The organism is Azospirillum sp. B21 (assembly GCF_008364825.1).
In the GTDB taxonomy this organism is placed as follows: domain Bacteria; phylum Pseudomonadota; class Alphaproteobacteria; order Azospirillales; family Azospirillaceae; genus Azospirillum.
The window spans coordinates 565401-621745 of record NZ_VTTO01000003.1 but is presented as its reverse complement, the minus strand read 5'-3'; the positions used below and the strand labels follow the sequence as shown (position 1 = coordinate 621745).

Here is a 56345-nt window from a genome sequence, read left to right as displayed (position 1 = left end):
CCCAGCCGTCGCAATCCCGACGGAAGACTGACAGTTCTATGTTGCGCTGGACTGACATTCTGACATTGCGCCTACACACATAAAAAACACATAAGCAAGATTATGGAAATTATTGGACGTTCGGGGCGGAACGGGGCGGTTCCGACCTTGCGAATTCGAAAGCAAGAACCGGATAGCCTGCCATGGCCTGTGTTCGCGATTTTCGGGCCGTTCATCGCAACGGAGAATGGCCATGGGACAGATCGACGGAAAGATTGCAATCGTCACGGGCGCCAGTTCGGGGATCGGCCGCGAGACGGCGCTGCTGTTCGCGGAGCAAGGCGCGACTCTCGTGCTCGTGGCACGGAGGCGCGACGAACTCGAGCGACTGGCGGAGGAAATCCGGGACAGAGGCACCGAGGCCGTCGCAGTGGCCGGCGACGTCAAGGACGCAGAGGTTGCGCGTGAAGCCGTTCAGGTCGCCACTCAACGCTTCGGCGGTCTGGATATCGCCTTCAACAATGCCGGCGCCACCGGCGCCCAAACCTCGATTCCGGACATGACCGCGGAGATGTGGCATGACGTGATCGACACCAACCTGACCAGCGCCTTTCATGCAGCCAAGCACCAGATTCCGGCGATGCTCGCCTGCGGCGGCGGATCGCTGATCTTCACCTCCACCTTCGTCGGCCACACGGTCGGCTTTCCCGGAATGGGCGCCTATGCGGCGAGCAAGGCCGGGCTGATCGGGCTGATGCGAGTGATCGCCGCCGAATATGGCCCCCACGGCATCCGTGCCAACGCATTGCTGCCGGGCGGCACCGACACGCCGATGGGACGGGCGGTGTCGAACACGCCGGAGGCCTTGGCATTCGTCCAGGGGCTTCACGCGCTGAAGCGCCTCGCCACGCCACGCGAGATCGCCCAGTCGGCGCTCTATCTGGCGTCCGATGCTTCCAGCTTCACGACCGGTACGGCGATGCTGGTGGACGGCGGCGTTTCCATTACCGGAACCTGATACGATCGGGCCGCGGCCGCCATTCAGCGGCGAGCGGCCCGATTGCCCTGTTCCACAGGCCCTGCTCTGCCGCCCTACTCCGCCGCTTGTGGTCGCAGCGGCTGAACCACATCGCTCTTCAGGTTCATCGCCTTGGCGAGCGCGTCGATGCGGCGCTGCACCGCTTCGCCGGACGGCACGCTGCCGTCATCGGGAAGGGACAGCACGATGCGGCCGTCGCCCACCTTCAGGCTGGTCCGCTCCAGCAGCGCCGTGGCGCCGCCTGACAGCGTGTGGGCGAGGCGGAGTGCCAGCCCCAGCACCAGCGCCTTCATCCCCTGCCCTTCCGACACCAGGGTCCGCACCGGCGCGGTCAGTGGCACGTCGATGGTGCCCGAATAGCGGGCATGGGCGATGAGCGCCAGGAAGGCGCGCTCGTCATGGTCGAGCGCCGGGAACGGGTAGCGCAGCACGCGCAGAAAGGCATGCTCGGCCCTGTAATCGGGATGGTCGGCCCAGCCGACATCGCTCAGCAGGCAGGCGGCATGGCGCAGGCGGATGGCGTTGTCGTCCTCGCCGGCGAACAGCCCGGCTGTCCAGGACATCAGCAGAGCCGGGTCGCCCATCCGCCCGAAGCGCCGTGCCCAGTCGGCGGCCGAGGCCATCAGCGGGTCCTCGCGCTGCCCTTCCGGCGACAGCAGCGAATAGAGGTGGCCTTCCCGCAGGCCATAGGCGGAAAACACGAGCTTGGACGGCTGGGCGATGCGCAGCAGCCGCTCCAGCACCAGCCCGGCGAAGGGCAGCGTGTCCAGCCGGCGGCGCGACCCCGCCATCTTCTCCAGCGACGAGCGGCTCTGCCGGCCGATCAGACCGGTGAACTCCCGCGCGTCGGCGGACGGAATCGTGTAGTGGTGGATGATGTGCAGCGGGTGGCCGGACTGCTCCATATGCAGCTTGGCGATGGCGCGCCAGCTTCCGCCGACTGGGTAGAAGGGCCGGCCCTTCATCGCCGGCAACCAGGGCAGCGATTCCAGATGCTGGTCGATCAGCTTGGCCGGCCCGCCCTTGGAAGAGCCGACCTCCATCAGCCGCAAGGGCCCGAGCGGCAGCGTCACCTGCTTGCCGATCACGCCGCGGTCCAGCGTCACCAACTCCAGGCTACCGCCGCCGAGGTCGCCGACGAGGCCGTCGGCGCCGGGGGTGCCGGACAGCACGCCCATGGCGGACAGCCGCGCCTCTTCCTCCCCGCAGATGACGCGGACGGTCAGGCCGGCGCGGCGGCGGATGGCGTCGACGAAGGCGGCGCCGTCACGGGCATCGCGTACGGCGGCGGTGGCGATCACATCCAGCCGGCCGACGCGCATGCCCTGGGCCAGTGTGGCGAAGCGTTCCAGCGCCGCCAATCCCTGGGCCACGCCGTCGGGGTTCAGCAGGCCCGACTTCTCCACCCCGCGGCCGAGGCCGCACAGCACCTTCTCGTTGAACAGGGCGAGCGGCGAGCGGGTCAACCCGTCATAGACGACGAGCCGGATCGAGTTGGACCCGATGTCGATCACGCCGACGCGCTCCGCCGAACCACCGGCCGACGCATTCCAGACGGCGGAAACGTCGCCCGCAACGGCGGCCGCGCGATTGTCCTTGCTCATACTCAGACTCCCGTCACCCGTCCTCAGGACACCGCGTGCAGCATGAGCCGCGGCGGCGTGCGCTTGCTGCTGAGCGCGCTGCCCCGGCCCGACAGGCTGGGGTTGGTCATGAAGTAATTATGGGCGCTGAACGCGTCAGGGCCAGCTTTGATCCGATGGTACACGCCATCGGGGCCGAGCTTCCAGGTGCTTGCGTCGTCCTTCATGTTGGCGACCATGATCTGGTCGAGCACCTGTTCGTGCACCGTCGGGTTTTCGATGGGCACCAGGGTTTCAATGCGGCGGTCCAGGTTGCGTGTCATCCAGTCAGCCGAGGAGATGAAGATCTTGGCCTGGTTGCTGGGCATGGGATGGCCGTTGCCGAAGCAGATGACGCGGCCATGCTCCAGGAAGCGGCCGACGATGCTGCGCACGCGGATGTTCTCCGACAACCCCTTCACCCCCGGCCGCAGGCAGCAGATGCCGCGGATGATCATGTCGATCTGCACCCCGGCCTGGGAAGCCTTGTAAAGCTTGTCGATGATGACCGGATCGACCAGGGAGTTCAGCTTCACCCAGATCGAGGCCGGACGGCCGGCGGCGGCATGGGCGATCTCGCCCTCGATCAGGTCGGACAGGCGCTGGCGCAGGGTGATCGGCGCGATGGCGATCTTCTCCAGAACCTTTGGCGTGGCGTAGCCGGTCATGAAGTTGAACATCACGGCGGCGTCGTGGCACAGCGCCGGGTCGCAGGTGAAGAAGGACAGGTCGGTGTAGACCTTCGCGGTGATCGGGTGATAGTTGCCGGTACCGAAATGGACGTAGCTGCGCAGCGCCTTCTTCTCGCGCCGCACGACCAGCGACACCTTGGCGTGCGTCTTCAGATCGACGAAGCCGTAGACCACCTGGGCGCCGGCGCGTTCCAGGTCGCGCGCCCAGCGGATGTTGGCCTCCTCGTCGAAGCGGGCCTTCAGTTCCACCAGCGCGGTTACCGACTTGCCGGCCTCCGCCGCCTCGATCAGGGCCGCGACGATGGGACTGTCCTTGCTGGTGCGGTAGAGCGTCTGCTTGATCGCCACCACCTGAGGGTCGCGCGCCGCCTGCCGGATGAACTGCACCACCACGTCGAAAGATTCGTAGGGGTGGTGAACGACGATGTCCTTATGGCGGATGGCTGCGAAGCAATCGCCGCCGAAATCGCGAATCCGCTCGGGGAAGCGGGCGTTGAAGGGGCGGAAGACCAGATCCGGCCGCTCGTCGACGATCAGCAGCTTGGTGTCCGTCAGGCCGATCAGCCCGTCCAGGATGAAGACGTCGTCCGACGCCACGTTCAGTTCATGGCGCAGGAATTCACGCAGATCGGCCGCCATGCCGCTGTCGGTCGCCAGCCGGATGACGCTGCCGCGGCGGCGGCGCTTCAGCGCGCTTTCGAAGGTGCGGACCAGATCCTCCGCCTCTTCCTCGATCTCGATCTCGCTGTCGCGCAGGACGCGGAAGACACCGTGCGCCTTGACCTGGAACGGAGGGAACAGGCGGTCGATGAACTGCATCACCACCTTTTCCAGCTGGATGAAGCGGATGTCCGATCCCGGCAGGCGCATGAACCGTTCCAGCTGCGTGGGCAGCGGCACCAGCGCGTCGATGTGCCGGCCCTTGACCGGATCGTGCAGCTGAAGCGCCAGCGAGAATCCCAGGTTCGGCAGGAACGGGAAGGGATGGGCTGGGTCGACCGCGATGGGAGTCAGAATCGGGAAGATGTCGTCGAGGAACTTGGCCTCCAGCCAATCCAGCTCGCCTTCGCTGAGGTCACTGGGATCGACGACCGAGATTCCGGCCTCGCGCAGCTCGCCCTTCAGGGTGCGCCACATCGTCTGCTGGCTGTCCATCAATGCGGCGATGCGCTGCTTGACCGCCGTCAGCTGCTGGGCAGGCGTGAGATTCTCCGGGCTGGGCGCCTTCACCCCGGCGGCCACCTGCCCTTTCAGGCCGGCGACGCGGACCATGTAGAATTCGTCAAGGTTGCTGGCGGAGATCGACAGGAAGCGCAGCCTTTCCAGAAGGGGATGGTTCGGATTGGCGGCCTCGTCCAGGACACGCTGGTTGAAGGCCAGCCACGACAGCTCCCGATTGATGAAGCGTTCCGGAGCGTTGGGCTCGATGCCGACCGACTCGAGTTCCTGGAGATGCGTCACGTCAACCTCTGAAATCTTGGGACCCCGTCCGCCCCGGGCCGCGGTGCGGCGCCTCGGGCAACCGTTACATGGTGGGCAGACAGAGTATCCCATATGCGTTACGGTTTCAGGACTCCCATTTGGCGATGTACCAAGCCATCTCCCACCCCTTCCCCGCCATACGGCCAGTCTAATACGACCGAATCCCGCCATGAAGACGTTGTTCCTGCTGCGCCACGCCAAATCCTCCTGGGACGATCCGTCGCTGGGCGACCACGACCGTCCCCTGAACGCCCGCGGGGAGAAGGCGGCGTCGCTGGTCGGCGGCTATCTCGCCAGGCATCATGCCCATATCGACCTCGTCCTGTGCTCGACCGCGGTCCGGGCGGTGGAAACGCGCAAGCGGGTGATGACGGCGATGGGCGCACCCTATCCGCCGGTCGAGCATGAACGCGGCCTGTATCTGTGCGGCGCCCGCACGCTGCTGGAGCGGCTGCGCGACGTACCGGACAAGGCGACCGGCGTGATGCTGGTGGCCCACAATCCGGATCTGCACGAGTTGGCGAACGCACTGACCGGCAGCGGCGACCATCACCTGCGCCATGATCTGGCCGAAAAATTTCCGACCGGCGCCTGCGCCGTCCTTGTCTTCGAGACCCTGCATTGGGCGGACCTGGAGCTTGGCGCCGGCCGGCTGGCGGATTTTGTGCAACCGCGTAAACTCTCTTAACCTGCGGCGGCGGTTGGAGTATCCACGGAACCACCAGTTCCATTCCAGGCCACTTTGGCCGCCAGGCCATTTCGGCCGGATTCGGGAGGACGCCGACCCTTGCCACCCGCCATTCCGCCAGCCAATCCGTCGGCCGCCCCCGATGCGCAAGCCCCCGCCCCCGCCTTCCGCGAGGTGGAGCTGAAACTCCATGCGGCCTCGGCGGATCTGGCGCGGGTCGCCTCGCTGCCGGCCCTGTTGGCGCTGGCCGATGGGCCGGCGACGACTCAGCGCCTGCGTACCGCCTATTTCGACACGCCGGACCTGAAGCTGGCAGCCAACGGCGTGGCGCTGCGCGTGCGGCAGGAGGGCGACCGCTTCGTCCAGACGCTGAAGACGGTCAACAGCGCCAGCCCCGGCGATTCCGCCGCGGTCGCGGTGCGGCGGGAATGGGACTGGACCGTCGCGGGCGAGGCGGTGGATCGCGGCGTGCTGACCGATCCCGGCGTCGCCGGTCTGGTGCCGGCGGCGGCTCTCGACGATCTGGACTGCCTGTTCATCACCGATTTCCGCCGCACCACCCTGCTGCTCCGTCCCGATCCGTTGACGGCGGTGGAGATGGCGGTCGATGACGGGCGGGTCTATGCCGGCGGCAACTCGCTGCCGATCAGCGAGGTGGAACTGGAGCTGAAGGCCGGAAAGGTCGCCAGCCTGTTCGATCTGGCACTGACCCTGCAGGCCGCCATCCCCATGCGCATCGGCACCGAAAGCAAGGCGGAGGCCGGGATTCGGCTGGTCACCGGCAAGACGCCCCGCCCGGTGGAGGCCGAGCCGCTGGGCCTGTCGCCCCTGACCACGGTGGCCGAGGCCTATCGCCACATCCTGCGCCAGGCGTTGCGGCAGTTCCTCGCCAACGAGGCCTGCGCGCTGGGCGGCAGCGACGTGGAGGGGCTGCACCGCATGCGCATCGCGCTGCGCCGGCTTCGCATCGCCCACCGGCTCTTCGCGCCGCTGATCGCCTCCCCCGAAGCCGACCGGCTGGTGGAGGAGAGCCGGGCGCTGGCAAAACGGCTTGGACCGGCACGGGGCTGGGACGTGCTGATGTCCGGCGTCATCGACCCGCTGCTCGCCGACTCCTCCGCGCTGCCGGTCATCAACCGCCCGGCGCTGGACCAGCTTGCCGCTCTCGCCCGCTCTGCCGGGGCCGGTCCGGCGCGGGAGGCGATGGCGGCGATCCTGGCGCCCGGCTGCACCACCATGGTCCTGGGACTGGGGGCGTGGCTGGAGCATGGCCGCTGGATGTCGGAGGCCGAGGGCGACCGCCGCGCCATGTTGTCGGCGCCGGTCGCCACGCTGGCTGGCGGCTGGCTGTCGGCCCGCATGGCGAAGCTCGGCAAAGCGGCCAAGCCGCCGGAGGATGCCAAGGGCCGCGACAAGCTGCGCCGCCGGCTGCGCAGCCTGCGCTATACCGCCGATTTCTTCCGCGGCCTTTATCCGGAGGCCGCCGCCCTGCCCTTCTTCGCGACGCTTGAGCCGCTGCAGGCGGCGCTCGACGCCGAACAGGACGCCGTCACCGGCGCCCGCATGTTGGGCGAACTGAAGGGTGCGGACCCGAAGACCGCCGCCGCCGTCGCCGCCTGGATCGAGCGCCAGACGGACAAGCGGCGCAAGGCGCTGCCCGAACTGTGGAAGCGTTTCCGCGCGGTGCCGCCCTTCTGGTCATGACCGACCTGCGCCGGGCACCCGTGGCAATGACGCGCCCGGCGCATATATCGTCAGCCGGCCAGCGTCCGGCGGTCCCGCAAGAGACTCAGCAGGGCGGTCCGTATTTCGTCATGCGGCACGGCTGCTTGCCACTTTCCATCCGGATGGGCTTCGGGTAAAAGAACACTCCATGAACAAGTACATCAGCGTCCGCGGCGCGCGGGAACACAACCTGAAGAACGTCGATGTGGATCTGCCGCGCGACGAGTTGATCGTCATCACCGGCCTGTCAGGATCGGGCAAGTCGTCGCTCGCCTTCGACACGATCTATGCCGAGGGGCAGCGGCGCTACGTGGAAAGCCTGTCGGCCTACGCGCGCCAGTTCCTGGAACTGATGCAGAAGCCGGACGTCGATTCGATCGAGGGCCTGTCGCCGGCCATCTCCATCGAACAGAAGACGACGTCGAAGAATCCGCGATCAACCGTGGGCACGGTGACGGAGATCTACGACTACATGCGCCTGTTGTGGGCGCGCGTCGGCATCCCCTATTCGCCCGCCACCGGCCTGCCCATCGAAAGCCAGACGGTCAGCCAGATGGTGGACCGCATCATGGCGATGCCGGAAGGCACGCGCCTGCTGCTGCTGGCGCCGTTCGTGCGCGGCCGCAAGGGCGAGTACAAGAAGGAAATCCAGGACCTGCGCAAGCGCGGCTTCCAGCGCGTGCGGGTCGACGGCACCATGTACGAGATCGACGAGGTGCCGGCGCTCAACAAGAAGCTGAAGCACGACATCGAGGTGGTGGTCGACCGCATCGTGGTGCGCGAGGGGCTGGGCAACCGTCTGGCCGATTCGCTGGAGACCGCGCTGGGGCTGGCGGACGGCATCGTCTGGGTCGAGAATGCCGAAACCAACGAGTTGACCGTGTTCTCGCAGAAATTCGCCTGCCCGGTCAGCGGCTTCACCATTCCGGAGATCGAGCCGCGGCTGTTCTCCTTCAACAACCCGTTCGGCGCCTGCCCGGCCTGCGATGGCTTGGGCAGCAAGATCTATTTCGACCCGATGCTGGTGGTGCCGGACGAGCGGCTGTCGCTCGCCAAGGGCGCCATCGCGCCGTGGGCGGGTTCGACCTCCAAATACTACGACCAGACGCTGGAAAGCATCTGCGAGCATTTCGGCGCGTCGATGACCACCCCCTGGCAGGATCTGCCGGAGAAGGTGCGCCAGACCATCCTGTTCGGCTCGGGCGGGTCGGCGATCACCATGACCTATGACGATGGCCTGCGGCGCTATCAGACCAACAAGGCGTTCGAAGGCATCGTCAACAATCTGGAGCGTCGCTACCGCGAGACCGACAGCGCCTGGACCCGCGACGAGCTGTCGAAATACCAGTCCTCTCAGCCCTGCGAGGTCTGCAAGGGCGCTCGTCTGAAACCCGAGGCGCTGGCGGTCAAGATCCGCGGCCGCAACATCTCCGAAGCGGCGGAACTGTCCATCGCCGGCGCCGGCGCCTGGTTCAGCGAGTTGAACGAGCATCTGCGCCCGAAGGACCGGGAGATCGCCTACCGGATCCTGAAGGAGATCAACGAGCGGCTTGGCTTCCTCAACGCCGTCGGCCTCGAGTATCTGACACTCAGCCGCGGGTCCGGCACCCTGTCCGGCGGCGAGAGCCAACGGATTCGGCTTGCCTCGCAGATCGGCTCCGGCCTGACCGGCGTTCTCTATGTGCTGGACGAGCCGTCCATCGGCCTGCACCAGCGCGACAACGACCGGCTGCTGGAAACGCTGAAGCGCCTGCGCGACATCGGCAACACCGTCATCGTCGTCGAGCATGACGAGGACGCCATCCGCAGTGCCGACTATCTGGTCGACATGGGTCCCGGCGCCGGCCAGCATGGCGGCACCGTCATCGCCCAGGGCCGGCCGGAAGAGGTTCAGAAGAACCCCGACAGCATCACCGCCCAATATCTGAACGGCACCCGCTTCGTCCCGGTCCCCGACACCCGCCGGCCCGGCCATCCCGGCCAGTTCCTGGAGGTGCAGGGTGCGCGCGCCAACAACCTGCAGAACGTCTCGACGAAGATTCCGCTGGGCACCTTCACCTGCGTGACCGGCGTGTCGGGCGGCGGCAAGTCGACGCTGATCATCGAGACGCTGTACAAGGCGGTGGCGCGCAAGCTGATGGGTGCGCGCGAGCATCCGGCGGACCATGACGCAGTGCTGGGTCTGGAGCATCTCGACAAGGTCATCGACATCGACCAGTCGCCGATCGGCCGCACCCCGCGCTCCAACCCCGCCACCTACACCGGTGCCTTCACGCCGATCCGCGACTGGTTCGCCGGTCTGCCGGAATCGAAGGCGCGCGGCTACGGCCCCGGCCGATTCTCGTTCAACGTCAAGGGCGGGCGCTGCGAGGCCTGTCAGGGCGACGGCGTCATCAAGATCGAGATGCACTTCCTGCCCGATGTCTACGTCACCTGCGACGTCTGCCACGGCAAGCGCTACAACCGCGAGACTCTGGAAGTCACCTACCGCGACAAGACCATTGCCGACGTGCTGGACATGACGGTCGAGGAGGGCAAGGAGTTCTTCAAGGCCGTGCCCGGCATCCGCGACAAGATGGATACGCTGGAACGGGTCGGCCTTGGCTACATCCACATCGGTCAGGCGGCGACCACGCTCTCGGGCGGCGAGGCGCAGCGCGTCAAGCTGTCCAAGGAGTTGAGCCGCCGCGCCACCGGACGGACGCTGTACATCCTGGATGAGCCGACCACCGGCCTGCATTTCGCCGACGTCGAAAAGCTGATGGAGGTGCTGCACGCGCTGGTCGACCAGGGCAATACGGTGCTGGTGATCGAACACAATCTGGAGGTCATCAAGACCGCCGACTGGATCATCGACCTGGGTCCGGAGGGCGGCACCGGCGGCGGCGAGATCGTTGCCGAAGGCACGCCCGAGGATGTCGCGAAGGTGGAGCGCAGCTATACCGGCCGTTACCTCGCCCCCTACCTGAAGGCGAAGCCGGCTGTGCGGAAATCGGCAACCCGAAAGAGAGCGTGAACAAACGCAAGCTGCGCCGTGTTCTCCCCTGCAGAGTTCGCACTGCATGGGAGAAGAGGCGCATGAAGACGATTCTGACCGGTGTGGGCACCGCCCTGGGGGCCGCGCTGCTGCTGGCCGCCTGCGGCTCCGACGGCTCCACCACCAGCACGACGACCACCACGACCACCACGCCGAGCTACGGTTCGACCACCGTGACCCCGGCCCCGTCCGGCGCCACCACCATCGAACGCAGCACGACGACCAAGAGCGAGTGAGCCTCCGCTCGTCCTGGCGGTACACCGTTCTGGCAGATTTGATGTTCTGACTGACTCCTGATCGACTTGCGGCCGGCCTTCCTTGTGGGGGCCGGCCGATCTGTGTTGGCATGCCGCCGTTTGAGGACTGTCGTTTTGACAGCAGACAGCCTAGATTGCGCGCGAATCATCCGCAGTCTTTTGTCTGGAATATCGTCTCAATGACCGACACCCTTCGCCCCGTCCACGTCATCGGCGGCGGTCTCGCCGGATCGGAAGCCGCCTGGCAACTCGCCTCGCGTGGCGTCCCAGTCGTGCTGCACGAGATGCGGCCTGTCCGCAAGACCGAGGCCCACGATACCGACAAGCTGGCGGAGCTGGTCTGCTCCAACTCCTTCCGCTCGGACGACGCCGAATACAATGCGGTGGGGCTGCTGCACGAGGAGATGCGGCGCTGCGGCTCGTTGATCCTCCGCTGTGCCGACGCGCACAAGGTGCCGGCCGGCGGCGCGCTCGCCATGGACCGCGACGGCTTCGCCGATGCGGTGACGGAGGCTATCGGCTCACATCCGCTGATCACCCTGCAGCGCGGGGAGGTCGCCGGCCTGCCGCCGGAGGAGTGGGACAGCGTCATCGTCGCCACTGGCCCTCTCACCTCCCCCGCCCTGGCCGAAGCCGTCCGCGACCACACCGGCGAGGAGTCGCTGGCCTTCTTCGATGCCATCGCCCCCATCGTCTATCTGGAGAGCATCGACCTGTCGAAGGCGTGGTTCCAGTCGCGCTACGACAAACCCGGCCCCGGCGGAACCGGCAAGGACTACATCAACTGCGCCTTCGAGAAGGACGAATACCGCGCCTTCATCGCCGCGCTGATCGAGGGCGAGAAGCTCGACTTCAAGGAGTGGGAGAAGAACACCCCCTACTTCGAAGGCTGCCTGCCGATCGAGGTGATGGCGGAGCGCGGCGTCGACACCCTGCGCTACGGCCCGATGAAGCCGGTCGGCCTGACCAACCCGCACAAGCCGGAACGCCGCCCCTATGCAGTGGTCCAACTGCGCCAGGACAATGCGCTGGGCACCCTCTACAACCTCGTCGGTTTCCAGACCAAGCTGCGCCATGCCGAACAGGCGCGCATCTTCCGCATGATCCCCGGCCTGGAGAATGCCGAGTTCGCCCGGCTGGGCGGCATGCACCGCAACACCTTCCTCAACAGCCCGCGCCTGCTCGACGGCGCCCTGCGGCTGAAGTCGCTGCCCCGCCTGCGCTTCGCCGGGCAGGTCACGGGCTGCGAGGGCTATGTGGAGAGCGCGGCTGTCGGCCTGCTCGCCGGCCGCTTCGCCGCGGCGGAACGTCTGGGTCAGGAAATCAGCGGGCCGCCGGTCACCACGGCGCTCGGTGCCATCCTCGGCCACATCACCGGCGGGGCGGAGGCCGAGACCTACCAGCCGATGAACGTCAATTTCGGCCTGTTCCCGCCGGTGGACGACAAGATCCGCGGCCGCGACCGCAAGCTTGCCTACACCCGCCGGGCACTGGCCGACCTCGACAGCTGGCTGAAGGACTGACCGGCGTGATGGCGCGCGGGCGTCAGTAGCGCCCGCGCATCGCCGCCCAGCCCAGCTTCATCTGCCGGAACGGATTGGGCAGCAGCACGCGCGGGGCGAACACGTCGTTCCCCTCCCGCGCGATCACGCCCAGATGCAGGTCGGCCAGCGTGGCCGGCAGCAGCGCCGGCACCGCCGCCTTCGGCACCTGACGGCGCAGGGCGCGCGCCTCGGCCAGATGCCCGTGCGCAACGTCGGCGACCTCATTCACCACCGCCCGCAGTTCCGGGGTGGAGCGGCCGGCGAACAGATCCTCGCTCTTGGCGCCATAGCGCTGCATCAGGTCTTCCGGCAGGCGCTGGCGATGCTGGCGGGCCAGGAAGGGCGCCGCGCGCAGGATGCCGGCGAGGGCGTAGGCGATGCCGACGTGGCGCCCGGCCTGCATCGCCTCACCGTCCCGCACGCCCAGGATTTCCAGGGCCAGTTGGACGAGCGGCGCCCCGGTCACCTCGGCATAGTTGACGAGGCAGGTCAGGTCGGCCGGCGGCGTGTCGTCCAGGTCGGCTTCCCGCGCGTCGATGAGCCGGTCGAACAGGGCGCGGCTCAGCCCCAGCCCGCGCGCGGCTTCCGCAAGCGGATCCATCACGCCATGGCGGGGTACGGGTCCATCCTCATAGACGGCCTCTATGCCGTCACGCCAGAATTGAAGTCTCATCTGGCCCAGGATCGGTTCGCTGACGACCTCGCGGGTCTTCGCGATCTCCAGGTTGAAGGCGTAGAGTGCGAACATCGCCTCGCGCCTGTCGGCGGGAACGAACAGACCTGCCAGAAAGTGGTCGTTGTCATATTTCCGAACCTCCCGTCCGCAATAGGACAGGTCGGTCGCAGCCTTCACCATGGGATGCCTGATTGGAAAATGTGGGGAGGATCGACGGAAGGACGGGCCAAAGCCTGTTGCCACGCCTATATGAAGCACACAAGGTCGCATCGCCAGCCCCGACGCGCAGCAGGCAGGGATCCCATGACGGATTTCAACATCGCCCCGACGAAGCCCCGCAAGACCGGCCCGGTCGCCCGCAAGGACGAGACGGGGGAGAATTTCCCGGTCGCCTCCCGCCTGATTCCGAAACATCTGCGCCCGCATGTGATCGCCTTCTACCGCTTCGTGCGGCTGGCCGACGACATCGCCGACGATCCCGATCTCGAGCCGGAGACCAAGCTGGCCTATCTTGAGGCGCTTGAACGGGCGCTGACCTCCGGCCAGGCCAAGCACGCATACCTCAAGCCGGCGACCGAGCTGCGCGAGAGCCTGCAGAAGACCGGTGTCAGCGACCGCCATGCCCGGCAGGTGCTGCGTGCCTTCCGCCGCGACGCGGTCGGCGCCCGCTGCCACAGCTGGAGCGACCTGCTGCTGTATTGCCGCTTCTCCGCCAACCCGGTCGGCCGCTACCTGCTGGAGCTGCATGGCGAGGGGGTGGCCGCGGGGCCGGCCTCCGACGCGCTCTGCTCCGCATTGCAGGTGCTGAACCATCTGCAGGACGCGCGGGAGGACTGGACCCAGCTCGGCCGCTGCTACATCCCGCTGGTCTGGTTCGACGACGCCGGCATCAGCGTCGAGCGTCTGGTCGAGTGCGAGAGCGACGTCCGCATGCGCGCCATCTTCGATCAGGCGCTGGAGCATACCGACCGGCTGCTGGAACGCGCCGCCGCCCTGCCCGGCCTGATCCAGCACCGCGGTCTGCGGATGGAGGCGGCGGTGATCCTCAGTCTCGCCGAATCGCTGTCGCGGCGGCTGAAGGCGCGCGATCCGATGAAGGCGAAGGTCACGCTGGGCGCTCACCACAAGCTGGCGGCGGTGGCGCGGGGGCTGGCGCGGAGCTTCTCCGCCGCATAAACTCCCGGGCCACACGTCACGACGTGCACCGCCAAGCACGTCACGACGTGCAATGCCCAGGATGCGACAGATGACCCCTCCGCCGCTGGAGACGGCCCCGCTGGAACCGGTGTCCACGACATTGCCGGACAAGAAGGCTTCCGATACGGCGTCCGCCGTCACGGCCAAATCGGGCAGCACCTTCTACTGGCCGATGCGTCTGCTGCCCGCATCCAAGCGGGCGGCGATGTTCGCCATCTATGCCTTCTGCCGCCGCATCGACGATATCGCCGACGAACCTGGGGAGCCCGCCGTCAAGCGTGCGGCGCTCGACGTCTGGCGCAGGGGCATCCGCGACCTGTATGTCGGTGGCGCCCCCAACGGTCCGCTCACCGCCGCGCTGAAGGGCGCCATCGAGCGCTACGGCCTGCCGCGGGCGGAGTTCGAGGCGCTGATCGACGGCATGGCCATGGATGTCGCGGGCGAGGAGTCCGGCGGCATGCGCGCCCCCGACCTCGACACCCTGCGCCTCTATTGCCGCCGCGTCGCCGGTGCGGTCGGCATGCTGGCCATCCGCGTCTTCGACCGCGCCGATCCTTCCACCGAGCGATTCGCCCTCGCGCTGGGCGAAGCCCTGCAACTCACCAACATCCTGCGCGACTTGGCCGAGGATGCCGAACTCGACCGGCTCTACCTGCCGCGGGAGCTTCTGCTGGCTGCCGGCATCACCGGCGACCGGCCGGCGGAGGTGTTGGCGCACCACTCCCTGCCGCAGGCCTGCGAGGCGCTGGCGGACCTCGCCGAGGCCCGCTTTGCCGAGGCCAGGGCGGCGATCGGCGGGCAGGCGCGGGGCTCGCTGTGGGCGGCGACGGCGATGATGGTGCTGTATCACCGGCTGCTGCGGCGCCTGCGCGCGGCCGGCTGGCGTGACTTGAACGCCCGTGTCCGGGTCGGGCGGCGGGAAAGCGCTTGGGTGGCGGCGCGCTGCATGCTCGGCTTGCCGCCGGCCACCTGAATGACTGCCTCCCAGACCGTCTCCCATACCACCCATGTGATCGGCGCCGGGTTGGCCGGGCTGGCCGCCGCCGTCCGGCTGGTGGAGGCCGGCAGGCGGGTGGTGGTCTACGAGCAGGCTCCGCAGGCCGGGGGACGCTGCCGCAGCTTCCACGACGCCACGCTCGGCCGCTCCATCGACAATGGCAGCCATATGGTGCTCAGCGGCAATCGGGATCTCCTCGATTATGCCCGCCGCACCGGCGGTGCCGATGCCCTGGATGAGATCCGCCCGGCCGCCTTCCCCTTCCTGGACCTGCGTGACGGCGCTTCCTGGACTTTGCGGCCCGGCGGGCTGTGGCTGTTCGATCCGGCGCGGCGGGTCCCTGGCAGCCGGCCCCTCGATTACATCGCCGCCTTGCGCTGCCTGACCGCCGGCAAGGACCGGTCGGTCGCCGACCGGCTGCGGCCCGATGGCCGGCTGTTCGAGCCGCTGTGGCGCCCGCTGGCGGTCTCCGCCCTCAACGGACCGGTGGAGCGCGTCTCCGCCCGCCTGTTCGGCGCGGTATTGCGCGAGACACTGCTGAGCGGCGAGGCGGCCTGCCGCCCGATTCTGACCCCGCGCGGCCTGTCCGCCGCATTCGTCGATCCGGCGCTTGCCCGCCTGCATGCGGCCGGTGCGGCCGTGCATCTCGGCACGCGGGTGGACGGGCTGAGCTTCGACGGCGACCGCGTGACCGGCTTCTCCGCGGGCGGCAGCGCCGTGACGCTCGGCCCAGCGGACGAGGTGATCGTCGCCGCCCCGGCCTGGGCGGCGGAACGGCTGGTGCCCGGCCTGACGGTGCCGCCGCCGGGTGCGGCCATCGTCAACCTGCATGTCCGGCTGGACGGCCCGTTGCGGCTGCCCGGCGGCCTACCCTTCCTTGGGCTGGTCGGCGGGACGGCGGAATGGCTGTTCGCCCGCGACGACCTGCTGTCCGTCACCGTCAGTGACGCCGACACGCTGGCCGAAAGTCCGGCCGAGGAGGTCGCAGCGACGCTTTGGGTGGAAATCGCACCGCACCTTGGTCTGGACCAGCGACTCGGCCCCCCGATTCGCCCCTATCGGGTCGTCAAGGAGCGGCGGGCGACGCCGGATCAGTCGCCCGAATCGGTCGCACGCCGGCCGGGACCGCGGACCCGCTGGCGTAACCTGACGCTGGCCGGAGACTGGACGGAAACAGGACTTCCAGCCACGTTGGAGGCTGCCGTACGCTCGGGCAACCGGGCGGCGGAGGCCGCTTTGGCGAACGGAAATAACCCCATACGGCGTTCGGGACTGTTTCCGGCCTTCACAAGCTTCCGTCATGGGCCTATTTGGTCGGACGGAGGTGCCGTGCTCGCAAGGCCCGGCCCGGAAGGACAATCAAAGAAGAGAGGGTGAATTAAAATGGCGTTCGAACTTCCGCCGCTTCCGTATGCGTACGACGCTCTGGCTCCGTACATCTCGTCGGAGACGCTGCACCTGCATCACGACAAGCACCACCAGACCTATGTCACCAACCTGAACAACCTGACCAAGGACACCCCGCTGGCCAATGCCAGCCTGGAGGAGGTCATCAAGGCTTCGGTCGGCGACGCTTCGAAGGTCGGCATCTTCAACAACGCCGCCCAGGTGTGGAACCACACCTTCTTCTGGCAGTGCCTGAAGAAGGACGGCGGCAAGATGCCGGCGGCCCTGGAGCAGCGCATCGTCGCCGACTTCGGCAGCGTCGAAAAGTTCAAGGAAGAGCTGACCCAGGCCGCCCTGACCCAGTTCGGTTCCGGCTGGGCCTGGCTGTACCTGGACGGCGACAAGCTGAAGATCGGCAAGACCGGCAACGCCGACACCCCGCTGGCGCATGGCCACAAGCCGCTGTTCACCATCGACGTGTGGGAGCATGCCTACTACGTCGACTTCCAGAACCGCCGCGCCGACTTCGTGAAGGCCGTCATCGACAACCTCGCCAACTGGGACTTCGCCGCCGAGCAGATGGCTGCGTAAGCCTTCCCGTCGAGGGTTGAAAACGCAAAGGCGCCCGAAAGGGCGCCTTTGTCGTTTCCGGAGCAGGATCCAGTCTCAGACCGGCAGCATCGCCGCTGCCACCCGTCGCCCTTCGGCCAGCAGGACGTTGTAGGTCCGGCACACCGCGCGGCTGTCCATCGGCTCCACCACCACGCCCTGCTCGCGCAGGCTCTGGCGAAGCGCCTTGGGGAGCATCTTCATGGTCGGGCCGGTTCCGAGCAGCAGAATTTCCACCTTCGGCTCGGCCGCCAGCACCACGGCGAAATCCTCCAGGGTCAGGGAAGCGGCATCGGTCGCCTCCCAGGCCTGGGTGCGGTCGGGCAGCACGACGACCGCGCCGACGCGCCACTGGCCGGAAACGCAGAACTGTCCCGGACCATAGCCGTCGATGACCTGACGGTCGGACGGGATCATCGGCATGATGTCGGCCATGCTGCCTTCTCCTTACGTCTGTCGCGCGACTTTACGGCGTTGCCGCCGGGGTATCGGCGGCCGGCGCATCGGTCGGCGTGCCGCGGCGAAGGCGATTCTCGCCCAGGAACAGCAAGATGGGGGCGGCGATGAAGATCGACGAACTGGTCGCAAGGAAGATGCCGAAGATCAGCACGATGCCGAAATCCTGCAGAGCCTCGCCGCCGAACAGCGCCAGCGGGATGATCGACAGCAGGGTGGACATCGAGGTTCCCAACGTGCGGTTCAGCGTCTCGTTGATCGACCGGTCGATCAGGTCGCGCAGCGGCATCTTCTTGTAGATGCGCAGGTTTTCGCGCATGCGGTCATAGACCACGACCTTGTCGTTCACCGAATAGCCCATGATCGTCAGGATCGCCGCGACCGCCACCAGATTGAACTGGAGGCCGGTGATCGCGTAGAAGCCGATGATCTTGGTGATGTCCAGCAACAGCGTGACCACCGCGCCGAAGCCAAACTGCCATTCGAAGCGGAACCAGATGTAGATCAGCATCGCCAGCATGGCGAGGCCGAGCGCCAGCATGCCGTTGGCGAACAGCTCACCGCTGACTGAAGCGCCGACGGCCTCGACCCGGCGTACCTGGGTGCCGGGAAGGGTTTCAGCCAGCGTGCTGCGCACCTTGTCGGCGGCGACCTGCTGGGCGGCGTCGTCGCCGGGCTGGCGTTCCAGGCGGATCAGCACGTCCTGTGGCGACCCGAACTCCTGCAGCGCCACCTGCCCCATGCCGAGGCCGGTCAGGGTGTGGCGCAGGGAGGAGAAATCGGCCGCCTGCGGCGTCCGCGCCTCGATCACGATGCCGCCACGGAAATCGATGCCGTAGTTCAGGCCGGGATAGAAGTAGAGGAATACCGATGCGAGGGACAAAACCGCCGACACGACCAGGCCGGCGATGCGGCCGTTCATGAAGGGGATCTTGGTGTTGTCGGGGACGAGGCGGAGGTGGAACATCGGAAGACCTCTCAGACCGGCAACACGGCCGGACGCGTCCGGCGCAGCCACGTCACCATCATCAGGCGCACAAGCACCGTGGCGGTGAACATGGAAATGAGGATGCCGAAGGTGATGGTGACGGCGAAGCCCTTGATGGTGCCGGTGCCGAAGATGAACAGCAGCGACATCTTGATCGCCGTCGTCAGGTTGGAGTCGACGATCGTGCTGTAGGCGCGGCTGAAGCCGGCCTCCATCGACGCGAAGACGCCACGGCCCTTCTTCGTCTCCTCGCGGATGCGCTCGTTGATAAGGATGTTGGCATCCACCGCAAGGCCAAGCGTCAGCAGGATGCCGGCAATGCCCGGCAGGGTCAGGGTGGCCTGGAGCAGCGACAGCGCCGCCAACGTCAGCACGATGTTGATGAACAGCGCGAAGCAGGCGAAGGCGCCGAACAGCCCGTAGGACGCGATGATGTAGACGCAGACGAGGACGAAGCCGACGCCGACCGCGGTCAGGCCGGCGCGGATGGAATCGGCGCCCAGGTCGGGACCGACGGTCCGCTCCTCGATCACCTTCAGCGGAGCCGGCAGGGCGCCGGCGCGCAGCAGGACGGCAAGGTCGTTGGCGTTGGCGGCGGTGAAGTTGCCGCTGATCTGGCCGCGTCCGCCGGTGATCGGCTCGCGGATGACGGGTGCGCTGATCACCTTGTTGTCGAGCACGATGGCGAAGGGCCGGCCGACATTCTGCTTGGTCACTTCGGCGAAGCGGTTGGCGCCCGCCGTGTTGAACTCGAAGTTCACCACCCATTCACCGGTCTGCGGGTTGGTGCCGGCGGACGCGTTCTGCAGCGTGGCGCCGTCGACCTCGACCTTCTTGCGGATGACGTATTTCGACTGGTAGCGGTCGCCTTCGGTGGACGGCAGGATCTCCGATCCCGGAGGGGCGCGGCCGGTGTTGGGGTCGGCGTTCACGTCGACCAGCCGGAAGGTCATCTTGGCCGTGGTGCCGAGCAGGCGCTTGATCCGGTCGGGATCCTCCACGCCGGGCAGTTGGACCAGGATGCGGTCGTTGCCCTGGCGGGCGATGGTCGGCTCGTTCACGCCGGTCTCGTCGATGCGGCGGCGGACGATTTCGATCGACTGTTCGATGGCCTGGGTGGCGCGGTCGCGCAACGCGACCTCGCTCAGCGCCACGGTCACCGTGGCACCGTCGACCGAGACGGTGAGGTCCGGCTGTCCGCCGCCCAAGGCGGTGCCGCCGACCGGGCTGGCCAGCTGGCGGAGCGCCTTCACCGCGTCCTCGGCCTGTGCCGGGTCGCGCAGCTGAACGGTCACGGCGCGGTCGCCGGCGTTCAGCGCGGTGTAGCCGACATTGGCGGTGCGCAGCTGCTGCCGGGCGCCGTCGACCAGCCCTTCCACCCGGTCACGGATGACGGTGGCCATGTCGACCTCGAGCAACAGATGCGATCCGCCGCGGAGGTCGAGGCCCAGAGACACCTTGCTGTTCGCGTACCAGGACGGCAGCGCCGCCAATGTATCGCGGCCCAGGAAGTTGGGCAGCATCATGACGAAGCCGGCGATGCAGGTCGCCAGGATCAGGTAAATCTTCCAGCGCGAAAAATAGAGCATGCGTCACTCGAATCCGATCAGACACCCGCGCCGGTGGGACCGGCCCGCCGCGGTCATGCGGCGGCCGGCCTGTCCGGACGGGAAGCGCCTTCGGGCTGGCCCGCGTGAGAGGAACCCGGCTGCGGCTTACTTGCGGCCGAACAGCTTGCCGATGCCGCCGGCGGCGGGGGTGTCGGCCGGCTTGGCCTCGCCTTCCGGGGTGGCGGTCGGGGTGGCGTCGCCGCCGGGCTTGCCGGCCGGCTCGGTCTTGGCGAGCACCAGATTCACGGTGGAGCGCAGGCAGCGCACACGCACGTTCTCGGCGATTTCGACGGTCAGTTCGTCGTCGGAGCCGACCTTGGTGACGATGCCGATGATGCCGCCGCCGGTCACGACGCGGTCGCCGCGGCGGATGGCCGACAGCATGGCCTTATGCTCCTTCATCTTCTTCTGCTGCGGACGGATCAGCAGGAAGTAGAAGACGACAAAGATCAGGATCAGCGGCAGAAACTGGACGAGCATGTCACCGCCGCCGCCAGCCGGCGCCGCCGTCTGTGCATAAGCCGTCGAAACGAACATCTGGAAGCTCCTTACAGGTTTGGTCTCGGCACCGGATCGGCGTTCCGCCGGGACGCCGCGACTATAAACGCCCATGACCGGGATGCAATGGTGATGCGCCACAATCCGCAGGCGCCCCACGGCTTGTGTGCTTGCCCTGCTGTGTTACGGTGCGAAGGCGTCGGAAAGATGGCTGCGCAGGCGCCCACTTTCCATGGAACATCCAGAAAAAATATCCGGAGAATTATGTCGCAAACCATCACTGGCTCCGGTGCTGGGCCCTCCGGTGCCGATCAGGCCCTGATTCCGCTGCTGACCCGCATCGCAGAGGCGCTGGAGCGGCTGGCTCCGCCGCCGGACCACCCGCTGGACTTCACCGCGGCCGACGCCTTCACATGGCACCCCGATCCCGACCGGCTGGAACCGGTTCCGGTGGTCAACCGCGTCGACATCATGCTTCTGCAGGGCATCGAACGACAGCGGGAGATCCTGCTGGACAATACGAGGCGTTTCGCCGCCGGCCTGCCCGCCAACAACGCCCTGCTGTGGGGCGCGCGCGGCACCGGCAAGAGCTCGCTGGTCAAGGCGGCCCACGCCGCCATCTGCCTGGAACGGCCGCGCGAGCTGGCGCTGGTGGAAATCCACCGCGAGGACATTCCGACCCTGCCCCGCCTGCTGGCCCGGCTGAAGGGCGAGCCGCGCCGCTTCATCCTGTTCTGCGACGATCTGTCCTTCGACCATGACGACGCGCATTACAAGTCGCTGAAGGCGGTGCTGGATGGCGGAATCGAGGGGCGGCCGGACAATGTGGTGTTCTACGCCACCTCCAACCGCCGCCACCTGATGCCGCGCGACATGATCGAGAACGAACGGTCGACCGCCATCAACCCGGCCGAGGCGGTGGAGGAGAAGGTGTCGCTGTCCGACCGGTTCGGGCTGTGGCTGGGCTTCCACAACTGCGACCAAGATACCTATTTCGCCATGATCGAGGGTTATGTCGGCCATTTCGGCCTGGACATCCCGGCCGACCGGCTGCGTGCGGAGGCCGTGGAATGGTCGGTCACGCGCGGAAGCCGGTCGGGCCGGGTGGCTTGGCAGTTCATCCAGGACCTGGCCGGTCGTCTCGGCCAGCCCCTTCGCTGACCTTGCGGTCCATCTGATCGCTCGGGTCGACGGCCTGGCTGCCCTTGCGCAGCTCGAAATGGAGCTGGGGCGAGGAAACGCCGCCGGTCTGGCCGACCCGGGCGATCACTTGCCCCCGCTTCACCGTGGCGCCGCGCTCCACCTCGATCTTGTCGAGATGGGCGTAGGCGGTGATCCAGCCATCGGAATGCTTCAGCAGCAGCAGGTTGCCGAAGCCGCGCAGTTCGTTGCCGGCATAGGCGACCACGCCGTTGTCGGCGGCGACCACCGCGGTGCCCTTCGGCGCCGCGATGTTCAGGCCGTCGTTGTGCAGCCCGTCGGGTTTCGGCCCGAAGCCGGAAATCAGCTTGCCCTTCACCGGCCACAGGAAACGGCCCCCGCCGCGCGGCAGGGGCGCGGCTTCCGCCTTCGGCTCCGGCTTCGGCGGCGGGGCGGCGGCGACCTCCTGCTGTGGCGCGGGTGCCGGTGCGGCCGAGGGCGCCGGGATCGGTGTCGGGGACGGCTTGGCTCCCGGTGGGCGCAGCATGGTCGGCGCCTGTCCCGGCTGATAGGTGGTGTCGCCGGCGGGGGCCTGCGCGATCTGGGCGGGCGCCGGCTCGGCATTGCCGGCCGGCTTCGACGGCGGCGGCAGCGGCGTGGCGGAGATGCCGCCGGAAGAGGAAGCCGCGCCCGGCTGCGGCAGTTCCGACGTTTGGACGGAGCCGCGCCCGGCAGGCGTTCCAGACGGCGCCCCTTGCGGCGTCAACGGCACGGCGCTGCCAGAAGCGACCATGGTTCCGCTGCCGTCATTCGCGCCCGGCAGGCGCAGGGGCTGGCCGGCCTGCACGGCATAGGGCGGCGACAGGTTGTTCAGCCGCGTCAGCTCGCTGACATCCACATTGTGCATGCGCGAGATGCTGTAGAGGCTGTCGCCCTTCTGCACGATGTACTGGCGCGAGGTCGGCAGGACCAGCCGCTGGCCGACCTCCAGACGGTATGGCGGGGCCAGCTTGTTCGTCTCGATCAGGTCGCGCAGCGGCACATTGTAGCGGCGGGACAGGCTGTAGGCGCTGTCGCCCTTCTGCACGGTGATGGCTCCGCCGGCCGAATCCGGCGCCTCGGTCACATGGGTGAAGGGTGCCAGCCCGCCCACCCGTTCGCAGGCACCGAGTGCCAGGACGGCGGCGGACAGGACCAGGGCCGGCAGAAGGCGAGCGGACATGACGGGTCTCATGCGGAACGGACCGGTTGTGGCGGGTCGGACAGCAGCGGAACGAAACGGACGGGCCACAGGTCCTCCCGGATAAGGCCAGCTTCGGAACGGCGGAAACGCACCACCCTTTGGTCGCGGTGATCGGTCCCCAGCGGAATGACCATGACACCACCAACGGCGAGTTGATCCGTCAAGTCTTTTGGCGGCTCGGGCCCACCGGCGGCTGTGACCAGTATGCGGGCGAAGGGCGCCACCTCCGGCCAGCCGCGCGTCCCGTCGCCGAGCCGCGTGGTGATGTTGCCGATGTCCAGCGCCTTGAACCGCGCGTCTGCCTCGCACAGCAGCGGCTTCAGCCGCTCGATGGTGAAGACGCGGCGGCACAACCGCGACAGCACCGCCGCCTGATAGCCGGAACCGGTGCCGACCTCCAGCACAAGGTGCCGCGGGTGCAGGTCCAGCGCCTGGGTCATCAGCCCGACCACCAGCGGCTGGCTGATGGTCTGGCCCAGGTCGATCGGCAGAGCCACATCCTCCCACGCCCGGTCCTGGAAAGCCTCCGGAACGAACAGCTCGCGCGGGATCCGCTCGATGGCCGCCAACACGCGGGTGTCGGTGACGCCGGCCCCGCGAAGGGCCATCAGCAAGCGGATCTTGCGCGGGTTGTAGGTCACACGAAGGCCTGCCTCAACGTCTGCAGCGTCGGGGTGTGGGTCAGGTCGAGGTAGATCGGCGTCACCGAGATGCCGCCGTTGAACACGACATGGATGTCGGTGTCGTCGGACACGTCGGCCTCGCCGCGCAGCGTGCCGATCCAGATATAGGGCTTGCCGCGCGGGTCGACGCGCTCGAACAGCTCGTCGCCGATCTTGCGCTTGCCGTGGCGAACCACCTGGATGCCCGTCACCTCCTCGGCCGGGCGGGCCGGGAAGTTGACGTTCAGCAGCACGTTCTTCGGCCAGGCCACCGTCACCGCCTTGCGCACCACCTCCGCCCCATGGGCGGCGGCGGCGGACCAGTCGATGGGCTGGCCCGGCTCGTAATGCTGGCTCATGGCGATGGCGGGGACGTTCAGCAGCGTCGCCTCCATCGCCGCGGCGATGGTGCCGGAGTAGGTCACGTCCTCACCGATGTTGGAGCCCTGGTTGACACCGGACAGCACCAGCGTCGGACGGGAGTCCCGCATCACATGGTTGACGGCCAGCAGGACGCAGTCGGTCGGCGTGCCGTCCACGGTGTAGCGGCGCTCGTCCAGCTTGCGCAGGCGCAGCGGCCGGTTGATGGTCAGCGAATGGCTGGCCGCCGACTGCTCCATCTCCGGCGCCACCACCCAGACGTCGTCGGACAGCTCGCGCGCGATGGCTTCCAGAACCTTCAATCCCTGCGCATGGATGCCGTCGTCGTTGGTGACGAGGATGCGCGTCTGGGACAGGTCGAGCGGCAGGTTGAACATCAGATCGAAATCCTCTCCACTCCGCGCATGTAGGGACGGAGCGCTTCCGGGATCAGAATGGAACCGTCGGTCTGCTGGTAGTTCTCCAGCACCGCGATCAGGCAGCGCCCGACCGCCACACCCGATCCGTTGAGGGTGTGCACGAATTGAGTTTGCTTCTCGCCCTTGGCCCTGCAACGGGCCTTCATCCGCCGCGCCTGGAAATCTCCGCAATTGGACACGCTGGAGATCTCGCGGTAGGCGTTCTGGCCCGGCAGCCACACCTCGACGTCATAGGTCTTGCGCGAGGAAAAGCCCATGTCGCCGGTGCACAGAACGATGGTGCGGTAGGGCAGGCCCAGCCGCTCCAGAATCGTCTCGGCGCAGCGGGTCATGCGCTGGTGCTCGTCCTCCGACTGCTCCGGCGCGGTGATGGCGACCATCTCCACCTTCCAGAACTGGTGCTGGCGGATCATGCCGCGGGTATCACGACCGGCCGAGCCGGCTTCCGCCCGGAAGCACGGAGTCAGCGCCGTGTAGCGCAGCGGCAGTTCCTCCGCCGCCACGATCTGGTCGTTGACCAGATTGGTCAGCGGCACCTCGCTGGTCGGGATCAGGTAGTGGTCGCTGGAGGTGGTCTTGAACAGATCCTCCTCGAACTTCGGCAGCTGGCCGGTGCCGAACAGGGCGTTGTCGCGCACCATCAGCGGCGGCGCGATCTCGGTGAAGCCATGCTCCGACGTGTGGATGTCCAGCATGAAGTCGGCGAGCGCGCGCTCCAGACGGGCCAGTCCACCCTTCAGAACGGTGAAGCGGGCGCCGGACATGCGGGCCGCCGCCTCGAAATCCATCAGGCCCAGCGCCTCGCCCAACTCGTAATGCTGCTTGGGGTTGGCGATATCGGCCGGGGTGCCCCAGCGGCGGACCTCGACGTTCGCCGTCTCGTCCGGCCCCTCCGGCACATCGTCGGCCGGGATGTTGGGCAGGCCGGCCAGCAGCGCGTCCAGCTCGGCGCCGAGCGCGCGTTCCTCCTCCTCAACCTGGGGCAGACGGTCCTTCAGGGCCGCCATCTCGTCCAGGATCGGCTGGGCGTCGCGGCCCTCGCGCTTGGCGAGGCCGACTTCCTTCGCCGCCTCGTTCCGGCGGGCCTGCATCTCCTGCATCTGGGTCTGCGCGGCGCGGCGGCGGCCGTCGAGGTCGAGCACGGAGGACGACATCGGCGCCAGTCCCCGGCGGCCAAGGCCGCGGTCGAAGGCTTCGGGATTCTCACGGATGGCGCGAAGGTCGTGCATGGCTCGAACAATCAACGAATTGTGTGGGGCACTGGTTATACGGCGCGCCCCGGCGAAGGTCCAGTACAAGGCCGTGGCGGCACCACTCCTGATAGGGACCTGCACGAACGGCATGGCCGCTGCGCCGCGGCGGCTGTTGGAACGGAGGGGCGCCACAGGGCAATGTCGCGGGTGCGCCGCAGCAAGCCGCGCGAAGACCCATGACGGAGCCCAGCGCGTGCGCGACGAGATCGAGACCGGTGCCCAGGCCGATGCAGAAACCGCCTATCTGCAGGCCGGCACCCCCGCCTATCGCCGCGCCAGCCGCATCCTGTTCGTCGCCGGCTTCTCCACCTTCGCCACGCTCTATTGTGTCCAACCGCTGCTGCCCGACTTTGTGCGCGAGTTCGGGGTGACGCCGGCCGAATCCAGCCTGTCGCTGTCGCTGACCACCGGCGTGCTGGCGGGCGCGCTTCTGGTGGCGGGCGCCATCTCCGACGGGATCGGGCGCAAGCCGGTGATGGTGGCGGCCCTGCTCGCCGCCGGGCTGCTGGGCATCGTCGGCGCGCTGATGCCGGACTGGCATGGCTTCCTGGCGGTGCGGGCGCTGGAAGGGTTGGCGCTGAGCGGCCTGCCCGCCGTCGCCATGGCCTATGTCTCCGAAGAAGTCGATCCGAAATCGGCCGGCGTCGCCATGGGGCTCTATATTGGCGGGACCGCCATCGGCGGCATGTCCGGCCGTGTGGTAACCGCCATCGTCACCGATCTCGGCACCTGGAGGCTGGCGGTGGGGGCGGTCGGGGCAATGGCGGTGGCGGCCGCCGTGATCGTCTGGTTCGCCCTGCCGCCCTCGCGCCATTTCGTCCGCCGCGCCGCCGGGCTGAAGGCGCTGGTTCGGGCTTGGCGCGGGCTGCTGACCGATCCGGCCATGCTCGGGCTGTTCTCCCTGGGTTTCCTGCTGATGGGCGGCTTCGTCACCGTCTTCAACTACATCGGCTTCCGCCTCAGCGAACCGCCGTTCGAGCTGCGGCCGGCCGTCGTCGGCGCGGTGTTCCTGGTCTATAGCTTCGGCGTCGTCAGCTCGCCGCTGTTCGGCGGCTGGTCGGGACGCTTCGGGTCGAACCGCACCCTGGCGACGGCGGTGGCGCTGATGGTGGCCGGGCTCGTCCTGATGGAGTTCGACAGCCTGTTCGCCATCGCCCCCGGAATCGCGCTGTTCACCTTCGCCTTCTTCGGCGCCCATTCCATCGTGTCCGCGTGGATCGGCCGCAGGGCCATGGTGGCGCGCGGGCAGGCCTCGTCCATTTACCTGTTCTGCTATTACCTGGGTTCCACCCTGGCCGGGACGCTGGGCGGGCTGTTCTGGCATGATTACGGATGGACGGGGGTGGCGGCCTTCGTCGGGCTGCTGCTGGTGATTGCGGTCGCCGTGACCGTGGGGCTCCAGCGCAGCCGCTGATCGCGCGGCGAACCGTCGCGCTTGCGATTCCGCTTATTGCGTCGCGAAGGGCATCACTTCAGGCTGTGTAGATTGGTTGGGCAGGAGTTCGCGCAGTGAGTCACCTGACCGTTTATCTGGAGAACGACGCCCTCCGGCCGGAATTAAGCACGGCCGATCCCGCTTTGATGGCCGGGCATCTGGCCCATGTCGGCATCCTGTTCGAACGCTGGACCGCCGGCACGCCCCTGCCCGCCTCCGCTGACGCCGAAGCGGTGCTGACGGCCTATGCCGCACCGGTCGAGGCGTTGAAGGAGGCCCGCCGCTTCCGCTCCGTCGACGTGGTGCGGGTCACCCCGGCAACGGAGGGCGTCGTCGCCCTGCGCGCCAAATTCCTGGACGAGCACACCCACGACGAGGACGAGGCGCGCTTCTTCGTCGAAGGCGCCGGTGCCTTCTACATCCATCTCGACCGCCGGGTCTTCCGTGTGGTGTGCGAGGCGGGCGACCTGCTGAGCATTCCCGCCGGCACGCCGCACTGGTTCGACATGGGACCGCGACCCTGCTTCACCACCATCCGTTTTTTCACACGGCCTGACGGCTGGGTTGCCAGCCCGACGGGAGACACCATCGCCGCGCGCTTCCCCCTGTTCGAACCCGAGACGGTGGAAGCGGCCTGACTTCGCCTTATCCGCGCCCCAAAAATTTCACTTGAATCACGGACGGAATAGCGTAAATCAATCGGCACGACGCACCCGCACGTGCCTATGGCCCTCTGTGGTTATGCTACGACGTACCGCGTCCTTTTTGGCAGAACCGGCCATTCCAGTGGGCCGGTCCCGAGAGGGAGGTCAGTATGTACGCTGCCCACGGTGGGGCTGTGAGACGGTAGCCCTTTAGCCGGTAAACGACGCGCTGTTGCCTGGAGCTTCACAGCCCGGGGCCGCTGCTCGCACCGGCTTTTTCCGTCTCCCCCCTTACCCTTTTCCGAACATCGCCGATTCCGCTGCACCACCTGTGCCACAGCATTGTGCTGTCCGGCTCATGGCGTGGCCGGGTATCGCCGTCTGCTCACCGGGCCGGTTTGCACGCCGCCGTCCGGGGATAGGAGTGCGCCATGGGTTTCCTGCGTTCCCGTTCCGCCGTCACCCCGCTGCGCCGCGTCGGCCTGAACGACAGCAGCGCCGTTTCGCTGTCCACCGGACGCCGTTCCACCGTCACGCAGGCCGTCGCCCTGCACCGCCCGGAAGAGCCGATGCACTGCATCCGCCCCGGCGTGCTCGCCGACACCGCCGGCAGCTTCCTGGCCGCCTTCGCCGAGGCGACGGACGCCACAGCCCGCGGCGGCGACGTGCTCTATGCCGTGAAGTGCAACCCGGAACCCGCGGTGCTGCGTGCTCTGTGGGCCGGCGGCGTGCGCCATTTCGACGTCGCCTCTCCCGGGGAGATCCGCCTGATCCGCCAGATGTTCCCGGATGCCGTCCTGCATTACATGCACCCGGTCAAGGGCCGTCAGGCGATCCGCAACGCCTATCACCAGTATGGTGTCCGCGACTTCGTGCTCGACAGCCGCGAGGAGCTGGAGAAGATCCTGGAGGAGACGGACAACGCCGCCGATCTCGGCCTCGTCGTGCGTCTGGCTCTGCCGAAGGGCAATGCCGTCTACGATCTGTCCGGCAAGTTCGGCGCCGCCATGACCGATGCGGTGGAACTGCTGCGCGCAGTCCGCGCCGCGGCACCCAAGGTCGGGCTGTCCTTCCATGTCGGCTCGCAGATGCTCGACCCGTCGGCCTACGAGCGCGCCATTGCGCTCGCCGGCTACGTCATCGCCGAAAGCGGCGTGTCGATCGACGTGCTGGATGTCGGCGGCGGCTTCCCGGTGTCCTATCCGGGCATCACCCCGCCGCCGCTCGGCGACTTCATGGCCGCCATCGCCCGCGGCATCGCATCCATCGACCTGCCGGCGCATTGCCGCCTGTGGTGCGAGCCGGGCCGTGCCCTGGTCGCCCCCGGCGTCTCGCTGGTGGTGCAGGTGGTGAAGCGGCGCGGCAGCGAGCTGTTCATCAACGACGGCGTCTATGGCGCCCTGTCGGACGCCGGCGTGCCGGGCTTCCGCTTCCCGGCGCGGCTGATCCGCCCGTTCGAGGCGATGGCCGACACGGCGGACGAGGCGTTCAGCTTCTACGGCCCGACCTGCGACAGCGCCGACAAGATGAACGGCCCCTTCCATCTGCCGGCCGACGTCAAGGCCGGCGACTGGATCGAGCTTGGACAGCTCGGCGCCTACGGCTCTTGCCTGCGCACGGCCTTCAATGGTTTCGACCAGGCGCGCGTCGTGGAAGTGTCGGACGCGCCGCTGCTTGCCACCCCCGGCTATCAATTGCGCTCCTGCGCAGCCTGATCGCGCCGCCGGAATCTGTGGATAAAGCGTAAAGACACCCGTAACATTCACCGGTCCGGCGCGTTCCGCTCCCACTTCTCCGAAGTGGGCGGAAGCGCCGGACCATGTCGTTGGCCTAAACTACCTCGGGGAGACAAAAAATCATGGCCCTGGACACGAAGCTCTGCACGTTCACAGGCCGCATGGTCATCGTTGGATTCGGTTCGATCGGCCAGGGTGTCTTGCCTCTGCTTCTGCGTCACATCGACGGACTTACCGCCGACCGAATCACCATCGTCACCGCCGAGGAGCGCGGGCGCGAGGAGGCGGAGCTTTACGGCGTCGCCTTCCACAACAACCCGCTCGACAACGACAACTTCTTCCAAATCCTGAAGCCGCTGATCGACAAGGGCGATTTTCTGGTCAACCTGTCGGTCGACGTCTCGTCGGTCGCGCTGATCGAATTCTGCCAGCGGGTCGGCGCCTTCTACACCGACACCTGCACCGAACCGTGGGCGGGCGGCTACACCGATTCCAGCCTGTCGCCGTCGCTGCGCTCCAACTACGCGCTGCGCGAAACTGCGCTGGCCCTGCGCAGCCGCTTCGAAGGCGGCCCGACCGCGCTGATCACCCATGGGGCGAATCCGGGTCTGGTGTCGCATTTCGTCAAGCAGGCGCTGCTGAACATCGCCGCCGACACCGGTGTCGAGACCGACGTTCCCACCGACCGCGACGGCTGGGGCCGGCTGGCGCAGAAGCTGGGAATCAAGACCATCCATGTGGCGGAACGCGACACCCAGGTGTCGAACCAGCCCAAGCAGATCGGCGAGTTCGTCAACACCTGGTCGATCGACGGCTTCGTCAGCGAGGGCTGCCAGCCGGCCGAACTCGGCTGGGGCACGCATGAGAAGGGGTTGCCGCCCGACGGCCGCCGGCACGAGTTCGGCTGCGATTCCGCCATCTATCTGATGCGGCCGGGCGCCGCCACCCGCGTGCGCACCTGGACCCCGCTGGAGGGACCGTTCCACGGCTTCCTCATCACCCACAGCGAGGCGATCTCGATCTCCGACTATTTCACGGTGCGCGAAGACGGAAAGGTCGTTTACCGGCCGACCTGCCACTATGCCTATCATCCCTGCGACGACGCGGTGATGTCGCTGCACGAACTGGTCGGCAAGAACTATAACATGCAGGCCGAACAGCGCCTGATGATGCACGAGATCACCGGCGGCATGGACGAGTTGGGCGTGCTTCTGATGGGCCACCCCAAGGGCGCCTACTGGTACGGCTCGCGGCTCGACATCGACACGGCGCGGTCGCTCGCCCCCTACAACAACGCCACGTCGATGCAGGTGACCTCCACCGTTCTTGGCGGCATCGTCTGGACGCTGGAGAACCCGAATCGGGGCGTGGTGGAACCGGACGAGGTCGACTTCCGCCGGGTGCTGGACATCGCCTCCCCCTATCTGGGCGAGGTGGTCGGCGCCTATGGCGACTGGACGCCCCTGCAGGACCGCAACACCCTGTTCCCCGAGGACATCGACGAGGACGATCCCTGGCAGTTCAAGAACTTCCGGGTCGTTTGAGTCAGTTCGGATGAAGTGCCGCGGCTCCTGCCGCCGCTCCGGCGGCGGGGGCTGCGGCGTTGCTGCCACAGGGCGGACGGCGACACGGTGACATTGCCCGCGGTAGGGTCTTGAAACCGTTGACTTGGGCTTTCGCTTCCCCCAATCGTTCCGCCATGCCCAAGCACGTCTCCCGGCGCGCCCGCGCCAAAGCTCCGACCGCCGCCAATCCCATCCTGCGCTCCGGCATCGTCGGGCTGATGGTGGCGTGCGGGGTCGTCGCCGTGGATCTGGCCTTCACCGACATGGCGCAGGCCCAGTCGCCGGCCACCCCAGTTCCCGGAACCAAGCCGGCCGCCGCCCAGTCGCCGGCCGGGCAGGGAAGCGGCAATGGAACGGCCGGCGGAACGGCGAACGGGACGGCGCAGAAGCAGGACCCGGTGCTGCTCACCGCCGACCAGGTCACCTTCGACGAGGTGAACAGCCTCGTCACCGCCAGCGGCAATGTCGAGCTGGCCCAGGGCAAGCGGAGCGTCCGCGCCGACAAGATCACCTACAACCAGAAGACCAAGGTCGTCACCGCCACCGGCAAGATCCGGCTGGTGGAGCCGTCGGGCGACATCGTCTTCGCCGACTACGCCGAACTGACCGACGATCTGAAGGACGTGTTCATCGAGAACATCCGCGTCCTGATGACCGACAACGGCCGGATGGCCGGCACGGAGGGCGAGCGGCGCGAGGGTCGGCTGACGCGCGTCAACCGCGGCGTCTACAGCCCCTGCGACCTCTGCAAGGAGGACCCGACCCGGCCGCCGCTGTGGCAGATCCGCGCCGTGCGCATCGTCCACGACAACGAGGAGCACGAGGTCCGCTATCGGGACGCGACGATGGAGATCTTCGGGATCCCCGTCGCCTACACGCCTTACCTGTCGCACCCCGATCCCTCGGTCGACCGCAAGAGCGGCTTCCTGACGCCGTCCGCCGGCAACAGCTCCAACCTGGGCGCGATTCTCAAGACCCATTACTACTGGGACATCGGACCGGACCAGGACGCCACCTTCGACCTGCATTACTATTCGCAGCAGGGGCCGCTGCTGGGCGGCCAGTACCGCAAGCGCTTCGAGAACGGCCGGCTGGAGCTGGAAGGCGCCATCACCCGCGGCGACGGCGGCAACAGCACCACCGCGCCCAAGGAGACGCGCAACCGAGGCTACGTCGCCGCGCGCGGCCTGTTCGACATCGACGAGACCTGGCGCGCGGGCTTCGACATCAAGCGCGCGAGCGACCCGACTTTCCTGCGGCGCTATTACGATTTCCGCGAGGACTATCTGACCAGCAAGGCCTTCGTGGAGGGCTTCCGCGGCCGGAACTACACGGCGATCACTGGCTACAGCTTCCAGGACATGCGCTACGGGAACCCGATTCCCGAACCGGTCGCCCTGCCCTATGCGCAGTACAATGCGCTGGGCGAGCCGGGAAGCCTTTTCGGCGGCCGCTGGTCGCTGGACACCAGCCTGCTGGGCGTCTCGCGCTTCCAGAACGCTGGACCCGATACCCAGCGCGTCGTCGTGCAGCCGGGATGGGAGCGCAACATCGTTTCCAATGCCGGCTTCGTCACCACCCTGTCGGGCAGCGTGCTGGTCGCCGGCTATACGGCGCAGCAGTTCAACAACAACGACCCGACGATCCGCGGCGACGACAACATCAGCCGTTTCCGCTTCTTCCCGCAGGGGCAGGCGACCGTCCGCTATCCCTTCGTCCGCTATGGCGAAAGCTCCTCCCAGCTGATCGAGCCGATCGGCCAGCTGACCTTCGCGCCGAAGCTGCCGAACGGCCGGTTGTTCCCGAACGAGGACAGTCTGGACATCGAGTTCGACGAGGTGAACCTGCTGCAGCCCAACCGTTTCACCGGCATCGACCGGCTGGATGACGGCATGCGCTTCACCTACGGCCTGCGCACCGCCATCTACGGCAACACCCAGGGGTCGGCTAGCCTCTTCCTGGGCCAGAGCCGCCGCCTGACCGAGACCGGCGCAGGCTTCACCGGCGGCTCGGGCCTGGAGGACAGCGTGTCCGACTATGTCGGCCGTTTGGACCTGCAGCCCGCCGAGTGGCTGGATTTGAATTACGGCTTCCGCATCGACCATGAGTCGCTCCGGCCGCGCCGCCATTCGCTGAACGCCTCGGCCGGCGTGCCCCTCCTGCGGCTGTCGACCTCCTATACCTACGTCGACCAGACCACGTCGCGCACCGCGGTTACCCGCGACCGCGTGGAGCAGGCGTCGTTCGGCGTGTCGTCGCAGTTCACCGACTACTGGAGCATCGGCGTCAGCCACACCCAGGCGATGGAGCCGCAACCCGGTCCGCGATCCAGCCTGGCGGTCCTGTCCTATGCGGATGAATGCCTGGTTTTCCAGACCATCGCGCGCCGCGACTACACGGTCAGCACCACCGGCGAGCAGGACGGCAACACCATCTTCTTCCGTCTGGTCTTCAAGAATGTCGGCGAGTTCAAGAGCCCCGGCCTGAATGCCGGCTTCCTCGGCGGCAGCTCGGCCAACCAGTAGACAGAGCGCGCTCATAGCCGGGAGCGACAAGGCATCACGGCAAAATGGACGGCCAAGGGGTTGCATCCCTTGGCCGTTGCCGTTAGCCATATCGCCCGACGAGACAGCCCGCCGCGACCGATATCATGACCCTGGGACGTTACGACTACGAACGACGGTACCGCCGGCGCATGCGGGCCGGCGTGATCAAGTTCCTGCTGCTTGCCGCACTGGTTCTCGGCGTCGGGCTCTTTTCCTACCAGATGGGAATCGAGCAGCTGAAGGGCCGCGACGTGACCCTGCGGGAGGAGATCGCCACCCTGTCGCGCCAGAAGGCGGAACTGGAACTGCTGGCCACACAGATGCAGCATGCCGCCCGCACGGCGGAGGCGCGTTCCGCCGAGCTGGAAGGCCGCCTGCAGCGGGAAGTGCCGACCGGCGATCTCGCCAAGCTGACACAGCTGGTGTCGGAACGGCTGAAGAGCGGTCTGGACGCCAACCGCCTGTCCTTCGTCATCTCTCAGGCACAGGTTCAGCGCAACTGCCAGCCGGCCGAAACCAAGCGCTTCACGTTGAGCACCCCGCTGTTGAAAGGGGGGGCGCGCGGCGTGACCTTCGGCAACGGCACCGTGACCGTCACGGGCGAAGGCCAGTCCGCCCACAACACGCAGGGCAATGCCGAAAGCTGGTTCGATCCGGGACAGCCGGTGACCATCCGCATCACCGGCATCGGCGGCAAGACCGCGACGGTCGCCGGCGTGCTGCCGCTGCACCAGTCGCTGGTCGTCGACAACAGCGAGTACCGCTTCACCTTCGCCGCCTCCCAGCGCTCCTTCGTGGAGGTCACGGCGGACCGCTGCGCCTATCCCTGAGGCGGAACCCCCTGAAGCGGAACCGTGAACCCGCGCGGCGGTCCGCCCGCCGCGTGGATATCCCACATGCCGAGGTAGGCGGCCTCGATGGAGCGGGCGAAACGGTCGGTGTCGAACAGCGGGGCCGTCGCACGCGATTCCTCCAGCCGACGTTTCAGCGCGGCCAGTTCCTTTGGCATTTCGGCCAGACGCTGCGCCGACGCCTCATAGGCGTCCCAATCCGGCACCGCCAGTTCCGGCAGCCCGACGGCGCGCAGCAGGCTGGCGGCCACGCGCCCGGCGAAGGAGCGGCCCGGCACCGTCAACACCGGCAACCCGGCCCACAGGGCATCGCTCGCGGTGGTGTGGGCGCCGACCGGGCTCGAATCGAGGAAAAGGTCGGCCAGCCGGTGCCGCGCCAGATGGGCGGGACCGGGCAGCCGGGGGGCGAAGACCAGCCGCTCCGGCGCGATCCCCCGATCGGCCGCGGCGCAGCGCAGGTTGACCGCCACCTCCGCCGGCCCATCCAGCAGCCACAGGACCGATCCCGGCACCCGTTGCAGAATGCGGCACCAGCGGCCGAACAGTTCCGGCCCGATCTTGTAGGGCGCGTTGAAGGCGCAGAAGACCACGCCCTCCGCCGGAAGGCCGCAGTCGGCACGGCTGGGCACCGGCCCGATGGCGCGCTTGCGGTCGTTCGGCTGGTAGCTGTCGGGCAGATGGACGATGCGTTCGCTGTAGAAGCGCTGATGATCGGCCGGCGCCACCACCGGATCGGCGATGACATAGTCGATCGCCGGACTGCCCGTCGTTCCCGGATAGCCCAGCCATTGCGCCTGCACCGGCGCCGGCCGGCGGGCGGCAATGCCGGGCCGCGCGCCCTGGGTATGCCCCTTCAGGTCCACCAGAATGTCGATTCCCGCCCGATGGATCGCCTGCGCCGCCGCCTCGTCCGTCATTGCGGACAGGTCGAGGAAGCGGTCGAAGCCCGCGGCAAGCCGCCGGCGTAATGGCCCGCCATCGTCGGGAGCGTAGGAGCAGCCGACGATCTCGAATCGACCGCGGTCGTGCCGCTCGACCAGTTCGGCGATCAGCACCGCGGTGGCGTGCTCGTGGAAATCGGCGGAAAGATAACCGATGCGCAGCGTTGCACCCCGGGCGGTACGGGTCGGAAAGGCCGGTCCGATACCGCGGGTCTTCCAGGCGGCGTAGCGCTCGGCGCAGGCCCGTTCCAGCTCCGGCCCGGCTCCTTCGCCGAGGAAGATCCAGGGATGAACCTGCTGGGTCCGCCCCTCCCGCACCAGCCCGACAAGCTTGGCGGACAGCGCCTCCAGCCCATCCCAGCGGCAGAGATGCCGGCGCTGCTGCACCAGCTGCGCCAGCACCCCGCCGGGGTCGGGCAGGCCGATGAGCAGGGCGCGCTCGAAGCCCGTCAGGCTGGCGGTATCGTCTTTCGCTCCGCCTCGCTGCCCGCGCTCCTTCAAGGTCAGGGCTAGGTTCGCCTGCCCCTCCGCCAGATCGGGCCGCAGACACAGGCAGGCACGGAACCCGCCGACGGCGCGGTCCAGGTCGCCGCGGCTGCGGTGCAGAGCCGCCAGGGCAAGCCGCGCCGGCACCAGCATCGGGTCGAGCGCCATCGCGCGACGCAAGGCCGCGTCGGCCTCGTCCAGCCGGCCGAGCTCGCGCAACAGTACACCCTGATTGCAGAGCGCCGGGGCAAAGCGCGGCATCAGGCGCGCGGCCTCGCCATAGGCCGACGCTGCGTCCGCCGGGCGGCCCAGCGCCTGCAGGGTCACGCCCCAATTGAAATGGTTGCCGCCAAAGTCCGGCAGCCACGCCAGCGCCTTGCGGTGATGGGCCTCCGCCTCTGCCAGCCGGCCTTGGCGCCGCAGCGCCTCGCCGAAGTTGGAGCGGGCGACCGCCTCATCCGGCGTGCCGGCCTGCCCTGCTGCATCGAGCGCCGCGAACAATGCTGTCAACAGCGCGCCGTCGCCGGGCTTGCCGGCCAGACGGCAGCGCAGGTCGGCGACGGTGGCTGCGTCGGTCACTTCCGCTGCCACTGGCCGGCGGCGGTCATCACGAACTGGCCTGCTGGGGTCCGCTCGATCAATTGCTGGCCGGCGACCGCCTGAACCTTGTCGAGCGCCGTGCCGTTGCCTTTGGCGATTTCCCGGTAGCGGGCGAGCCGCTGGGCGTTCACCTGCTCGGCCAACGCCTGGGCCGTGGCGGGAGCGCCGGGAACGGCACCGACCAGCCCATCCGGACGCTCGCCGATCTGGCCCGCGGCCTTGGCGGCGGCCAGCGCATCCTGCGCAAAGGCCAGCGACGGCAGGGTGGAGGCCAGCAGCCCCGCGGCCATGGCTGACAGGGCCAGCCGGTTGAAGCGGCGGCGGGTGATGGGATGGGTCGTCATCACTGTTTCCCCTTGGCAGGAGAGGGCACGGAGTCCGTGGGCAGGCCGAACAGGGCGGGGTCGTTGCGGATGGCGTCGTCGACGTCGCGTTCCAGCTTGACCCGCACCTCCTGCTCGATGCGGACATTCAAGTTGATCTCGATGGGTTTGTCGGGCGCTTCGATCTTGACCGTGGGGGCACAGGCCGCCGCCGCGACGGACAACAGCAGGGCGGCCATCAGGCGCGCGGATGGGAGTGCGGATGGGAGTTTGGTTACCATGGTGGCGATCAGGGGTCCTTCTGGTCGAAGCCGGTCATGCGGTCCCGCAGCGTGTCGGGGATCCGGTAGACGTCGAGGTTCTGGCGCAGAATCCGGTCGAGCGCGCCCGACAGCTTAAGGTTAAGCGCAACCGGATAGCCATCGTAGAATGACGGGTTGGCGCCGCGCAGCGACAGGCCGGCGCTGAGTTCGCCACCGGCCCGCCCGTCGATGGTGATCCGCAGGCTGTCGTATCGGAAGTCGGTCAGTGCCCCCATCAGCATGGCGGTGGGGCTTCCCTCCTCCCCCTTCAGGGCGGCGGGCGGGTTGGCGGGATCGTAGCGCAGGGTGCCGGGGGCGGCGGATTCCAGCACGCCGCCATTCAGCGTCACGGTGTCGTCTGCGAAGACCACCGGCAGGGTGCCGCCCAGCTTTCCGCTCGCCTCCAGCCCGTCGACGGCGATCAGTTCCAGCAGCTTGGCTGCATCGATCCCCTCGGCATGCAGGGTGACGGCTCCCTTGGGTGCGGCGGGCGCCAGCTTGAACGGATCGGCGCGCAGCGTACCGCCGGCCCAGCGCCATTCCGCGCGGCCCACGTCCAGCCGCCCGTCGCGCCCATAGCCGAACTGCAGAGTGCCGTCGGTCAGCGGCACGCCGACGTCGAGCAGGCCGATGGACAGCTTCTGTCCGGCGGGGATCACCGGCGGAGACAGGCTGGACAGGGCGACCGTTCCCGCCACACCGGCGACGGTCACCGGCCCGGCGACGCCGGCCAGCCCCTTCACCGTCGCCTGCCCGGCCGTGGTCATGCCCTTGCCGTCCCAGGCGATTGTCGCCTTGCCCGACAGGATGCCGGAGGCCTTCTGGAGAAATGTCGCCGCCAGCGGCGAAATGGCGGCAAGTCCCGGCCCGTCCTGAGCAAGCACGACCGGCTTCGCCACCACCTCCACCCGGCCGGCGCCGGCGGTCTGGTCATGGCTACCGGCCAGCGTTACGGACAGCAGGCCCTGCGCATCCCTCGCGGTGCCGGCGATGGACCAGGGCTGCTCCCCCTCCTGAACGGCACGGAGGGTGACGGCGAGCGGCACGACCGGTGCCGGCTTGGCGGTGTTGGTCAGCTTCGCGACGGTTGCGTCCGCCTGCCGCCCGTTCCCGTCCTGCTCCAGCCGCAACACCAACTGATCGGCACGCAGACCGCTGGCCGGCACGTCGAGCCGCGGCGCCTTCACCTCTGCCGCCACGTCGAGGCGCGACGGCGACCAGCGCAGCAGCGGTCGATCCGGCGCGGCGCAGACCGTCGCTTCCTGCGGAAGGACCAGCGTCTGGGCGCTAATCGTCAGCTTCTCCACAACGGCAGGCAGGCAGCCGTCGGGGCTGACGGTCAGCGTCCCGCCCTCCATCCCCACCCGCAACGCACCGGACAGCGTGACGCGGCCGGCCATCGGCAATTCCAGCGTCGGGGCCGCGGCCTCCAGCAGTCCGCTGCCGGCGGTGAACTCCAGCCGCAGCCCGTCCCAGCCGTCGGCGATCCGCAATCCGGTGACGGTGACCTCTGCCCCGGCGAAGCCGGAGTCGCGCAGCAGTTCGGTCGCCACTCCCCCGATCAGGGCGGGACCGGCCAGAATGGCACCGCCAAGGCCGACGACGCCCAGCGTCACCGCAACCGCCGCCGTTCCCGCTATCGCCCGTCCCAGCCTCACCCGCCGTCCCCTCCCCGCTCCTGCGATCCGAATGGCTTGCCATGTCCTTGCCGCGATGAACACCCGGACAAGCGTCGGTCATCCGTGACTTTTGGCGGATCGTCACCCCCCGCCAGCGCGGCTTTGCATTCCCCCGCTTTTCCCCTATGGTCCGGGGCGCGGATTTCGGCTCATCGGAGTGTTTCGCATGAAGCGGTGGACCCGCGCGTTGCTGGCGGCCTTGTTCGCCACAATCTTCACTGTCTCGTTCTTTACAGTCTCGCAAGGGGAGGCGAAGGCCTTGGATCCGGAAAACACCATTTACCTCGACCTCAAGGATGGTCGCGTGGTGATCGAACTGCGGCCCGACCTGGCGCCGAACCACGTCGCCCGCATCAAGGAACTGACCCGCCAGGGCTTCTACGACGGCGTCGTCTTCCACCGCGTCATCGACGGCTTCATGGCCCAGACCGGCGACCCGACCGGCACCGGCATGGGCGGCTCCGGCAAGAAGCTGAAGGCCGAGTTCTCCAGCGCTCCGCACATCCGCGGCACCCTGTCGATGGCCCGCGCGCAGGATCCGGACAGCGCCGACAGCCAGTTCTTCATCTGCTTCGCGCCCTCCAACTTCCTGGACCGCCAGTACACGGTCTGGGGCCGTGTGGTCGAGGGCATGGAGTTCGTGGACATGATCAAGAAGGGCAGCCAGTCCCGCAACGGTCAGGTCACCGACCCGGACAAGATCATCAAGATGCAGGTCGCTGCCGACGCCAAGTAACGGCATCGCTCCAGCGGACCAGGAAAGGGGGACCGGTGCGCCGGTCCCCCTTTTTCATGCCCAGTTCACGTAACTGTCGGTCACGCCACGGTCAGCCGCCGGCCAATGCCGCGGTCATCGCGCGCAGCAGATCCTTCATCGACTGCGGCCGGTCCTGCCAGCGCATCGCCAGCCCGGACATCAGCACCTTCTCGAATCCCGGCGGCAGCGCCACCCCCAGTTCGGACGGCCTCGGCACCTTGTCGTTCATGAAGCGGGCGGTGGCGTCCGGCGGGGTGCGGCCGGTCAGCGCCAGATAGATCGTGGCGCACAGCGCATACACGTCCGACCAGGCGCCCTGACGCCCTTCGTTCGAATATTGCTCCGGCGGGGCGTAGCCCGGCTTCAGGATGACGGTCAGTCCGGCCCCCGGCCGCGCCGTCTGCCGGGCCGCGCCGAAGTCCAGCAGCTTGCGGTCGCCGCCGTTGGTCAGGAAGATGTTGTCCGGGCTGACGTCGCGATGGATCAGCCCCTGCTCGTGGATGGCCTGCAGCGCCTTGGCGATGGGCGTCACCACCGACAGCGTTCGCCTCACGTCGATCCGGCCGCCGCAATCGGCCAGATACTTCTTCATGGTGCGGCCTTCCAGCAGCTCCATCACCAAATAGGCGGTGCCGTTCTCCTCGAAGAAGTCCTGGACGCCGACGATCTCGCGCACCTCGCGCAGGCGGGCCAGCGTCCGCGCCTCCTCCAGGAACTTGGTGAGGCCGGCGGCAAAGGTCTCCGCATGCTCGTCGGAGAAGGGGGAAACGGCGGCGGCGTTGGGAAGGCGCGCGATCAGGTTGGCGGGGTAATATTCCTTGATGGCCACCTTCACCCGCAGCCGGTCGTCCCAACCCAGATAGGTGGCGCCGAAACCGCCCTGCCCCAGCACCCGTCCGGCGCGGTAGCGGTCATGCAGAAGCGTGCCGGGCGCCAGATGCACCCCCGGCCGGTTGTCCGACTTAGCAGGGAAGCCGCAGCCGGTGCAGGGACCGCTCCGTCCGCGGGCCGATCCGTGGACCGAGTAGCAGCTCGGGCACAACTCTTCCGAGGCCGTCACCGGGGCCGTGGCAGCCGGCGCGCAAACCAGAACCGTATCCGCCGGCGCCCGGTTTGCGGCAGGCATGTCGGCGATGGCGACGGCGGCCGGATTGCAGACGGTATCGGTGCTGCGCGGCCCCGGCTGATGCGCAGCCGGCCCCGGCATCGCCACCGGCGGCGGAGCGGGCGCGGTGGCCATCTGGCGCAGACGGTCGAGCAGATGCAGCAGCCGGCGCACCTCGGCCTGGGCGACATCGCTGTCGGGCTGGGCGATCTCGGCCTGGAACTGCGGCTGGCGGACGATCTCCAGGATGTGCTGCCGCACCAGCGGCAGGGCGCCGTCCTCGCGGATCAGTCCGGAACAGGCGACCTCCGCCAACCGGATGGTACGGCGGCGCAGCACCGGCTCCACCTGCTTCAGCCGGACGGCAAGCTGGCCGGTCTTGACATACTCGTCGACGGAGCGTTCGGCACGGGCGGCGATCCGCTCACAGTCATCGGCCGGCAGCGGAGCGGAGCGGACGGCGGCCAGCGCGCGGGCGAAGTCGCGCTCCAGCAGCGCCGTGTCCGGCGTCTGCACCAGCATGTTCTCGATCAGCAGCTCATTGCCGACTGCGGCATCGAGAGAAGCGAGGATTTCGTCCGCATGGCGTTCCCCGGCGGCGGTGGCGGCGACACGGGTGAGATAGTGGATGCGGCAGATCAGGTCCGGCTGTCCTTCGCCGAGGCCGATGATGGAGCGGCGATAGGCACTGGCCCCGCCCTGCTCCAGCCGGCGCGAATAGCGCACGGTCAGCGCATCCGCCATCGCCGCTCCGCCGATCAGCCCGTCGCGGGTCAGCAGATGCCCGGTCAGCGTCTTCAGCAGTTCCGCCTCCTGGTCGAAGGCGCCGCGGCCCAGCGGCTGGGGCGCCTTCAACTGCCGGCGGATGCGGTCCAGCACGGCGGCCTTCGCCATCGGAAGCTTGCCCTGCCGGAACAGGGCGTTCAGCACGCCGATGCGATTCGGCCCCATGGCCTCCATGCCGATGCGGCCGAACAGCATGTCGCACAGGGTGGACAGCAGGGTTCCCGGCAACAGGTTAGCACCGAACAGGTCCGCCCCCGCCGCGGCGGACGCCAGAATATCGCCGATCACTCCGTCGACCGCGGCGGCCAGCCGTTCGTCCCGGTCCCACTGGTGCAGTTCCAGCAGCCGGTCCAGCTTGCCGCCCCAGCTCTTGATCTCCACCAGTTCCAGGGATACCGCCACCCGCAGATCGTACCCGGCGTCGCCGGTCGGCGTCGCGGTTCCCTGCGACAGCAGCCAGTCCACCGGCCGGCGTCCGCGCGGCATGGCGGCAAAGGCGGCCTGGGCGGTGCGCGCCCTGGCCCAGCTCTCATCCACCGCGCTGCGGATGGCCTGACGTCGCCTCGACTGCTCCTGCCCCGGCGCACGGGCCTGCACGGCGGCGACCCTGGTGATGGCGGACTCCACCAGCGCCCCCTGGTCCAGGCAGGATTTCAGCGGCTTGGCGAGATGGATCAGTTCGGTGGGGGTCAGGCACAGCGGGTCCAGGTACGGACGCAGCGCGACGCCGATCACCATCCGCGCCGGCAGCGCATGGTAATCCGCCAGCGCGCCGCACAGTTCCGCCTCGTCGAGCGAGCCCATGGCGGCCTGCGGTGGCGGCATCGCGCGGCTGAGCGGTGAACTAGACACTCCCGACCTTTCCTGCAGATGCCCCCCGAGGCCCGAGCACGCAAGGCGATTTGCAACAACGGGGCACTCCCCGCGTTGACATCCGCGGCTGCGCGCACCCCGGTTTGCGCCCCATCGTCGCCGGTGGAGGGTAAAGGAGGGGTGTACGATACCCACATTTTTCGTCAAACACACAGAAGCTGTGTCAGCGTTGCGCCACCGGCGGCGGCCGTTCCTTTCGGTCTTCGCATGTGCGATAAAAATCCGGACGCTGACGATGGGAGAAACGCATGATCCGGACCGGTACCATCATCGCGTTGCGGCACGGGGCCATGACGCTCGCCGCGGCTCCGCATATCGGCGGGTCTCTGGCGAGTTGGAGCCTGTCGACGCCCAGTGGTCCGGTCGATCTCTTCCGCCCCGCCTCGGGCCGTGCGCTGGCCGGCGATTTCGCCCCGGACATGGCCTGCTTCCCGCTGGTCCCCTTCTCCAACCGCATCGGCGGCGGCCGTTTCGTCTTCCAGGGGCGAGAGGTCGTGCTCGCCACCGATCCCGGATCGCCGCACCGCATCCACGGCCATGGCTGGTCAACTCCCTGGACCGTGGAGGCCGCGGCCGACGATGCGCTCCGCATGGGCTTCGCCCACCGCGCCGACGACTGGCCTTGGAGCTACCGTGCGACGCAGACCGTTGCGCTCGATGGCGAGGGACTGACCGTCACTCTCGACCTGATCAACGAGTCCGACAGCGACATGCCGGCCGGGCTGGGGCTGCATCCCTATTTCGCGAAATCGCCGGGCAGCATCGTCACCGCCGACATACGCGCAGTCTGGGACAATGACGACACAATCCTGCCCTCCTGCCGCCGCCCGGTGCCGGCCGCCTGGGACTTTCGCCACGGCGTGGTCATGGATCATGCCGCACTGGACAACGGCTTCACGGGATGGTCGGGCACGGCGACGCTGGATCGCCCGCAAGAGCGGCTGCGCCTGACAATGATCGCCGACGGGCCGGTCGGCCACTTGATCGTCTATGCCCCGCCCGGCGAGCCCTATCTGTGCCTGGAGCCGGTCAGCCACATGACCGACGCGCTGAACCGCCCGCAGGAGGCGGATGCCGGAATCATCGCCCTGCCGGCGGGAGAGCGGTTGTCGATGACCGTGCGATTCCTCGTGTCGGGAACATAGGTATCAAGAACCTGGGGAAACGCCCTTTGCACCGAGTTCGCGGGCCAAGCCGATGAAGGCCCTGAAGGCGGCCGACGGATTGCGTCGTCCGGAATAGTAGAGGCAGAGCCCGGAACGCGGCGGCGTCCAGTCATCGAGCGCGCGGACGAGACGGCCCGCCTCGATGTCGGCCCGCACGTCCGACTCCATGAAGAATCCGAGACCCACACCTTCGAGGGCGGCGATTCGCGCCAGGCTGGCCTCGTCCAAGGTGATCGGTCCATCGACGTCGATCTGCGCCGATTGCCCGTCCTTCTCGAATTGCCACCGGAAAAGGGCGCCGTTCGGAAGGCGGACACGAATGCACGGGTGATTGAGCAGGTCAGGCGGCACGCGCGGCCGACCATGCGTCGCGAAATAGGCCGGCGACCCGACAACGGCATATCGCTGCGGGCGTCCCAGGGAGATCGCGATCATGTCGCTTGGAACGAGATCGGCCACCCGTACACCAAGATCGAATGCCTCGGCGACGATATCCACCAGTCGCCCTTCGGTGACGAGGTCGACATGCACCTGCGGATGGCGGCGCAGGAACTCCAGCACCAGCGGCGACAGGATCTCGCGCGCCGCCGTGGCGAATGCGTTGATGCGCAGCGTGCCTGACGGGATCGTCTGCTGCGACCGCACGGCTTCCAGGGCGCCGTGAACATCCCGCAACGCCGGACCGACCTGCTCGACGAACACCCGGCCGGCATCGGTGAGCGATACGCTCCGCGTCGTTCGGTTGAACAGACGGACACCGAGGCCGGATTCGAGTTTTCCGACGGCATTGCTGAGCGCGGTCGTCGACATACCCAGGTCGAGCGCCGCCGCGCGAAACGACCCCCTTCGCGCAATGGCGATGACCGCATCCAGATCGTTCAGGTCAGCCCGGTACATTGTCCCGCAAATCGAAATTCCGCATCCCATTTTATCCCGATTATTGGAACGCGCGTCCAGGCTTACCTTTGCGGGACAGAGCAATCCCGATCAGGAAGAACAATCCATGACCCCGTTCATCAGTCTCGAAGGAAAGCGAACGCTCATCACCTCGGGCACGCGCGGCGCGGGTGCGGCCACCATCGCGCTGTTTCGCGAACTCGGCGCCCGTGCACTGACCGCAGCCCGGTCCCGTCCGGACACGCTGGACGACGGGATGTTCGTCTCTGCGGACCTGACCACCGCGGAGGGGTGCGCCGCGCTCGCAGCGGCAGTGCGCGAGCGCCTGGGAGGAGTCGATGTCATCGTTCACATGCTGGGTGGCTCCTCCGCTCCGGCCGGCGGCTTCGCGGCGCTGAGCGATGCGGAGTGGGACAAGGAGCTCGATCTCAATCTGATGCCAGCCATCCGGCTCGACCGCGAACTCGTACCGGCGATGGTGGCGCAGGGTCATGGCGTGGTCATCCATGTGACCTCCATCCAGCGCGCGCTGCCGTTGCCGGAATCGACGACCGCCTATGCCGCTGCGAAGGCAGCACTCTCGACCTACAGCAAAAGCCTGTCGAAGGAGGTCTCGCCCAAGGGCGTGCGCGTGGTGCGCGTTTCGCCCGGCTGGATCGAAACCGAGGCGTCGGTCCGGTTCGCCGAGCGGCTCGCGAAGGACGCCGGCACCGATTATGAAGGCGGCAAGCGGATCATCATGGACCGGCTCGGCGGCATCCCCATCGGCCGGCCATCCAAGCCGGACGATGTCGCCAACCTCATCGCTTTCCTCGCCTCCGATCGTGCCGGGACAATAACCGGCACCGAATACGTCATCGACGGCGGCACCATTCCCACCGTGTGAACGGCATGTCAGCCGGAATTGCCGGTACGAGCGTTTCCGCTCGCACCGACACATGCTCGCACCGACACATGTCAGCGGCAGCAGATCAACGGCAGCGGACGAATTCCGCCGCGAAGGTGGCGGGCGCCGCCATGCGCAGGATCAGCCGGTCGAAGCGCGCCGAGTCGGCGGGCAGCAGACGCAAGCTCGCCAGCGGCGCGGGTGCCGCCTCCGTGGCCCCTTCGGCAGGCGGCAGCGGCTGCACGGGCACCTCCTGCACCGGGTCGCCCTCGGCCGGCAACCGGCCGGTCAGCGGAAATTGGGGCACCCGCGGATCGACGGCGGTCAGGGTCCGGTCGGCGCCGATCTCCAGATAGGACGTGCGGCAATCGTCGATGGCAGTGCGGTCGTTCGGATCGGCCTTGGCCCAGCGCCCGTCCAAAGCCGCCAGCGTCGCCTTGCGGTTGATCGGCGGCACCGTCTTCTGCGGTGCCACGAACCGCGGCGCGGCTGCTCCGGTGACGGCCAAAGGCAGATCGGCGACAGGGCGCGACCGCGCCTGACGTTCAGCCTCCAGCGCCGCAGTACGCTGGCGGGTGACGCGGAGCAGGCAGTCGGTGCGGGACTTGGTCGCCTTGGCATCGGCAAGGTCGGCGGCGGTCACCGGGCAGGCATCGTCGCGTCGCGCCCGCCAGACGGTCTGGCCCGCCTCGATCGCCGCCCGCCCGGCGGCGTCGGTGGTTGCGCCCAGCGCCGCAAGCGCAGCCTCCATCGCCTCGCCCGCCGCCGCCAATCCGGCGTCGCGGCACAGCAGTTGCGCCGACGGCGTCTCCGCCGAATCGCAGTTTGCCGCCGCGGCCTCCGGAACCGGCGTCTCAGCCGGCGCTGGAGCCGCCGCCAGAACCGCAAGCATGGAGCTGGCGGCCAGCAGACCGCTCACCAGGGACAGCACACGCATGGCAGGAAACCTTGGGTAATGGTGAAGCTGGAGATCACGAAGCGGGGAAGGCTTCCAGCACGGCCTTGACCTGACGCTGGAAATCCTGGTCGGTGCGATAGCGCGTCACGACCGACTTGTCACGCTCCACGAAAAACAGCATGTCGTCGCGGCTGGGCAGCGCGCGCGGGTTCGGCTTCTCCAACAGCTCGCCGTTCCAATCGATCCGCGCCATGAAATAGACCGCACGGGCGAACAGCATGAACAGCTTGTTATCCGGCGCCAGCTTCTCCCGCCTCAGCAGTGCGAAGTAATAATAGTTCCGCCCATGGAAGTAGTTCGTATGGATCGCCTGCAGCGCCGCGAATTTTTCATCGGGGCTGTTGACCTTCTTGATTTGCTTCTCCAGCTTGAAGCCCGCGAAGAAATATTCCCGCGCCTCATGCTCGAAGGAAAAGGCGCTGCCCTTCATCAGGGCCATCTGCTCGCCATACCGCTTCAGCGCACGGGTCATCAGCAATTCGATGAACCGCCGCTCCACCGCCAGCGCGTCGGGGATGTTCGGAAGCATCTCGAACACATGGCGCAGATGATAGGGATGGCGCACGACGACGACCGGGACCGACAGCTTTTTCCGCTTCGCCGGCGCACGCTTTTCCGCCACCAGCGTCACGGCGGGCGACAGCGACGCCATGGTCGCCTGGATCGTATCGTGCAGCTTCCAGCGCAGCCGGGTTTCCGCCGATTGGCTGCCCAGGTTCATCCGGGCGAGGAAACGCTTCACCCGGCTGCCGAACGTCTCCTTCGGCAACTTGTGCGTCGGCAGGTTGGGCACGATCAGCGGGTTGCCCAGTATGTCCGCCGGCGGAGGCAGCGGCTTGAAATTGAAATATTTCCCGGTGACGACGCCCCGTCCGGCGCCGCCATTGCCCGCGTCGCCCATGCCACTTGCCCCACGGCTGCCGCCCAATATCGAAGAAGCCGCCACCGACACCATCCGGATGCGAGACCCCGCCGCAGCGATACCCCATTGGCTCAGGATATAAAGGGTAACGCGAACGGAAGAAAGCCGCAGCGCGCGTCACCGGCAACTTCGTGACTTTTTCGCAACTGCGGTAAGATCGGAGCTGGGCTGCCCTGTCGGGCCGGATTTATCGGTGTTACCGTTGCAACGGCGACCGCGGACCAAACCGGGGCGCGAACATCTTCGAACAGGCATGAGGCGGGGTTTTCCATGGCGATCCACGTCGCGCTGAATCACAAGACGATCTATCGCTACGACCGGCCGGTGTCCCTCGGCCCGCAGATCATCCGCCTGCGCCCGGCGCCCCATTGCCGGACGCCGATCCTCAGCTATTCGCTGAAGGTCACGCCGAAGCAGCATTTCCTGAACTGGCAGCAGGACCCGCAGTCCAACTTCCAGGCCCGCTTCGTCTTCCCGGAAAAGACGCGCGAGTTCATCGTCGAGGTCGATCTGGTCGCCGAAATCGCCGCGATCAATCCGTTCGATTTCTTCCTGGAGGAGAAGGCGAGCCACATCCCCTTCACCTACGACGACTGGCTGCAGCGCGAGCTGCGCCCCTATCTGGAAACGGAGGATCCGGGGCCGGAATTGGCCGCCTATCTCAAGGCCATCCCGCGCGAGAAGACGCCGACCATCAATTTCCTGGTCACGGTGAACCAGCAGCTGCAACAGGACATCGGCTACGTCATCCGGATGGAGCCGGGCATCCAGACCTGCGCGGAGACTCTGACCAAGCGCACCGGGTCCTGCCGCGATTCGGCCTGGCTGCTGGTGCAGATCCTGCGCAACCTCGGACTCGCCGCCCGTTTCGTCTCCGGCTACCTGATCCAGCTGACCGCCGACCAGAAGGCGCTCGATGGCCCGTCCGGTCCGGAAAGCGACTTCACCGACCTGCATGCCTGGACCGAGGTGTTCCTGCCCGGCGCCGGCTGGGTCGGGCTGGACCCCACCTCCGGCCTGCTGGCGGGCGAGGGGCACATTCCGCTGGCCTGCACACCCGACGCCTCTTCCGCCGCTCCCATCTCGGGCCTCGTCGACGAGGCGGAGGTGGAGTTCGGCCACGAAATGTCGGTCACCCGCATCTACGAGGCGCCGCGCGTCACCAAACCCTACACCGCGCAGCAATGGGCGGCGATCGAAGCGCTGGGTCACCGGGTGGACGAAGACCTGAAGGCCGAGGACGTCCGCCTCACCATGGGCGGGGAGCCGACCTTCGTCTCCATCGACGACATGGACGGCGCCGAGTGGAACACCACCGCGCTGGGGCCGCAAAAGCGCAAGATGGCCGCCGACCTGATCCACCGGCTGATGGCCCGCTTTGCCCCCGGCGGCCTGCTGCATTTCGGTCAGGGCAAATGGTATCCCGGCGAATCGCTGCCGCGCTGGGCGATGACGCTCTACTGGCGCCGCGATGGCGAGGCTCTGTGGTCCAACAGCGATCTGCTGGCGCGCGAGGACACCGATTACGGCCACACCGCCCAGGATGCCGGCGTGTTCCTGATGGCGCTGGCAAAAAGGCTGGGCCTCGACCCGAACCTCGTGCTCGGCGCCTATGAGGACCCCTGGCATTACCTGCGCAAGGAGTCGCAGCTTCCGGTCAATGTCGATCCGCTGAACAGCAGGCTTGACGACAAGGAGGAGCGGGAGCGGCTGACCCGCGTCTTCACCCGCGGGCTGGCAGAGCCGGTGGGCTTCGTCATGCCGATCAACCGCCGCATGACCCAGCAGGGGCCGGTCTGGCTTTCCAGCACATGGCCGCTGCGCCAGGAGAAGCTGCTGCTGATCCCAGGCGACAGCCCGGTCGGCTACCGCCTGCCGCTGGGCTCGCTGCCCTGGGTGTCGAAGTCCGACTATCCCTATGCCTGGGAAACCGACCCATTCGAGGATCGCGGCCCGCTCCCCCCTCACCCGGTGCAGCGCCGGCAGGAGATCCGCGGTGCCGTCCAGGAATCCGACCGCGGCGTCCACACCGACAAGCGGATCGCCCAGCGCCAGCGCATCATGGCGGAGATCCGCGACGAACTGCCGGAAGAAGGCAAGTCGGCCTGGTGGGTGGTGCGCACCGCCCTGAGCTGCGAGGCGCGCAACGGCCGCCTGCACCTGTTCATGCCGCCGATGAGCACGCTGGAAGACTATCTGGCGATGCTTGCGGAGATCGAGGCAACGGCGGTCGAACTTGAGATGCCGGTGGTCATCGAAGGCTACCAGCCGCCGAAGGACCCGCGCCTGAACTCGCTGGCCGTCACCCCAGATCCCGGCGTGATCGAGGTGAACATCCACCCGGCCCACAGCTGGGACGATCTGGTGCGCAACACCATCGCCCTGTACGAGGATGCGCGCCAGTCCCGCCTGGGGGCGGAGAAGTTCATGATCGACGGGCGCCATTGCGGCACCGGCGGCGGCAACCATGTGGTGATGGGCGGCGCGACCGCGGCCGACAGCCCCTTCCTGCGCCGGCCCGACCTGCTGCGCAGCCTGATCACCTATTGGCAGAACCACCCTTCCCTGTCCTACGTCTTCTCCGGCCTGTTCATCGGCCCGACCAGCCAGGCCCCGCGCGTGGACGAGGCCCGCGACGACCAGCTCTATGAGCTGGAGATCGCCTTCAACCAGATCGATCAGACGGCGGCCGGCGGCAATTGCCCGCCCTGGCTGGTCGACCGGGTGCTGCGCAACCTGCTGGTCGACGTGCAGGGAAACACCCACCGGGCGGAGTTCTGCATCGACAAGCTCTACTCGCCGGACAGCTCCACCGGGCGTCTCGGTCTCGTCGAGTTCCGCGCCTTCGAGATGCCGCCGCATGCGGAGATGAGCCTGACCCAGCAGCTTCTGATGCGGGCGCTGGTCGCGCGCTTCTGGAAGCACCCCTACAAGGGCCGGCTGGTGCGCTGGGGCACCGACCTGCACGACCGCTTCATGCTGCCGCATTTCGTCCAGCAGGACATGGCCGACGTGCTGCAGGATCTGCGCGACCACGGTTATCCGCTGGAAGACGGCTGGTTCGCACCGCACTTCAACTTCCGCTTCCCGGTATACGGCCATGTCAGCCAGCGCGGCATCACCATGGAACTGCGGATGGCGCTGGAGCCCTGGCATGTCCTGGGCGAGGAGCCGGGCGGCGGCGGCACGGTGCGCTATGTCGACAGCTCGGTGGAGCGGGTGCAGGTGCGCGTCAGCGGTCTGATCGACGCCCGCCACGTCATCACCTGCAACGGCCGGCGCGTGCCGCTGATCCCGACCGGGGTGGAGGGCGAGTTCGTCGGCGGCGTGCGATACCGCGCGTGGCAGCCGCCCTCCTGCCTGCATCCGACGATCCCCGTCCACACCCCGCTGATCTTCGACATCCTCGACAGCTGGGCCGGCCGGTCGATCGGCGGCTGCACCTATCACGTCATGCATCCGGGCGGCCGCAACTACGAAACCTTCCCGGTCAACGCCAACGAGGCGGAAGGGCGCCGTCTGGCCCGCTTCTTCCCCTTCGGCCATACCCCCGGCCCGATGGACATCCCGGCGGAGGAACGCAATCCGCAATTCCCGATGACGCTGGATCTGCGGCGGGGGTAGGTCTCCACCCCCCTCGCGTGCAACCGTTCCCCTCCTCCGCGGGGAGAGGGAACGGTTGCATGACCATCGAGACATCAACTTTTCAGCGTCATAACGCGATAGCATTTCGCGCGCATATATTATCGGTATTACCCTCTTCGGTCGAAGGCCCATGCGCCACGCCACCGAGAAGGGAACAATGGGGATGAAAGCTCCCGTCTACGCGACCCTGGCCGCCACCGCGCTGCTGCTCGCCTCCTGCGCCGAACCGCCCAAGCCGCCCCGCCCCGTGCCGGTCAAGCCGCCGACCGAGGTCAACGGCCTGTGGTATCTGGACCAGGGTTGGTCGCAGGAAGCCCGCCAGTGGTACTACACCACCACCCAGGGCTCGCAGATCATGCGCTATGACTGGTTCATGGCGCTGGAGGATCCGCAGACCAAGCAGCCCTTCGTCAAGAGCATCACCCGCTACGGCTATCCGGCCAACACGTCGGCCAGTTGGAACCCCGACCTGCTGCCCGTCGGCTTCGTCAAGGACACCGATCCCGACAAGACCGAGTGGTTCGGCATGACCTGCGCCGCCTGCCACACCGGCGACGTGACGGTGAACGGCAAGACCATGCGCATCGACGGCGCGGTCACCACCGGCGACCTCTATGGCTTCATCAGCGGGCTGAGCAACGCTGTCCACACCACCGTGACCAGCGACGCCGCCTTCCAGCCCTTCGCCACGCGTGTGCTGGGCGCCAACGCCACCGACCAGCAGAAGCTGGCGCTGTACAACGCACTGAAGGATTTCGACCGGTCCTTCGGCGAATTCGTCGCGGCCAGCACCCCCGACACGCCCTGGGGGCCGATGCGCACCGACGCCTTCGGCATGATCTTCAACCGCGTGTCGGCGATCGACCTGAACCTGCCGAAGAACAACCGCGCGCCGAACGCCCCGGTCAGCTATCCCTACCTGTGGGATGCGCCGCACCAGCCGCGGGTGCAGTGGAACGGCCTGCTGCCGAACGCCACCGCCTTCGACGCGCTGGGCCGCAATGCCGGCGAGGTGCTGGGCGTGTTCGGCAAGGTGACGCTGAAGCCGCCGGCCGACGCCGCGCACTACTATTACAAGTCCACGGTCCGCGGCCGCAATCTGGTCGACATGGAAAACCAGCTGCGCAAGCTGCGGTCGCCCGTGTGGCCGGACAGCCTCGCCGGCAACGTCGACATCGTCAAGGCCGCGGCCGGCGAGCCGATCTACAAGGAAAACTGCGAGAGCTGCCACGCCATCCTGCCGCGCGGCGAGACCTACACCACCGCCCCCATCCAGATGGTGCCGCTGTTCAACTGGGCGCAGCCGGACAACGCCAAGGCGGTGATCGCGGCCTTCGGCACCATCTGCACCAAGGGCGTCGATGCCGCCGTCGCCGCCAAGATGATCACCGTCAACTACGACGCCGATCCGAAGATGGCGGTCGATGCGCTGTGCCGTCAGGTCGACACCGGGGCGATCGCCAACGTCGCCATGCCGCCGCAACTCCTCGGCGGCAAGCCGCTGAAGAACCCGGACCTCGCCGCCAACCTGCTGTCAAACGCGGTGATCGGTGCCATCCTCGGCGATCTGGTGCGCGAACCGGGCCTGCTGCTCGACCTGCTGAAGGGCGACGACGCCCCGGCGCCGTGGCTGACCGCCAGCGCCCCCGCCGGCTGGTCGCCGGAATCCCAGGCCAAGGGCGGCACGCTGGACACCACGCCCTTCGTGAAGCCGGGCGCCAAGCAGACGGCCGACCACCAGAAGGTGATCGCCGCCCTGACCGGCCGTGGCCAGACCAAGCCGACCGTCGGCGCCGTCCCGGCCGGCGGCAGCGCGGCGAAGGCCGCCGCCGCTCCCGCCAAGGCGTCCACCTCCGGCAGCGCCACCGCCGACGAGGAAGCCCTGGCCGGCACCATCAAGATGCTGCTGGCCTACAAGGCCCGTCCGCTGGACGGCGTGTGGGCGACGGCACCCTACATGCACAACGGGTCGGTCCCCAACCTGTATGAGATGCTGCTGCCGGCGTCCCAGCGGTCGGCGACCTTCCGCATGGGCAGCACCTCCATCGACCCGGTCAAGGTCGGCGTGGACTCCTCGGCGGCGGGCGCCACCTTCGTCTATGACACGACGAAGCCCGGCAACCGCAACACCGGCCACGAGTTCGGCGCCGGCCTGACCGACGCGCAGCGCTGGCAGCTGCTGGAATACCTGAAGACGCTCTGATCTTCGGCGTTTCTTCGCAACGTCCGGAAAGCCGGAGCGTCGCCTCACGCGCCGCTCCGGCTTTTTCCGTTTCGGAGACGGGCCGTCCGATCGATCCGTCGACGAAAGGACCGGCACGGATTGTTTCCACTTTCGGATTGGTTCACCGGCCGCCAGCCTTGCATCGCAGCACGCAGACGTTCAGACTGTTGCTCCGTTCATAGGCAAAAAGCATCAGACAGACCTTGTCCCAGCCCGATCAGCCCTTCCGCGCGCCGGCGTCCGCGGTCCCGTCGGGGATGCCGCCGGTTCCCTTCACGCAGGGATCGCTGTTCGGCGAGGCCGATGCCATCGGTTATGGCTCCGGCCAGGTCTATGACGAGATGGTGACCGGCCAGGGGCGGCTGCGGCCGCACTGGCAGACCTTCATGAGCACGCTGGGGCCGCTCGACGCCGGACAGATGGCCGAACGGTGGGAGGAGGCGCGGCGGCTGCTGCACCAGAACGGCGTCACCTACAACATCTACGGCGATCCCAACGGGATGGAGCGGCCCTGGCCGCTCGACATGATGCCGCTGCTGCTACCGGCGCATGAATGGAAGGCCATCGAATCGGGACTGATCCAGCGCGCCTCGCTGCTGAACGCCATCCTGACCGACCTCTACGGGCCGCAGACCCTGACACGCTACGGTCGACTGCCGCCGTCGGTGATCCATGCCGACCCTGGATTCCGCCGCGCCGTCCACGGCATCCGCGTGCCCAACGATGTCCATCTTCATTTCTATGCCGTCGACCTCGCCCGCGCGCCGGATGGGCGCTGGTGGGTGCTGTCCGACCGCACCCAGGCGCCGAGCGGCAGCGGCTATGCGCTGGAAAACCGCGCGGTCATCGCAAAAGTGCTGCCCGACAGCTTCCGCCATTGCCAGGTGGAACGGCTGACCGGTTTCTTCGACACCTTCAAGGAAACGCTGCTGTCCCTCGCCCCCAGGGGCAACGGCGCCCGCGGCCTGCCGCGCGTGGTCCTGCTGACCCCCGGCCCCTACAACGAGACCTATTTCGAGCATGTCTATCTCGCCCGCTACCTCGGCTTGACCCTGGTCGAGGGGGCGGACCTGACGGTGCGTGACCGGACCGTGTTCCTGAAGACCCTGTCGGGGCTGGAACAGGTGGACGTGATCCTGCGCCGGCTCGACGCCGACTTCGCCGATCCGCTCGAACTGCGGGCCGACAGCTCGCTGGGCGTGGCCGGGCTGATCGAGGCGGTGCGCGCCGGCAATGTGGTGATGGCGAACGCGCTGGGCTCCGGCCTGATGGAATCGATGGCGATGAAGTCGTCGCTGCCGACGCTCTGCCGCCATCTGCTGGGGGAGGAGCTGCGGCTGCCCGGCGTCGCCAGCTGGTGGTGCGGCAACGATGCGGAGCGCGCCTACGTCATCGACCATCTCGACGGGCTGGTCGTCAAGCCGGCCTTCCCCTCCCTGTCCTTCGAGCCGATCTTCGGCGCCCAGCTGTCGGCCGCTGAGCGGTCGGCGCTGATCGAGCGGATCAAGCGCCGTCCCTGGTATTTCGTGGCGCAGGAACAGATGGCGCTGTCCACCGCCCCCGTCTGGCAGGATGGCCGGCTGCAGCCGCGCCCGCTGGTTCTGCGCGTCTTCCTCTGCGCCACCCCCAGCGGCGGCTATGCCGTCATGCCCGGCGGACTGACCCGCGTGTCCAGCGAATCCGGCCGGCTGGTGGTGTCGATGCAGAGCGGCGGCGGCAGCAAGGACACCTGGATTCTGGCGCCGCGGCGCGCCGACGTCGCTTCCACCCAGCCGCGGCCGGCCCTGGCGACGGAGCCGACGGCCAGCGGCGCCCGTCCGTCCGCCAACGACCTGCCCAGCCGCGTCGCCGATGGCCTCTATTGGCTCGGCCGCTATGCGGAACGGGCGGAGGGAGCGTTGCGCCTGCTGCGCGCGACGCAGAGCCGGCTGATCGACAGCAACATGCCCGGCGCCACCCTGCAGCTCCGCCCGCTGCTCGACCTGCTCTGCTCTCTCGGAATGATCCCGGCTGACATGGCGCAGGTGACGGAAAGCGGCGCCAACCGCGGCCTGCGCGAGGCGCTGCACGCGGCGGTGAACGATCCGGACCATCCCAACAGCCTGCGCGCCCAGGTTCTGCGCCTGCACCGCACCGCCTATTCGGTGCGCGACCGTCTGTCGATGGACATGTGGCGGGTGGTGTCGGCCATCGACCGCCAGACCCTGCCGCCGAAGGGACGGATGGACGCGGCGTCGCTCCTGCTGCGGCTGGACGACGTGATGATCACGCTGGCCGCCTTCTCCGGCCTGGAGCAGGAAAGCATGACCCGCGGCGCCGGCTGGCGCTTCCTCGACATCGGACGGCGCATCGAACGGTCCCTGTACATGATCGCGCTGATGCGCGGTGTCCATGTCGCCGACCTGGATCGCCTGGACGAGCCGATGCAGGCGGCCACCCTGGCGGTCCTGCTGGAGTTGGGCGAGAGCGTGATGACCTATCGCGCCCGCCATCTGACCAGCGTCCAGCGCAGTTCCGTGCTGGACCTGCTGCTGTGCGAGGAGGCCAACCCCCGTGCGCTGGCTTTCCAGCTGGCGGCATTGGACCGGCATATGCGGGCTTTGCCCAGCCAGGGCGTGGGCACCGGCACCGACCCCACCGGCGGGGCGCTGGCCATCGTTGCCGCCGCGCGCAACGGGCTGGAGCGGACCGGCGCGCTCGCCTCCGGCGAGGCGCTGCGGGCGCTGCTGGACACGCTGGCGATGTCGCTGCCGGACGTGTCGAACTTTCTGGCCCATGCCTATTTCAGCCATGCCTTCGCACGATCGGCCTGACCCGATGACCCCTCCCACTCCGCTTCCCGGCAGCAGCGGTTCCGCCACCCGCTACCGCGTGCGCCACGCCACCGCCTACGATTATGGCGAGGATGTGCCGATCTCCCACCACCTGCTGCACCTGACCGCCCGGCCGCACCCGCGCCAGCGCATCCGGCGCAGTCTGCTGACCATCGATCCCGTCCCGGCGGTGCGGTCGGACCGGGTGGATTACTTCGGGAACACCGTCACCTATGTCGCCGTGCAGGAGCCGCACCGGACCTTCTCGGTCATCGCGGAAAGCGAGGTCGAGGTGTTCGAGCCGCCGGCATTGGCGCCGGACGACTCAGCCCCGTGGGAGCATGTGCGCGACAGCTTGCGCGGCCTGTCCGGCCCGGATGACGGCGCGGAGATCACGCAATACTGCTTCGACAGCGCACTCGTCGCCTCCAGCCCGGAGCTGCTGGACTATGCGCGGGTCAGCTATACCCCCGGCCGTCCAGTGGTCGCGGCGGCCATCGACCTGATGAACCGCATCAATCGGGAGTTCGCCTTCGACCCCGCCGCGACGACGGTCGCCACGCCGCTGGCGGCGGTGATGCGCAACCGCCGCGGCGTCTGCCAGGATTTCGCCCACATCGCCGTC

At 67.9% G+C, this 56345-nt stretch carries 43 protein-coding genes (1 of these 43 only partly in view); 24 read left to right on the top strand and 19 right to left on the bottom strand.

Annotated features, from left to right (window positions below; genetic code table 11):
* Positions 1 to 232 precede the first annotated feature (232 nt).
* Positions 233 to 997: an SDR family oxidoreductase gene (locus FZ983_RS11055; RefSeq protein WP_149223592.1), complete on the top strand. Its 765-nt coding sequence runs from the start codon at positions 233 to 235 to the stop codon at positions 995 to 997.
* Positions 998 to 1071: 74 nt separating this feature from the next.
* Here the strand turns inward: FZ983_RS11055 and FZ983_RS11050 are convergent, their stop codons facing one another.
* A complete protein-coding gene (locus FZ983_RS11050; RefSeq protein WP_149223591.1) occupies positions 1072 to 2622 on the bottom strand; it encodes a Ppx/GppA family phosphatase in 1551 nt (516 codons plus the stop codon).
* A 23-nt stretch (positions 2623 to 2645) separates the two neighbouring features.
* Positions 2646 to 4793 (bottom strand): RNA degradosome polyphosphate kinase, encoded by a 2148-nt coding sequence (locus FZ983_RS11045; protein WP_149223590.1) that lies wholly within the window; start codon positions 4791 to 4793, stop codon positions 2646 to 2648.
* Between the two features lie 190 nt (positions 4794 to 4983).
* Here FZ983_RS11045 and FZ983_RS11040 point away from each other — a divergent pair, with 190 nt between their 5' ends.
* The 5 genes from FZ983_RS11040 to trmFO all read left to right on the top strand — a co-directional run bounded on the left by FZ983_RS11040 (position 4984) and on the right by trmFO (position 12044).
* On the top strand, positions 4984 to 5502 hold the full coding sequence (locus FZ983_RS11040; protein ID WP_149223589.1) for a histidine phosphatase family protein: 519 nt from the start codon (positions 4984 to 4986) through the stop codon (positions 5500 to 5502).
* 99 nt (positions 5503 to 5601) lie between these two features.
* Positions 5602 to 7206, top strand: a complete 1605-nt coding sequence (locus FZ983_RS11035; RefSeq protein ID WP_149223588.1) for a CYTH and CHAD domain-containing protein — start codon at positions 5602 to 5604, stop codon at positions 7204 to 7206.
* A 169-nt stretch (positions 7207 to 7375) separates the two neighbouring features.
* On the top strand, positions 7376 to 10243 hold the full coding sequence (uvrA, locus tag FZ983_RS11030) for an excinuclease ABC subunit UvrA (RefSeq protein ID WP_149223587.1): 2868 nt from the start codon (positions 7376 to 7378) through the stop codon (positions 10241 to 10243).
* 62 nt (positions 10244 to 10305) lie between these two features.
* Positions 10306 to 10500, top strand: coding sequence for a hypothetical protein (locus tag FZ983_RS34020; RefSeq protein ID WP_063634422.1), 195 nt, complete (start codon positions 10306 to 10308; stop codon positions 10498 to 10500).
* A 200-nt stretch (positions 10501 to 10700) separates the two neighbouring features.
* A complete protein-coding gene (gene trmFO / locus FZ983_RS11025) occupies positions 10701 to 12044 on the top strand; it encodes a methylenetetrahydrofolate--tRNA-(uracil(54)-C(5))-methyltransferase (FADH(2)-oxidizing) TrmFO (RefSeq protein ID WP_149223586.1) in 1344 nt (447 codons plus the stop codon).
* Positions 12045 to 12066: 22 nt separating this feature from the next.
* On the opposite strand, the gene FZ983_RS11020 is transcribed toward trmFO, so the two are convergent.
* Positions 12067 to 12921: a phytoene/squalene synthase family protein gene (locus FZ983_RS11020; protein ID WP_149223585.1), complete on the bottom strand. Its 855-nt coding sequence runs from the start codon at positions 12919 to 12921 to the stop codon at positions 12067 to 12069.
* 123 nt (positions 12922 to 13044) lie between these two features.
* On the opposite strand from FZ983_RS11020, the gene FZ983_RS11015 reads away from it, so the two are divergent.
* From FZ983_RS11015 to FZ983_RS11000, 4 genes are all read left to right on the top strand, one after another.
* Complete coding sequence (locus FZ983_RS11015; RefSeq protein ID WP_149223584.1) at positions 13045 to 13917, top strand: squalene/phytoene synthase family protein; 873 nt, start codon at positions 13045 to 13047, stop codon at positions 13915 to 13917.
* Between the two features lie 70 nt (positions 13918 to 13987).
* Entirely contained in the window at positions 13988 to 14911 is a 924-nt protein-coding gene (gene hpnD, locus FZ983_RS11010) for a presqualene diphosphate synthase HpnD (protein WP_149223583.1), read from the top strand.
* Positions 14912 to 16312, top strand: coding sequence for a hydroxysqualene dehydroxylase HpnE (gene hpnE, locus FZ983_RS11005; RefSeq protein ID WP_149223582.1), 1401 nt, complete (start codon positions 14912 to 14914; stop codon positions 16310 to 16312). It begins immediately after the preceding gene.
* A gap of 6 nt (positions 16313 to 16318) precedes the next feature.
* Positions 16319 to 16912 carry a superoxide dismutase gene (locus FZ983_RS11000; RefSeq protein ID WP_149223581.1) on the top strand — a complete coding sequence of 198 codons (594 nt, stop codon included), beginning with the start codon at positions 16319 to 16321 and terminating at the stop codon, positions 16910 to 16912.
* A 75-nt stretch (positions 16913 to 16987) separates the two neighbouring features.
* Here the strand turns inward: FZ983_RS11000 and FZ983_RS10995 are convergent, their stop codons facing one another.
* From FZ983_RS10995 to yajC, 4 genes are all read right to left on the bottom strand, one after another.
* Positions 16988 to 17365, bottom strand: a complete 378-nt coding sequence (locus tag FZ983_RS10995) for an Mth938-like domain-containing protein (RefSeq protein WP_149223580.1) — start codon at positions 17363 to 17365, stop codon at positions 16988 to 16990.
* Between the two features lie 31 nt (positions 17366 to 17396).
* Positions 17397 to 18353 carry a protein translocase subunit SecF gene (gene secF / locus FZ983_RS10990; protein WP_149223579.1) on the bottom strand — a complete coding sequence of 319 codons (957 nt, stop codon included), beginning with the start codon at positions 18351 to 18353 and terminating at the stop codon, positions 17397 to 17399.
* A gap of 11 nt (positions 18354 to 18364) precedes the next feature.
* Positions 18365 to 19963 carry a protein translocase subunit SecD gene (secD, locus tag FZ983_RS10985; RefSeq protein WP_149223578.1) on the bottom strand — a complete coding sequence of 533 codons (1599 nt, stop codon included), beginning with the start codon at positions 19961 to 19963 and terminating at the stop codon, positions 18365 to 18367.
* Between the two features lie 126 nt (positions 19964 to 20089).
* Positions 20090 to 20521, bottom strand: coding sequence for a preprotein translocase subunit YajC (gene yajC, locus FZ983_RS10980; RefSeq protein ID WP_149223577.1), 432 nt, complete (start codon positions 20519 to 20521; stop codon positions 20090 to 20092).
* Between the two features lie 225 nt (positions 20522 to 20746).
* On the opposite strand from yajC, the gene FZ983_RS10975 reads away from it, so the two are divergent.
* Positions 20747 to 21643 (top strand): ATP-binding protein, encoded by an 897-nt coding sequence (locus FZ983_RS10975; RefSeq protein ID WP_149223576.1) that lies wholly within the window; start codon positions 20747 to 20749, stop codon positions 21641 to 21643.
* On the opposite strand, the gene FZ983_RS10970 is transcribed toward FZ983_RS10975, so the two are convergent.
* Genes FZ983_RS10970 through serS form a run of 4 tightly spaced genes read right to left on the bottom strand, consistent with a single transcriptional unit; the run spans position 21600 to position 25556 of the window.
* On the bottom strand, positions 21600 to 22844 hold the full coding sequence (locus tag FZ983_RS10970) for a M23 family metallopeptidase (protein ID WP_247883712.1): 1245 nt from the start codon (positions 22842 to 22844) through the stop codon (positions 21600 to 21602). The genes FZ983_RS10975 and FZ983_RS10970 overlap by 44 nt on opposite strands.
* 8 nt (positions 22845 to 22852) lie before the next feature.
* Positions 22853 to 23506 carry a protein-L-isoaspartate(D-aspartate) O-methyltransferase gene (locus FZ983_RS10965; protein WP_149223574.1) on the bottom strand — a complete coding sequence of 218 codons (654 nt, stop codon included), beginning with the start codon at positions 23504 to 23506 and terminating at the stop codon, positions 22853 to 22855.
* The gene (gene surE / locus FZ983_RS10960; protein WP_149223573.1) at positions 23503 to 24285 is read right to left on the bottom strand and encodes a 5'/3'-nucleotidase SurE; all 783 of its coding nucleotides are present in this window, start codon (positions 24283 to 24285) and stop codon (positions 23503 to 23505) included. Before surE ends, FZ983_RS10965 begins: the two co-directional genes overlap by 4 nt.
* Positions 24285 to 25556: a serine--tRNA ligase gene (gene serS / locus FZ983_RS10955; protein WP_149223572.1), complete on the bottom strand. Its 1272-nt coding sequence runs from the start codon at positions 25554 to 25556 to the stop codon at positions 24285 to 24287. The genes surE and serS overlap by 1 nt, the downstream gene beginning before the upstream one ends.
* Positions 25557 to 25773: 217 nt before the next feature.
* Between serS and FZ983_RS10950 the strand changes: the two genes are divergently transcribed.
* The 6 genes from FZ983_RS10950 to FZ983_RS10925 all read left to right on the top strand — a co-directional run bounded on the left by FZ983_RS10950 (position 25774) and on the right by FZ983_RS10925 (position 34336).
* The gene (locus tag FZ983_RS10950) at positions 25774 to 26994 is read left to right on the top strand and encodes an MFS transporter (protein WP_149223571.1); all 1221 of its coding nucleotides are present in this window, start codon (positions 25774 to 25776) and stop codon (positions 26992 to 26994) included.
* 95 nt (positions 26995 to 27089) lie between these two features.
* Positions 27090 to 27653, top strand: coding sequence for a cupin domain-containing protein (locus FZ983_RS10945; protein ID WP_149223570.1), 564 nt, complete (start codon positions 27090 to 27092; stop codon positions 27651 to 27653).
* 437 nt (positions 27654 to 28090) lie between these two features.
* Positions 28091 to 29374: a type III PLP-dependent enzyme gene (locus FZ983_RS10940; RefSeq protein ID WP_149223569.1), complete on the top strand. Its 1284-nt coding sequence runs from the start codon at positions 28091 to 28093 to the stop codon at positions 29372 to 29374.
* Positions 29375 to 29517: 143 nt separating this feature from the next.
* Positions 29518 to 30939 carry a saccharopine dehydrogenase C-terminal domain-containing protein gene (locus tag FZ983_RS10935; protein WP_149223568.1) on the top strand — a complete coding sequence of 474 codons (1422 nt, stop codon included), beginning with the start codon at positions 29518 to 29520 and terminating at the stop codon, positions 30937 to 30939.
* Between the two features lie 155 nt (positions 30940 to 31094).
* On the top strand, positions 31095 to 33485 hold the full coding sequence (lptD, locus tag FZ983_RS10930) for an LPS assembly protein LptD (RefSeq protein ID WP_149223567.1): 2391 nt from the start codon (positions 31095 to 31097) through the stop codon (positions 33483 to 33485).
* 125 nt (positions 33486 to 33610) lie between these two features.
* On the top strand, positions 33611 to 34336 hold the full coding sequence (locus tag FZ983_RS10925) for a hypothetical protein (RefSeq protein ID WP_149223566.1): 726 nt from the start codon (positions 33611 to 33613) through the stop codon (positions 34334 to 34336).
* On the opposite strand, the gene FZ983_RS10920 is transcribed toward FZ983_RS10925, so the two are convergent.
* Genes FZ983_RS10920 through FZ983_RS10905 form a run of 4 tightly spaced genes read right to left on the bottom strand, consistent with a single transcriptional unit; the run spans position 34327 to position 38667 of the window.
* Complete coding sequence (locus tag FZ983_RS10920) at positions 34327 to 36363, bottom strand: glycosyltransferase family 41 protein (protein ID WP_149223565.1); 2037 nt, start codon at positions 36361 to 36363, stop codon at positions 34327 to 34329. The two genes, FZ983_RS10925 and FZ983_RS10920, sit on opposite strands and share 10 nt — an antisense overlap.
* Entirely contained in the window at positions 36360 to 36728 is a 369-nt protein-coding gene (locus FZ983_RS10915) for a YdbL family protein (protein WP_149223564.1), read from the bottom strand. The genes FZ983_RS10920 and FZ983_RS10915 overlap by 4 nt, the downstream gene beginning before the upstream one ends.
* The gene (locus FZ983_RS10910; RefSeq protein ID WP_247883711.1) at positions 36728 to 36988 is read right to left on the bottom strand and encodes a YnbE family lipoprotein; all 261 of its coding nucleotides are present in this window, start codon (positions 36986 to 36988) and stop codon (positions 36728 to 36730) included. Before FZ983_RS10910 ends, FZ983_RS10915 begins: the two co-directional genes overlap by 1 nt.
* A gap of 8 nt (positions 36989 to 36996) precedes the next feature.
* On the bottom strand, positions 36997 to 38667 hold the full coding sequence (locus FZ983_RS10905; RefSeq protein WP_149223563.1) for a YdbH domain-containing protein: 1671 nt from the start codon (positions 38665 to 38667) through the stop codon (positions 36997 to 36999).
* 187 nt (positions 38668 to 38854) lie between these two features.
* On the opposite strand from FZ983_RS10905, the gene FZ983_RS10900 reads away from it, so the two are divergent.
* Positions 38855 to 39424: a peptidylprolyl isomerase gene (locus FZ983_RS10900; protein ID WP_063634395.1), complete on the top strand. Its 570-nt coding sequence runs from the start codon at positions 38855 to 38857 to the stop codon at positions 39422 to 39424.
* 91 nt (positions 39425 to 39515) lie between these two features.
* Here FZ983_RS10900 and FZ983_RS10895 read toward each other — a convergent pair whose 3' ends face one another.
* Positions 39516 to 42188 carry a serine/threonine-protein kinase gene (locus FZ983_RS10895; protein WP_247883710.1) on the bottom strand — a complete coding sequence of 891 codons (2673 nt, stop codon included), beginning with the start codon at positions 42186 to 42188 and terminating at the stop codon, positions 39516 to 39518.
* A 269-nt stretch (positions 42189 to 42457) separates the two neighbouring features.
* Between FZ983_RS10895 and FZ983_RS10890 the strand changes: the two genes are divergently transcribed.
* Complete coding sequence (locus tag FZ983_RS10890; protein ID WP_149223562.1) at positions 42458 to 43354, top strand: aldose 1-epimerase; 897 nt, start codon at positions 42458 to 42460, stop codon at positions 43352 to 43354.
* 3 nt (positions 43355 to 43357) lie between these two features.
* Here the strand turns inward: FZ983_RS10890 and FZ983_RS10885 are convergent, their stop codons facing one another.
* Positions 43358 to 44272: a LysR family transcriptional regulator gene (locus tag FZ983_RS10885; protein WP_149223561.1), complete on the bottom strand. Its 915-nt coding sequence runs from the start codon at positions 44270 to 44272 to the stop codon at positions 43358 to 43360.
* Between the two features lie 106 nt (positions 44273 to 44378).
* Here FZ983_RS10885 and FZ983_RS10880 point away from each other — a divergent pair, with 106 nt between their 5' ends.
* The gene (locus FZ983_RS10880; protein ID WP_149223560.1) at positions 44379 to 45158 is read left to right on the top strand and encodes an SDR family oxidoreductase; all 780 of its coding nucleotides are present in this window, start codon (positions 44379 to 44381) and stop codon (positions 45156 to 45158) included.
* A gap of 85 nt (positions 45159 to 45243) precedes the next feature.
* On the opposite strand, the gene FZ983_RS10875 is transcribed toward FZ983_RS10880, so the two are convergent.
* Positions 45244 to 46095 (bottom strand): lysozyme inhibitor LprI family protein, encoded by an 852-nt coding sequence (locus FZ983_RS10875; RefSeq protein ID WP_149223559.1) that lies wholly within the window; start codon positions 46093 to 46095, stop codon positions 45244 to 45246.
* A gap of 34 nt (positions 46096 to 46129) precedes the next feature.
* Positions 46130 to 47017 carry a hypothetical protein gene (locus FZ983_RS10870; RefSeq protein WP_247883709.1) on the bottom strand — a complete coding sequence of 296 codons (888 nt, stop codon included), beginning with the start codon at positions 47015 to 47017 and terminating at the stop codon, positions 46130 to 46132.
* A gap of 291 nt (positions 47018 to 47308) precedes the next feature.
* Between FZ983_RS10870 and FZ983_RS10865 the strand changes: the two genes are divergently transcribed.
* The 4 genes from FZ983_RS10865 to FZ983_RS10850 form a co-directional block, all read left to right on the top strand.
* Positions 47309 to 50662: a transglutaminase family protein gene (locus FZ983_RS10865; protein ID WP_149223558.1), complete on the top strand. Its 3354-nt coding sequence runs from the start codon at positions 47309 to 47311 to the stop codon at positions 50660 to 50662.
* Positions 50663 to 50846: 184 nt separating this feature from the next.
* Positions 50847 to 52886: a di-heme-cytochrome C peroxidase gene (locus FZ983_RS10860; RefSeq protein WP_149223557.1), complete on the top strand. Its 2040-nt coding sequence runs from the start codon at positions 50847 to 50849 to the stop codon at positions 52884 to 52886.
* A gap of 224 nt (positions 52887 to 53110) precedes the next feature.
* A complete protein-coding gene (locus FZ983_RS10855) occupies positions 53111 to 55720 on the top strand; it encodes a circularly permuted type 2 ATP-grasp protein (protein ID WP_247883708.1) in 2610 nt (869 codons plus the stop codon).
* Positions 55721 to 55724: 4 nt separating this feature from the next.
* Positions 55725 to 56345, top strand: partial view of a transglutaminase family protein gene (locus FZ983_RS10850; protein WP_149223556.1) — the 5' portion only. It continues 306 nt past the right edge of the window; 621 of the gene's 927 nt are visible here — the first part of the coding sequence; the start codon lies at positions 55725 to 55727; its stop codon lies beyond the right edge, outside the window.

Bases quoted from the DNA above. Each gene is read 5' to 3' on its own strand.
- FZ983_RS11055 (WP_149223592.1), top strand. From the start codon at position 233: ATGGGACAGATCGACGGAAAGATTGCAATCGTCACGGGCGCCAGTTCG.
- FZ983_RS11050 (WP_149223591.1), bottom strand. From the start codon at position 2,622: ATGAGCAAGGACAATCGCGCGGCCGCCGTTGCGGGCGACGTTTCCGCC.
- FZ983_RS11040 (WP_149223589.1), top strand. From the start codon at position 4,984: ATGAAGACGTTGTTCCTGCTGCGCCACGCCAAATCCTCCTGGGACGAT.
- uvrA (WP_149223587.1), top strand. From the start codon at position 7,376: ATGAACAAGTACATCAGCGTCCGCGGCGCGCGGGAACACAACCTGAAG.
- FZ983_RS34020 (WP_063634422.1), top strand. From the start codon at position 10,306: ATGAAGACGATTCTGACCGGTGTGGGCACCGCCCTGGGGGCCGCGCTG.
- trmFO (WP_149223586.1), top strand. From the start codon at position 10,701: ATGACCGACACCCTTCGCCCCGTCCACGTCATCGGCGGCGGTCTCGCC.
- FZ983_RS11020 (WP_149223585.1), bottom strand. From the start codon at position 12,921: ATGGTGAAGGCTGCGACCGACCTGTCCTATTGCGGACGGGAGGTTCGG.
- FZ983_RS11015 (WP_149223584.1), top strand. From the start codon at position 13,045: ATGACGGATTTCAACATCGCCCCGACGAAGCCCCGCAAGACCGGCCCG.
- hpnD (WP_149223583.1), top strand. From the start codon at position 13,988: ATGACCCCTCCGCCGCTGGAGACGGCCCCGCTGGAACCGGTGTCCACG.
- hpnE (WP_149223582.1), top strand. From the start codon at position 14,912: ATGACTGCCTCCCAGACCGTCTCCCATACCACCCATGTGATCGGCGCC.
- FZ983_RS11000 (WP_149223581.1), top strand. From the start codon at position 16,319: ATGGCGTTCGAACTTCCGCCGCTTCCGTATGCGTACGACGCTCTGGCT.
- FZ983_RS10995 (WP_149223580.1), bottom strand. From the start codon at position 17,365: ATGGCCGACATCATGCCGATGATCCCGTCCGACCGTCAGGTCATCGAC.
- secF (WP_149223579.1), bottom strand. From the start codon at position 18,353: ATGTTCCACCTCCGCCTCGTCCCCGACAACACCAAGATCCCCTTCATG.
- secD (WP_149223578.1), bottom strand. From the start codon at position 19,963: ATGCTCTATTTTTCGCGCTGGAAGATTTACCTGATCCTGGCGACCTGC.
- yajC (WP_149223577.1), bottom strand. From the start codon at position 20,521: ATGTTCGTTTCGACGGCTTATGCACAGACGGCGGCGCCGGCTGGCGGC.
- FZ983_RS10975 (WP_149223576.1), top strand. From the start codon at position 20,747: ATGTCGCAAACCATCACTGGCTCCGGTGCTGGGCCCTCCGGTGCCGAT.
- FZ983_RS10970 (WP_247883712.1), bottom strand. From the start codon at position 22,844: ATGTCCGCTCGCCTTCTGCCGGCCCTGGTCCTGTCCGCCGCCGTCCTG.
- surE (WP_149223573.1), bottom strand. From the start codon at position 24,285: ATGTTCAACCTGCCGCTCGACCTGTCCCAGACGCGCATCCTCGTCACC.
- serS (WP_149223572.1), bottom strand. From the start codon at position 25,556: ATGCACGACCTTCGCGCCATCCGTGAGAATCCCGAAGCCTTCGACCGC.
- FZ983_RS10940 (WP_149223569.1), top strand. From the start codon at position 28,091: ATGGGTTTCCTGCGTTCCCGTTCCGCCGTCACCCCGCTGCGCCGCGTC.
- FZ983_RS10935 (WP_149223568.1), top strand. From the start codon at position 29,518: ATGGCCCTGGACACGAAGCTCTGCACGTTCACAGGCCGCATGGTCATC.
- lptD (WP_149223567.1), top strand. From the start codon at position 31,095: ATGCCCAAGCACGTCTCCCGGCGCGCCCGCGCCAAAGCTCCGACCGCC.
- FZ983_RS10925 (WP_149223566.1), top strand. From the start codon at position 33,611: ATGACCCTGGGACGTTACGACTACGAACGACGGTACCGCCGGCGCATG.
- FZ983_RS10915 (WP_149223564.1), bottom strand. From the start codon at position 36,728: ATGACGACCCATCCCATCACCCGCCGCCGCTTCAACCGGCTGGCCCTG.
- FZ983_RS10910 (WP_247883711.1), bottom strand. From the start codon at position 36,988: ATGGTAACCAAACTCCCATCCGCACTCCCATCCGCGCGCCTGATGGCC.
- FZ983_RS10900 (WP_063634395.1), top strand. From the start codon at position 38,855: ATGAAGCGGTGGACCCGCGCGTTGCTGGCGGCCTTGTTCGCCACAATC.
- FZ983_RS10890 (WP_149223562.1), top strand. From the start codon at position 42,458: ATGATCCGGACCGGTACCATCATCGCGTTGCGGCACGGGGCCATGACG.
- FZ983_RS10885 (WP_149223561.1), bottom strand. From the start codon at position 44,272: ATGTACCGGGCTGACCTGAACGATCTGGATGCGGTCATCGCCATTGCG.
- FZ983_RS10880 (WP_149223560.1), top strand. From the start codon at position 44,379: ATGACCCCGTTCATCAGTCTCGAAGGAAAGCGAACGCTCATCACCTCG.
- FZ983_RS10875 (WP_149223559.1), bottom strand. From the start codon at position 46,095: ATGCGTGTGCTGTCCCTGGTGAGCGGTCTGCTGGCCGCCAGCTCCATG.
- FZ983_RS10870 (WP_247883709.1), bottom strand. From the start codon at position 47,017: ATGGGCGACGCGGGCAATGGCGGCGCCGGACGGGGCGTCGTCACCGGG.
- FZ983_RS10865 (WP_149223558.1), top strand. From the start codon at position 47,309: ATGGCGATCCACGTCGCGCTGAATCACAAGACGATCTATCGCTACGAC.
- FZ983_RS10860 (WP_149223557.1), top strand. From the start codon at position 50,847: ATGAAAGCTCCCGTCTACGCGACCCTGGCCGCCACCGCGCTGCTGCTC.